52 protein-coding genes (2 of these 52 cut by a window edge) are annotated in these 57,671 nt (G+C 68.8%); 19 read left to right on the forward strand and 33 right to left on the reverse strand.

Going from position 1 to position 57,671, the window contains the following annotated elements; genetic code table 11:
- The 3 genes from GON09_RS11055 to GON09_RS11065 form a co-directional block, all read left to right on the forward strand.
- Positions 1–2,650 carry the 3' portion of an ABC transporter ATP-binding protein gene (locus GON09_RS11055; protein ID WP_213931837.1) on the forward strand. Its footprint begins 1,190 nt before the window's first position, so only the last 2,650 of its 3,840 coding nucleotides appear in the window; its start codon lies beyond the left edge, outside the window; the stop codon is at positions 2,648–2,650.
- A gap of 203 nt (positions 2,651–2,853) precedes the next feature.
- Positions 2,854–6,633 carry a multifunctional oxoglutarate decarboxylase/oxoglutarate dehydrogenase thiamine pyrophosphate-binding subunit/dihydrolipoyllysine-residue succinyltransferase subunit gene (locus GON09_RS11060; RefSeq protein ID WP_213931838.1) on the forward strand — a complete coding sequence of 1,260 codons (3,780 nt, stop codon included), beginning with the start codon at positions 2,854–2,856 and terminating at the stop codon, positions 6,631–6,633.
- 166 nt (positions 6,634–6,799) lie between these two features.
- Positions 6,800–8,593, forward strand: a complete 1,794-nt coding sequence (locus tag GON09_RS11065; protein WP_213931839.1) for a thiamine pyrophosphate-requiring protein — start codon at positions 6,800–6,802, stop codon at positions 8,591–8,593.
- Here the strand turns inward: GON09_RS11065 and GON09_RS11070 are convergent.
- Positions 8,550–9,227 (reverse strand): TetR/AcrR family transcriptional regulator, encoded by a 678-nt coding sequence (locus tag GON09_RS11070; protein WP_213931840.1) that lies wholly within the window; start codon positions 9,225–9,227, stop codon positions 8,550–8,552. The two genes, GON09_RS11065 and GON09_RS11070, sit on opposite strands and share 44 nt — an antisense overlap.
- 70 nt (positions 9,228–9,297) lie before the next feature.
- Between GON09_RS11070 and GON09_RS11075 the strand changes: the two genes are divergently transcribed.
- From GON09_RS11075 to GON09_RS11085, 3 genes are read left to right on the forward strand one after another with little or no spacing between them, the layout of a single operon-like run.
- The gene (locus GON09_RS11075) at positions 9,298–10,860 is read left to right on the forward strand and encodes a flavin-containing monooxygenase (protein WP_213931841.1); all 1,563 of its coding nucleotides are present in this window, start codon (positions 9,298–9,300) and stop codon (positions 10,858–10,860) included.
- Complete coding sequence (locus tag GON09_RS11080) at positions 10,857–11,684, forward strand: SDR family NAD(P)-dependent oxidoreductase (protein ID WP_213931842.1); 828 nt, start codon at positions 10,857–10,859, stop codon at positions 11,682–11,684. Before GON09_RS11075 ends, GON09_RS11080 begins: the two co-directional genes overlap by 4 nt.
- A gap of 8 nt (positions 11,685–11,692) precedes the next feature.
- Positions 11,693–12,604, forward strand: coding sequence for an alpha/beta hydrolase fold domain-containing protein (locus tag GON09_RS11085; RefSeq protein ID WP_213931843.1), 912 nt, complete (start codon positions 11,693–11,695; stop codon positions 12,602–12,604).
- 17 nt (positions 12,605–12,621) lie between these two features.
- Here GON09_RS11085 and GON09_RS11090 read toward each other — a convergent pair whose 3' ends face one another.
- The 4 genes from GON09_RS11090 to GON09_RS11105 form a co-directional block, all read right to left on the reverse strand.
- Positions 12,622–13,572, reverse strand: coding sequence for a glycine betaine ABC transporter substrate-binding protein (locus GON09_RS11090; protein ID WP_213931844.1), 951 nt, complete (start codon positions 13,570–13,572; stop codon positions 12,622–12,624).
- A gap of 98 nt (positions 13,573–13,670) precedes the next feature.
- Positions 13,671–14,864 (reverse strand): NAD(P)-dependent malic enzyme, encoded by a 1,194-nt coding sequence (locus tag GON09_RS11095; RefSeq protein WP_213931845.1) that lies wholly within the window; start codon positions 14,862–14,864, stop codon positions 13,671–13,673.
- A 469-nt stretch (positions 14,865–15,333) separates the two neighbouring features.
- Positions 15,334–15,759, reverse strand: a complete 426-nt coding sequence (locus GON09_RS11100) for a hypothetical protein (RefSeq protein WP_213931846.1) — start codon at positions 15,757–15,759, stop codon at positions 15,334–15,336.
- Positions 15,756–16,610, reverse strand: a complete 855-nt coding sequence (locus GON09_RS11105) for a PHP domain-containing protein (protein ID WP_213931847.1) — start codon at positions 16,608–16,610, stop codon at positions 15,756–15,758. Before GON09_RS11105 ends, GON09_RS11100 begins: the two co-directional genes overlap by 4 nt.
- 81 nt (positions 16,611–16,691) lie before the next feature.
- Here GON09_RS11105 and GON09_RS11110 point away from each other — a divergent pair, with 81 nt between their 5' ends.
- Together GON09_RS11110 and GON09_RS11115 are read left to right on the forward strand one after the other, a co-directional pair.
- Positions 16,692–17,756 (forward strand): magnesium and cobalt transport protein CorA, encoded by a 1,065-nt coding sequence (locus tag GON09_RS11110; RefSeq protein ID WP_213931848.1) that lies wholly within the window; start codon positions 16,692–16,694, stop codon positions 17,754–17,756.
- A complete protein-coding gene (locus tag GON09_RS11115; protein ID WP_213931849.1) occupies positions 17,753–19,561 on the forward strand; it encodes a hypothetical protein in 1,809 nt (602 codons plus the stop codon). The genes GON09_RS11110 and GON09_RS11115 overlap by 4 nt, the downstream gene beginning before the upstream one ends.
- Positions 19,562–19,573: 12 nt before the next feature.
- Here GON09_RS11115 and GON09_RS11120 read toward each other — a convergent pair whose 3' ends face one another.
- A complete protein-coding gene (locus GON09_RS11120) occupies positions 19,574–20,683 on the reverse strand; it encodes a winged helix DNA-binding domain-containing protein (RefSeq protein ID WP_213931850.1) in 1,110 nt (369 codons plus the stop codon).
- The gene (locus GON09_RS11125; protein ID WP_213931851.1) at positions 20,680–21,270 is read right to left on the reverse strand and encodes a suppressor of fused domain protein; all 591 of its coding nucleotides are present in this window, start codon (positions 21,268–21,270) and stop codon (positions 20,680–20,682) included. The genes GON09_RS11120 and GON09_RS11125 overlap by 4 nt, the downstream gene beginning before the upstream one ends.
- A gap of 73 nt (positions 21,271–21,343) precedes the next feature.
- On the opposite strand from GON09_RS11125, the gene GON09_RS11130 reads away from it, so the two are divergent.
- Complete coding sequence (locus tag GON09_RS11130; protein WP_213931852.1) at positions 21,344–22,189, forward strand: chromosome partitioning protein ParB; 846 nt, start codon at positions 21,344–21,346, stop codon at positions 22,187–22,189.
- 61 nt (positions 22,190–22,250) lie between these two features.
- Here GON09_RS11130 and GON09_RS11135 read toward each other — a convergent pair whose 3' ends face one another.
- From GON09_RS11135 to GON09_RS11155, 5 genes are all read right to left on the reverse strand, one after another.
- Positions 22,251–23,417 (reverse strand): ABC transporter ATP-binding protein, encoded by a 1,167-nt coding sequence (locus GON09_RS11135; protein ID WP_213931853.1) that lies wholly within the window; start codon positions 23,415–23,417, stop codon positions 22,251–22,253.
- A gap of 5 nt (positions 23,418–23,422) precedes the next feature.
- Complete coding sequence (locus GON09_RS11140) at positions 23,423–24,253, reverse strand: carbohydrate ABC transporter permease (RefSeq protein WP_213931854.1); 831 nt, start codon at positions 24,251–24,253, stop codon at positions 23,423–23,425.
- Positions 24,253–25,140: a carbohydrate ABC transporter permease gene (locus tag GON09_RS11145; RefSeq protein ID WP_213934408.1), complete on the reverse strand. Its 888-nt coding sequence runs from the start codon at positions 25,138–25,140 to the stop codon at positions 24,253–24,255. The genes GON09_RS11140 and GON09_RS11145 overlap by 1 nt, the downstream gene beginning before the upstream one ends.
- A gap of 59 nt (positions 25,141–25,199) precedes the next feature.
- Positions 25,200–26,558, reverse strand: a complete 1,359-nt coding sequence (locus GON09_RS11150) for an ABC transporter substrate-binding protein (RefSeq protein ID WP_213931855.1) — start codon at positions 26,556–26,558, stop codon at positions 25,200–25,202.
- A 114-nt stretch (positions 26,559–26,672) separates the two neighbouring features.
- Positions 26,673–27,902, reverse strand: coding sequence for a GNAT family N-acetyltransferase (locus GON09_RS11155; protein WP_213931856.1), 1,230 nt, complete (start codon positions 27,900–27,902; stop codon positions 26,673–26,675).
- Positions 27,903–27,989: 87 nt separating this feature from the next.
- Between GON09_RS11155 and GON09_RS11160 the strand changes: the two genes are divergently transcribed.
- Positions 27,990–28,421 (forward strand): protein-tyrosine phosphatase family protein, encoded by a 432-nt coding sequence (locus GON09_RS11160; protein ID WP_213931857.1) that lies wholly within the window; start codon positions 27,990–27,992, stop codon positions 28,419–28,421.
- A 4-nt stretch (positions 28,422–28,425) separates the two neighbouring features.
- Here the strand turns inward: GON09_RS11160 and GON09_RS11165 are convergent, their stop codons facing one another.
- From GON09_RS11165 to GON09_RS11175, 3 genes are all read right to left on the reverse strand, one after another.
- Positions 28,426–29,280 carry a hypothetical protein gene (locus GON09_RS11165; RefSeq protein ID WP_213931858.1) on the reverse strand — a complete coding sequence of 285 codons (855 nt, stop codon included), beginning with the start codon at positions 29,278–29,280 and terminating at the stop codon, positions 28,426–28,428.
- Between the two features lie 72 nt (positions 29,281–29,352).
- Positions 29,353–29,838: a general stress protein gene (locus GON09_RS11170; RefSeq protein WP_059382973.1), complete on the reverse strand. Its 486-nt coding sequence runs from the start codon at positions 29,836–29,838 to the stop codon at positions 29,353–29,355.
- Between the two features lie 120 nt (positions 29,839–29,958).
- Positions 29,959–30,918: an HpcH/HpaI aldolase/citrate lyase family protein gene (locus GON09_RS11175; RefSeq protein WP_213931859.1), complete on the reverse strand. Its 960-nt coding sequence runs from the start codon at positions 30,916–30,918 to the stop codon at positions 29,959–29,961.
- 58 nt (positions 30,919–30,976) lie between these two features.
- Between GON09_RS11175 and GON09_RS11180 the strand changes: the two genes are divergently transcribed.
- From GON09_RS11180 to GON09_RS11200, 5 genes are all read left to right on the forward strand, one after another.
- The gene (locus GON09_RS11180) at positions 30,977–32,251 is read left to right on the forward strand and encodes a magnesium transporter MgtE N-terminal domain-containing protein (RefSeq protein WP_213931860.1); all 1,275 of its coding nucleotides are present in this window, start codon (positions 30,977–30,979) and stop codon (positions 32,249–32,251) included.
- Entirely contained in the window at positions 32,244–32,765 is a 522-nt protein-coding gene (locus tag GON09_RS11185; protein ID WP_213931861.1) for a DUF1003 domain-containing protein, read from the forward strand. The genes GON09_RS11180 and GON09_RS11185 overlap by 8 nt, the downstream gene beginning before the upstream one ends.
- A 107-nt stretch (positions 32,766–32,872) precedes the next feature.
- Entirely contained in the window at positions 32,873–33,832 is a 960-nt protein-coding gene (locus GON09_RS11190) for a hypothetical protein (RefSeq protein WP_213931862.1), read from the forward strand.
- A 256-nt stretch (positions 33,833–34,088) separates the two neighbouring features.
- Complete coding sequence (locus GON09_RS11195) at positions 34,089–34,955, forward strand: lytic transglycosylase domain-containing protein (RefSeq protein ID WP_213931863.1); 867 nt, start codon at positions 34,089–34,091, stop codon at positions 34,953–34,955.
- A 51-nt stretch (positions 34,956–35,006) separates the two neighbouring features.
- Positions 35,007–36,140, forward strand: a complete 1,134-nt coding sequence (locus tag GON09_RS11200) for an Mrp/NBP35 family ATP-binding protein (RefSeq protein WP_213931864.1) — start codon at positions 35,007–35,009, stop codon at positions 36,138–36,140.
- An 88-nt stretch (positions 36,141–36,228) separates the two neighbouring features.
- On the opposite strand, the gene tatB is transcribed toward GON09_RS11200, so the two are convergent.
- The 4 genes from tatB to sigE all read right to left on the reverse strand — a co-directional run bounded on the left by tatB (position 36,229) and on the right by sigE (position 39,364).
- A complete protein-coding gene (gene tatB / locus GON09_RS11205; RefSeq protein WP_213931865.1) occupies positions 36,229–36,630 on the reverse strand; it encodes a Sec-independent protein translocase protein TatB in 402 nt (133 codons plus the stop codon).
- A gap of 71 nt (positions 36,631–36,701) precedes the next feature.
- A complete protein-coding gene (locus GON09_RS11210) occupies positions 36,702–38,171 on the reverse strand; it encodes a S1C family serine protease (RefSeq protein ID WP_244866197.1) in 1,470 nt (489 codons plus the stop codon).
- Between the two features lie 208 nt (positions 38,172–38,379).
- The gene (locus GON09_RS11215; RefSeq protein WP_213931866.1) at positions 38,380–38,712 is read right to left on the reverse strand and encodes an anti-sigma factor family protein; all 333 of its coding nucleotides are present in this window, start codon (positions 38,710–38,712) and stop codon (positions 38,380–38,382) included.
- Positions 38,713–38,728: 16 nt separating this feature from the next.
- Complete coding sequence (gene sigE / locus GON09_RS11220; protein WP_213931867.1) at positions 38,729–39,364, reverse strand: RNA polymerase sigma factor SigE; 636 nt, start codon at positions 39,362–39,364, stop codon at positions 38,729–38,731.
- A 316-nt stretch (positions 39,365–39,680) separates the two neighbouring features.
- Here sigE and GON09_RS11225 point away from each other — a divergent pair, with 316 nt between their 5' ends.
- Positions 39,681–40,316 (forward strand): O-methyltransferase, encoded by a 636-nt coding sequence (locus GON09_RS11225; protein WP_026002828.1) that lies wholly within the window; start codon positions 39,681–39,683, stop codon positions 40,314–40,316.
- 48 nt (positions 40,317–40,364) lie between these two features.
- Here the strand turns inward: GON09_RS11225 and glgC are convergent, their stop codons facing one another.
- Complete coding sequence (glgC, locus tag GON09_RS11230; protein ID WP_213931868.1) at positions 40,365–41,579, reverse strand: glucose-1-phosphate adenylyltransferase; 1,215 nt, start codon at positions 41,577–41,579, stop codon at positions 40,365–40,367.
- A 115-nt stretch (positions 41,580–41,694) separates the two neighbouring features.
- Here glgC and glgA point away from each other — a divergent pair, with 115 nt between their 5' ends.
- Entirely contained in the window at positions 41,695–42,867 is a 1,173-nt protein-coding gene (gene glgA, locus GON09_RS11235; RefSeq protein ID WP_213931869.1) for a glycogen synthase, read from the forward strand.
- Here the strand turns inward: glgA and GON09_RS11240 are convergent.
- The 10 genes from GON09_RS11240 to dapE all read right to left on the reverse strand — a co-directional run bounded on the left by GON09_RS11240 (position 42,854) and on the right by dapE (position 51,380).
- Positions 42,854–43,720, reverse strand: a complete 867-nt coding sequence (locus GON09_RS11240) for a putative RNA methyltransferase (RefSeq protein ID WP_213931870.1) — start codon at positions 43,718–43,720, stop codon at positions 42,854–42,856. The two genes, glgA and GON09_RS11240, sit on opposite strands and share 14 nt — an antisense overlap.
- Positions 43,721–43,804: 84 nt before the next feature.
- Positions 43,805–43,972, reverse strand: a complete 168-nt coding sequence (locus GON09_RS11245; protein WP_006554284.1) for a DUF3117 domain-containing protein — start codon at positions 43,970–43,972, stop codon at positions 43,805–43,807.
- A 151-nt stretch (positions 43,973–44,123) separates the two neighbouring features.
- Positions 44,124–44,693: a DNA-3-methyladenine glycosylase I gene (locus GON09_RS11250; RefSeq protein WP_213931871.1), complete on the reverse strand. Its 570-nt coding sequence runs from the start codon at positions 44,691–44,693 to the stop codon at positions 44,124–44,126.
- Positions 44,690–45,127, reverse strand: a complete 438-nt coding sequence (locus tag GON09_RS11255) for a DivIVA domain-containing protein (RefSeq protein WP_213931872.1) — start codon at positions 45,125–45,127, stop codon at positions 44,690–44,692. The genes GON09_RS11250 and GON09_RS11255 overlap by 4 nt, the downstream gene beginning before the upstream one ends.
- Positions 45,128–45,184: 57 nt before the next feature.
- Complete coding sequence (locus tag GON09_RS11260; protein ID WP_213931873.1) at positions 45,185–46,102, reverse strand: glucosyl-3-phosphoglycerate synthase; 918 nt, start codon at positions 46,100–46,102, stop codon at positions 45,185–45,187.
- Complete coding sequence (folP, locus tag GON09_RS11265) at positions 46,099–47,019, reverse strand: dihydropteroate synthase (protein ID WP_213931874.1); 921 nt, start codon at positions 47,017–47,019, stop codon at positions 46,099–46,101. Before folP ends, GON09_RS11260 begins: the two co-directional genes overlap by 4 nt.
- A gap of 18 nt (positions 47,020–47,037) precedes the next feature.
- Positions 47,038–48,789, reverse strand: coding sequence for a long-chain-acyl-CoA synthetase (locus GON09_RS11270; protein WP_213934410.1), 1,752 nt, complete (start codon positions 48,787–48,789; stop codon positions 47,038–47,040).
- Positions 48,790–48,938: 149 nt separating this feature from the next.
- A complete protein-coding gene (locus GON09_RS11275) occupies positions 48,939–49,499 on the reverse strand; it encodes a TIGR00730 family Rossman fold protein (RefSeq protein WP_213931875.1) in 561 nt (186 codons plus the stop codon).
- Positions 49,493–50,293, reverse strand: coding sequence for a TIGR00730 family Rossman fold protein (locus tag GON09_RS11280; RefSeq protein WP_213931876.1), 801 nt, complete (start codon positions 50,291–50,293; stop codon positions 49,493–49,495). Before GON09_RS11280 ends, GON09_RS11275 begins: the two co-directional genes overlap by 7 nt.
- A gap of 10 nt (positions 50,294–50,303) precedes the next feature.
- On the reverse strand, positions 50,304–51,380 hold the full coding sequence (dapE, locus tag GON09_RS11285; protein ID WP_213931877.1) for a succinyl-diaminopimelate desuccinylase: 1,077 nt from the start codon (positions 51,378–51,380) through the stop codon (positions 50,304–50,306).
- Between the two features lie 98 nt (positions 51,381–51,478).
- On the opposite strand from dapE, the gene dapD reads away from it, so the two are divergent.
- Both dapD and GON09_RS11295 read left to right on the forward strand, forming a co-directional pair.
- Positions 51,479–52,432, forward strand: a complete 954-nt coding sequence (gene dapD, locus GON09_RS11290; protein ID WP_213931878.1) for a 2,3,4,5-tetrahydropyridine-2,6-dicarboxylate N-succinyltransferase — start codon at positions 51,479–51,481, stop codon at positions 52,430–52,432.
- 128 nt (positions 52,433–52,560) lie between these two features.
- On the forward strand, positions 52,561–53,895 hold the full coding sequence (locus GON09_RS11295) for an amino acid permease (protein ID WP_374195392.1): 1,335 nt from the start codon (positions 52,561–52,563) through the stop codon (positions 53,893–53,895).
- Here the strand turns inward: GON09_RS11295 and GON09_RS11300 are convergent.
- The 3 genes from GON09_RS11300 to GON09_RS11310 form a co-directional block, all read right to left on the reverse strand.
- Positions 53,864–55,492 carry a substrate-binding and VWA domain-containing protein gene (locus tag GON09_RS11300; RefSeq protein WP_213931880.1) on the reverse strand — a complete coding sequence of 543 codons (1,629 nt, stop codon included), beginning with the start codon at positions 55,490–55,492 and terminating at the stop codon, positions 53,864–53,866. The genes GON09_RS11295 and GON09_RS11300 overlap by 32 nt on opposite strands.
- A 99-nt stretch (positions 55,493–55,591) precedes the next feature.
- Positions 55,592–56,845 carry a PucR family transcriptional regulator gene (locus GON09_RS11305; protein ID WP_213934411.1) on the reverse strand — a complete coding sequence of 418 codons (1,254 nt, stop codon included), beginning with the start codon at positions 56,843–56,845 and terminating at the stop codon, positions 55,592–55,594.
- Between the two features lie 172 nt (positions 56,846–57,017).
- Positions 57,018–57,671, reverse strand: the 3' portion of a protein-coding gene (locus GON09_RS11310; protein WP_213931881.1) for an acyl-CoA synthetase. It continues 777 nt past the right edge of the window; the window shows 654 of its 1,431 coding nt (coding positions 778–1,431); the start codon falls outside the window, past its right edge; the stop codon is at positions 57,018–57,020.

Genomic DNA, 57,671 nt, shown 5'->3' on the forward strand with positions numbered 1-57,671 from the left:
CTACGCGCCGCGCCACGGATCGGTGTGCCTGACCGCCGACGGGCACGACATCGACGTCGGCACCCTGCGCGCCGACGACCTGCGCGGTGCGGTCGGTCTCGTCTTCGACGAGCCGTTCCTGTTCTCGGATTCGGTCGCGTCCAACATCGCCCTCGGCCGACCCGACGCGTCGGACGACGAGATCCGGGCCGCTGCGGCAGCGGCGCGCGCCGACGACTTCGTCGATGCGCTGCCCGAGGGCTACGACACCGTCGTCGGCGAACGCGGCCTGACGCTGTCCGGCGGGCAGCGACAGCGGGTCGCGCTGGCGCGGGCACTGCTCGTCGATCCGCGGGTGCTGATCCTCGACGACGCCACCTCCGCGGTCGACGCCGAGACGGAGGCCGCGATCTACGGCGCGCTGCGGGCCGGCCGACGCCGCACGACGCTCGTGCTCGCTCATCGGCGATCGACGCTCGCGCTCGCCGACCGGGTCGCCGTGCTCGACGACGGACGCATCGTCGACATCGGAACGGTCGACGAACTCGATCACCGCAGTCCCGTCTTCCGGCGTCTGCTCTCGACCGACGAGGACGTCGTGCCGGCTCCGGAGCGTCCGGTGGCGGCCGGCGAGTTGTGGCCGGAGCGGCCCGGCGACGAGCCGTCCGGGGCCGTCGTCGACACGGCGGTCGCCGGTGGCGGTCGGGGCGGACCGGCGGGCGGTGGTGGTCGCGGCGGACCTATGACGGGTGCGCTCGGCGCGGTGGCGCCGACCCCGGAACTGCGCGCTGCGGTCGCGGCGCTTCCCCCCGCCACCGAGACCCCCGGGAGCGATCCGGCCCTGCAGTCCGACTCCCTGCGCCTGCCCGACCCGCAGTTCCGCCTGTGGACGACGCTGCGCCCGGTGCGTGCCCTGCTCGCACTCGTCGTGCTGTGCCTCGCGGTGGAGTCGCTGACGAGCATCGCGTTCCCGTCGCTCGTGCGGTTCGCCGTCGACCGCGGGGTGACCCCGGCCGAGCCGTCGCGGTTGTGGCAGGCGACCGCCGTGGGTGTGGTCCTCGCGCTGCTCGGCTGGATCGCGGTCGCGATCCTGACCGTGCTCACCGCGCGCGCGGGCGAGCGGGTGCTGTTCGGGCTGCGCGTGCGCTCGTACGCACACCTGCAGCGACTCGGACTCGACTATTACGAACGCGAACTGTCGGGCCGGATCATGACCCGGATGACGACCGACGTGGACGCGTTGTCGCAGTTCATCCAGACCGGCCTGTCCACCGCGGTGGTGGCGGTGTTGACTCTCACCGGCATCTCGATCGCGCTGATCGCGACCGACCTGTCCCTGGCCCTGGTGGTGCTGGCGGTGCTGCCCATCCTGACGGTCGCGACCCTGTGGTTCCGGAAGATCTCGGGCACGGCGTACGCGCAGTCCCGCGAACGCATATCCCTGGTGAATGCGGATTTCCAGGAGAACGTCACGGGTCTGCGCGCCGCGCAGGCCTACCGCCGCGAGGAGACCGCCGCCCGTCGTTTCGCCGAGCGCGCGGAGGCCTATCGGCGCAGCCGCCTGCGCTCGCAACGGGCGATCTCGCTGTATTTCCCGTTCATCACCTTCCTGTCCGACCTCGCGCTCGCCGCGGTCGTCTTCGTCGGGGCGCGGGAGGTGGCGTCGGGTGCGGTCGGGCCGGGTGTACTGATCGCGTTCGTGCTGTACCTGAACCTGCTGTTCGCACCCATCCAGCAGTTGTCGCAGGTCTTCGACGGCTACCAGCAGGCAAGGGTGGGTCTGCACCGGATCGGCGACCTCCTGCGGACCGAGAGTTCACTCGAGTCGGCGCAGGAGGGCACGGTCGCCGTCACCGGGCACCTCCGCGGCGACGTCGACCTGCGGGAGGTGGGCTTCCGGTACCGCGAGGCCGAACGCGAAGCCCTGAGCGGGGTGGACCTGACGATCCCGGCCGGGTCGACGGTCGCCCTGGTGGGCCGGACCGGCGCCGGGAAGTCGACGGTCGTCAAGCTGCTCGCGCGGTTCTACGACCCCACCTCGGGTTCGGTGCGGGTGGACGGGACCGATCTGCGCCGGTACCGCCTGCGCGACTATCGGGGCCGGCTCGGCGTCGTGCCGCAGGAGGCACACCTGTTCACGGGCACGGTGGCGACCAACATCGCCTACGGCCGGCCCGACGCGACGCGCGAGGAGATCGAGGCCGCCGCGCGGGCCGTCGGGGCGCTCGACATGGTCGCGGGGCTCCCCGGCGGGATGAACCATCCGGTGGGTGAGCGCGGGCAGGGTCTGTCGGCGGGCCAGCGGCAGCTCATCGCGCTCGCGCGCGCCGAACTGGTGGATCCCGATCTGCTGCTGCTCGACGAGGCCACCGCGACCCTCGATCCCGCCACCGAGAAGGCGGTGCTCGAGGCGGGTGCGCGGGTGGCGCGTTCGCGGACGGCCGTAGTGGTGGCGCACCGTCTCGCGACCGCCGCTCGTGCCGATCTCGTGGTCGTCATCGACGACGGCCGTATCGTCGAGTGTGGGCCCCACGACGAGCTGCGCCGAGCGGGAGGTCTGTACACCACTTTGTGGCAACTCGCTACCGGTGGTCTCGTTCCGGAGGAGCCCGAAGCCCTGCTCACATCTGCCACGGAAGGATCGAACATGAGATCGTCCTCACGTTTGTAACGGGGTGCGCGCTGCACCGATGCACCTTTGAGGGAATAATCGGCTCTCGAGAACCGTCATCGATGGAGACCCCATCGCACCAGATTGTGAGCTAGCCCACCGACATGCGCGGTCAGTTCGGATCGTCACATGCTACGGGCTAGCCTCATACGCACAGGCGCTCCGATCGGGTACCGAAGAAAGAAACGAGGCGAACAACTGCCGTGAGCAGCAGCTCTACATCACAGTTCGGACAGAACCAGTGGTTGGTTGACGAGATGTACCAGCGCTTCCAGGACGACCCTTCGTCCGTGGACGCGAGTTGGCACGAATTTCTGACCGACTATTCGCCGGAAGCCGCGGTGGCCGGAGGTACCAACGGCTCCGACACCGCCACGACCGAGAAGCCCGCGCCGAGCACCGCATCTGCGCCGAGTTCCTCCGCTTCGGCCCCCGCCGCGCCCGCAGCGAAGGCCCCCGCCGCGCCGGCAGCGAAGGCCCCCGCCGCTCCTGCAACGAAGGCCCCCGCCGCGCTGGCGAAGCCCGCACCGAAGGCCGAGACCAAGCCTGCAACCCAGCCGAAGGCACAGGCCGCGCCGGCGAAGCCGGCCGCCGCCCCGTCGGGCCAGGCCGCCGAGGAGAAGAAGGTTCTGCGCGGCGCCGCTGCTGCCGTTGCGAAGAACATGAACGCCTCGCTGTCGATCCCGACGGCCACCAGTGTTCGCGCGGTTCCCGCGAAGTTGATGTTCGACAACCGCATCGTCATCAACAACCATCTCGCCCGTACCCGGGGCGGCAAGGTCTCGTTCACCCACATCCTCGGCTACGCGATCGTCCAGGCGGTCAAGGCGTTCCCGAACATGAACAACCACTTCGCCGAGGTCGACGGGAAGCCGAACCTGGTCGTGCCGCAGCACACCAACCTCGGTCTCGCGATCGACCTGCCGGGCAAGAACGGCCAGCGTTCGCTCGTCGTGGCGGCCATCAAGAACTGCGAGACGATGAACTTCGCGCAGTTCTACTCGGCCTACGAGGACATCGTGCGCCGCGCCCGCGACGGCAAGCTCACCGGCGACGACTTCTCGGGTGTCACGATCTCGCTGACCAACCCGGGCGGCATCGGCACCGTGCACTCGGTCCCGCGTCTGATGCAGGGCCAGGGCGCCATCATCGGCGCCGGCGCGATGGAGTACCCCGCGGAGTTCCAGGGCGCGTCCGACGAGCGGATCGCCGAGATGGGCATCGGCAAGCTGCTGACGCTCACCTCCACCTACGACCACCGCGTGATCCAGGGCGCGGAGTCGGGTGAGTTCCTGAAGAAGATCCACGAGCTGCTCATCAGCGACGACTTCTACGACGGCATCTTCCACACTCTGCACATCCCCTACGAGCCGGTCCGCTGGCGCAAGGACGTGCCGGAAGGCCTCGTCGACAAGCACACCCGTGTGCTCGAGCTCATCGCCGCCTACCGCAGCCGCGGCCACCTCATGGCCGACACCGATCCGCTGCAGTTCGTGCGCGACAAGTTCCGGTCGCACCCCGACCTCGACGTCACGACCCACGACCTGACGCTGTGGGATCTCGATCGCGAGTTCAACGTCGGTGGCTTCCACGGCCGCCAGAAGATGAAGCTGCGCGACGTGCTGTCGGTGCTGCGCGACGCGTACTGCCGCCACGTCGGTGTCGAGTACACCCACATCCTCGAGCCCGAGCAGCAGCAGTGGCTGCAGGAGCGCGTCGAGGCGCACCACGTCAAGCCGACGGTCGCCCAGCAGAAGTACATCCTGAGCCGCCTCAACGCCGCAGAGGCGTTCGAGACGTTCCTGCAGACCAAGTACGTCGGCCAGAAGCGCTTCTCGCTCGAGGGCGCCGAGTCGGTCATCCCGATGATGGACGCGATCATCGACCAGGCCGCCGAGCACACGCTCGACGAGGTCGCCATCGCGATGCCGCACCGCGGCCGCCTGAACGTGCTCGCCAACATCGTCGGCAAGCCGTACTCGCAGATCTTCTCCGAGTTCGAAGGCAACCTGAACCCGGCCGCCGCTCATGGCTCCGGCGACGTGAAGTACCACCTCGGCGCCGAGGGCACCTACATCCAGATGTTCGGCGACAACGACATCAAGGTCTCGCTCACCGCGAACCCCTCGCACCTCGAGGCGGTCAACCCGGTGCTCGAGGGCCTCGTCCGCGCCAAGCAGGACATCCTCGACAAGGGCGAGGACGGCTTCACCGTCCTGCCGCTGCTGCTGCACGGCGACGCTGCGTTCGCCGGTCAAGGTGTCGTGGCGGAGACCCTCAACCTCGCACTGCTGCGCGGCTACCGCACCGGCGGCACCGTGCACATCGTCGTCAACAACCAGGTGGGCTTCACCACCGCGCCGGAGCACTCGCGTTCGTCCGAGTACTGCACCGACGTGGCGAAGATGATCGGTGCGCCGATCTTCCACGTCAACGGGGACGACCCCGAGGCCTGCGTGTGGGTCGCGAAGCTCGCCGTGGACTTCCGCGAGAAGTTCCACAAGGACGTCGTCATCGACATGATCTGCTACCGCCGTCGCGGTCACAACGAGGGCGACGACCCGTCGATGACCCAGCCGGCGATGTACGACGTGATCGACACCAAGCGCAGCGTCCGCAAGAGCTACACCGAGGCCCTGATCGGCCGCGGCGATATCTCGCTCAAGGAAGCGGAAGACGCCCTGCGCGACTACCAGGGACAACTCGAACGCGTCTTCAACGAGGTCCGCGAACTCGAGAAGTACCAGCCGGAGCCGTCGGAGTCGGTCGAGCTCGACCAGACCCCGCCGAAGCGTCTCGACACCTCCGTCGAGCGTTCGGTGCTCGAGCGGATCGGCGACGCCTTCGCCGAGGCACCCGAGGGCTTCACGGTGCACCCGCGCGTCAAGCCGGTGCTCGAGAAGCGTCGCGAGATGTCGCGCAACGGCAAGATCGACTGGGCGTTCGCCGAGCTGCTCGCGTTCGGTTCGCTGGCCGAGGAAGGCGCCCTGGTGCGTCTGGCCGGTCAGGACTCGCGTCGCGGCACGTTCACGCAGCGCCACTCGGTCATCATCGACCGCAAGACCGGCGACGAGTACAGCCCGCTGGCGTCGCTGGCCACCCAGGCCGGCAACGGTGGTCGCTTCATGGTCTACGACTCGGCACTGACCGAGTTCGCGGGTCTGGGCTTCGAGTACGGCTACTCGGTGGGCAACCCCGACGCGCTCGTGCTGTGGGAGGCGCAGTTCGGCGACTTCGTCAACGGCGCGCAGTCCATCATCGACGAGTTCATCTCGTCCGGTGAGGCCAAGTGGGGTCAGCTGTCCGACGTCGTGCTGCTGCTGCCGCACGGCCACGAGGGCCAGGGTCCCGACCACACCTCGGGCCGCATCGAGCGCTGGCTGCAGCTGTGCGCCGAGGGCTCGATGACGGTCGCGGTTCCGTCGACCCCGGCGAGCTACTTCCACCTGCTGCGTCGTCACCATCTCGACGGCATCCGCCGCCCGCTGGTGGTGTTCACGCCGAAGTCGATGCTGCGCAACAAGGCCGCGGTCAGCAATGTCGAGGACTTCACCCAGGGCAAGTTCCGTTCGCTGCTCGAGGAGGTCCCCTACGAGGAGGGCACGGCCGACCGGTCGAAGGTCACCCGCGTGCTGCTGACCTCCGGCAAGATCTACTGGGAACTGCTGGCGAAGAAGCAGAAGGAAGGTCGTGACGACGTCGCGATCGTGCGCATCGAGCAGCTGTACCCGGTGCCGCGTCGTCGTATCGCCGAGACCCTCGAGCAGTACCCGAACGCGTCCGAGTTCTTCTGGGTCCAGGAGGAGCCGGCGAACCAGGGTGCGTGGCCGTTCCTCGGCCTCGCGCTGCCGGAACTGCTGCCCGAGAAGCTCAGCGGGATCAAGCGCGTGTCGCGTCGTGCGATGTCGGCGCCGTCGTCCGGTTCGAGCAAGGTCCACGCTGTCGAGCAGCAGGAGATCCTCGAGAAGGCCTTCGGTCGCTAGAAGCTCCGTTTCGGACCCTTCGGGCCCTTGACGGTTCTCATGTGAGCCGGGTCGTTCGTCCCCCAAGGACGATCGACCCGGCTCACGCCTTTTCCGGGGTGTTTCGGGCCGGACGTGACGGGCACCCTTCCGGGGACCCCCTATCGCGTCCTGCGAGGAGCTACCGATGGCGAACCCGACCGTGGCCGACTACCTGCTGCACCGCCTGCGCGAGTGGGGGGTGGACCACGTCTTCGGCTATCCCGGGGACGGCATCAACGGGATTCTCGCCGCCTGGACCCGCACCGGCAACGATCCGGTCTTCGTGCAGTCCCGGCACGAGGAGATGAGCGCCTTCGAGGCGGTCGGCTACGCGAAGTTCACGGGCAGGCCCGGGGTGTGTATGGCGACCTCCGGCCCCGGCGCGATCCATCTGCTCAACGGCCTCTACGACGCGAAACTCGACCACGTGCCGGTGGTGGCGATCGTGGGTCAGACCGACCGCTCTGCGATGGGCGGGTCGTACCAGCAGGAAGTGGACCTGCACACGCTGTACAAGGATGTGGCGTCGGCCTTCGTGGAGACCGTGACGGTGCCCGAGCAGTTGCCCAACGTCCTCGACCGGGCGATGCGCACCGCCATCGCCTATCGCACGCCGACAGCGGTGATCATCCACGGTGACGTGCAGGAACTCGACTACTCCCCACCCGGCCACGAGTTCAAGATGGTGCCGTCGAGCGTCGGCTTCGACCGTCCCCGCATCGCGCCGGACGACGACGCGATCCGACGGGCCGTCGAGATCCTCGACGCCGGGAACAAGGTCGCGATGCTCGTCGGCAGCGGCGCCCGGGGTGCGCGGGCGCAGCTCGAGCAGGTCGCGGATCTTCTCGGTGCCGGGGCGGCGAAGGCCCTGCTGGGCAAGGACGTGCTCTCGGACGAACTGCCGTGGGTCACCGGATCGATCGGCCTGCTGGGCACGCGACCCACCCACGAGATGATGACCGGCTGCGACACGTTGCTCATCGTCGGCTCGTCCCTCCCCTACAGCCAGTTCCTGCCGGAATACGACCAGGCTCGCTGCGTGCAGATCGACGTCGACGCGAACAGGATCGGGATGCGTTACCCGAACGAGGTCAACCTCGTCGCCGATGCCGCCGCGGCGCTCGATGCGCTCATCCCGCTGCTCCGGCGCAAGGAGGATCGTTCGTGGCGCGAGGGTATCGAACAGAACGTGCGCCGCTGGTGGCAGATCATGGGGCAGCAGGCCGAGGTCGAGACGGAGTTCGTCAACCCGCTGCGGATGTTCGCGGAGGCCTCACCGCGACTGCCCGACAACGCGATCGTCACCGCCGACTCGGGTTCGGCCGCCAACTGGTATGCGCGGCAACTGCAGTTCCGCGGCGACATGCGCGGTTCGCTGTCGGGCACGCTCGCGACGATGGGACCGGCCGTGCCGTACGGGATCGGCGCGAAGTTCGGGCATCCGGACCGTCCGGTGATCGCGTTCGCCGGCGACGGCGCGATGCAGATGAACGGCATGGCCGAGCTGATCACCGTTCAGCGGTACTGGCAGCAGTGGACGGATCCGCGGCTCGTCGTCGCGATCCTCCACAACAACGACCTCAACCAGGTGACCTGGGAGATGCGCGCGATGGGAGGAGCACCGAAATTCGCGGAGTCCCAGACACTTCCGGATGTCGACTACGCCGCCTTCGCACGTGGTCTCGGGCTGGGCGCCGAAACCGTGAAGTCCACGGACGAAGTGGGCCCGGCCTGGGATCGCGCACTGACCGCGGATCGCCCGACGGTGCTCGACGTGTACACCGATCCGGACATGCCGCCGATCCCGCCGCACGCGACATGGGAACAGTTCACCGACGTCGCCAAGGCCGTCCTGTCCGGGGACGAGAACCGTTGGGGTTTCGTGAAACAGGGCGTCAAGACGAAGTTGCAGGAGTACCTTCCCGGACACGACCGCTGAGATCGTCCCCCGCGTTGCCCCGGAGCGAATGTGCCGCCAGGGCCACGCCGGACAGCGCGGCGATGGCCAGCTCGACGAACTCGTCGCGGGTGAGTTCGGGGTCGCGCAACCACGCGATGGTCGTGTCCTCCACGAACGCCACCCATCCGCGGACGGCGAGTCGCACGGCGGGGGTCGGTTCGATCCCGATGGCGGGCAGGTGCGCGACGGTCCGCTCGACCATCGCAGTGCGGGTGTCCTCGAACGCCGCGCGCATGTCGGGGTCGCCACTGGTGGCGCCACGCAGGATCGACACGTACATGTCGCGGCGCCGGGTGACGTAGTCGACGTACGCGACGAGCGTGCCCCGCAGCATCTCGATGGGCTCGAGGTCCTCGGCCGGCGCGGTGTACTCGACGAGGTCCCGGCCGACGCACCGCACGAGTTCGACGTGGTAGTCGTGCTTCGAGGCGAAGTAGTGGAACAGCAGGCCCTTCGACACCCCGGCCCGGTCGGCGACCTCCTCCACGGAGATCTGCTCGAGGGGCCGGTCGGCGAGCAGCTCGAGTCCGTGTTCGATCAGCTGGGCCCGGCGTTGGGCGGGACCGAGGCGGGTCCGGCGGGGTTCGGGACTGTCTTCTGCCACGACCACCATGCAAGCACCGTTATTGAATTATGGTCAACAAGTGTTGACCACGTCACTGGAACGCTCTAGCCTCAAGTACATGAGTCTTCCGGTAACAGATACCGTCGCCGACGCGGAGATCCGTCAGGTCGACATCCTGATCATCGGCAGCGGGTTCGCCGGGCTCGGAGCGGCCATCCGATTGTCGCAGGCGGGCAAGGACTTCCTCGTCCTCGAGCGCGCGTCCGAGGTCGGCGGCACCTGGCGCGACAACACCTACCCCGGCGCCGCGTGCGATGTGCCGTCGAACCTGTACTCCTACTCCTTCGCCCTCAACCCCGGCTGGACACGCTCGTTCTCGCCGCAACCGGAGATCCAGGAGTACATCCGCTCGGTCGCCGACCGGTACGACGTCCGGCGGCGCACCGTCTTCGGCTGCGACGTGCAGTCGGCCCGCTGGAACACTGCGACGCACCGCTGGGACGTGGCCACCACGCGCGGGCAGTACAGCGCCAAGGTGATGATCTCCGCGGTGGGCGCACTGTGCGAGCCGTCGCTGCCCGACATCGAGGGCATCTCCGGCTTCGAAGGCGAGATCTTCCATTCGGCGAGGTGGAACCACGACGCCGATCTCACCGGCAAGCGGGTCGCGGTCATCGGTACCGGAGCCTCGGCCATCCAGATCGTGCCGGCGATCGCGGGCACCGTCGGCCGGCTCGACGTCTACCAGCGCACGGCACCGTGGATCCTCCCCCGCTTCGACCGCGAGTACACCGCGCCCGAGCGGTTCGCCTTCCGCTACATCCCCGGCTTCCAGCGTCTCTCGCGTGCCCTGCAGTACACCGCCCGCGAGACCCAGGTCGTGGGCCTGGCCAAGGCACAGGCCTTCATGAAGCCGCTCGAACTCGCCGCACGCATCCAGGTCCGCCGGCAGATCCGCGACAAGGAACTGCGCCGGAAGGTCACACCGAACTACGGCATCGGCTGCAAGCGCATGCTCATCTCGAACAACTACTATCCCGCACTCGACCGGCCGAACGTCGACCTGGTCACGGACGGCATCGCCCGCGTCACCCCGCGCGGCATCGTCGCGAAGGACGGCACCGAACGCGAGGTCGACGCGATCGTCGTCGCGACCGGCTTCCACGTCACCGACTCGCCGACCTTCGCAGGCATCTTCGGCAAGGACGGCCGTTCGCTGGCCGAGGTCTTCGACGAGACCGGAATGCAGGGGTACAAGGGCAGTTCGGTCGCGGGCTTCCCCAACCTGTTCTTCCTCGTCGGCCCGAACACCGGTCTCGGCCACACCTCGATGGTGTACATGATCGAGTCGCAGCTCGGCTACGTCGTCGACGCGATCCGCACGATCGACCGCAACCGCATCGGCACGGTCGAGGTCCGGGAGGACGTGCAGGACGAGTACAACCGCGAGCTGCAGCGCGCGATGCGTTCGAGCGTGTGGAACAACGGCGGGTGTGCGAGCTGGTATCTCGACAAGCACGGCAACAACACCACACTGTGGCCGGGATTCACCTTCGAATTCCGGCGCATCACACGCCGGTTCGACCTCGATGCGTACCGCAGCGTCGCCGAGTCCGATCTCCCCGTAGCCACCGACCTTCCCGCACAGGAGCGCACGTCTCGAGAGGCAGCAGTTCGATGAGTGATTTCGCAGGACGAGTCGTCGTCGTCACGGGTGCCGGTTCCGGAATCGGCCGAGCCCTCGTGCTCGCCCTCGCCGCCGAGGGTGCCCGTCTGGCGATCTCGGACGTCGACACCGCCGGACTCGAGGAGACCGCGCGTCGCGCACGGGATCTCGGTGCCGAGGTGAAGGCCGACCATCTCGACGTCACCCAGCGGGAGAAGGTCCTCGAGTACGCCGAGCAGGTCGCCGCTCACTTCGGTGCGGTCCACCAGGTGTACAACAACGCGGGCATCGCTTATCACGGCGACTTCGAGCGCACCGAGTTCAAGGACATCGAGCGCGTGATGGACGTCGACTTCTGGGGAGTCGTCAACGGCACCAAGGCTTTCCTGCCGTACCTCATCGCATCCGGCGACGGTCACCTGATCAACGTCTCGAGCCTGTTCGGTCTGCTGAGCATCCCGGGCCAAGCGGCATACAACGCTGCGAAGTTCGCAGTACGCGGCTTCACGGAGGCGGTGCGGCAGGAGATGCTCGTCGCCCGGCATCCCGTGCAAGTCACGTGCGTGCATCCCGGTGGCATCAAGACCGCGATCGCCCGCAACGCCGCCGTCCCGGACGGCGACGACCAGGCGACCTTCGCGGAGTTCTTCGACCGCAAGCTCGCGCGCACGACGCCGGAGGACGCCGCGAAGACCATCCTCACCGGTGTCCGGAAGAACAAGGCTCGCGTACTCGTCGGTGCCGACGCGAAGTTGCTCGACGCCTTCGTCCGTGTCGCCGGGCCGGCCTATCAGCGTGTCGTCGCCACGGTGACCTCCCGGGTCGTGCCGAAGGGATAGGCTGCGGCATGCCTCCGACACCCCAGTTGTCACCGCGGGTGGCGCGGACCGCGCTGCGGCCTCTCTTCCGTGCCCTGCTGTCACCGCGCTGGTCGTTCGCCACGCAACGCCGGTTGCTCGAACTCGCCGCGCCGCTGCAGTTCCTTCCGAAGGACACCGTGGTGCGCCCGGTCCGCCTGGCCGGACGCCCCGCCGAGCGGATCACCGTAGGTGCCACCGAGCGAACCACGGCGATCCTGTACCTGCACGGCGGTGCGTACACCGGCGGATCGCTCGCCACGCACCGCTCGCTCGCGGCGCATCTCGCCGCCGCGGCGGAGTCGGCGGTGTACGTCCTCGACTACCGGCTCGCTCCCGAGCATCCCTATCCGGCGGCGTTGGACGACGCCGAAGCGGCCTATCTCGAACTCGTCGGCGAGCACGGCTTCGAGGTGTCCGGCACCGCGATCGCCGGCGACTCGGCCGGCGGTGGCCTCGCGGCGGCCACGGCGCGCCGGCTCATCGACCGGCACGCGATCACCCCGCCCGCGCTCGGGTTGCTGTCGCCGTGGAGCGACCCGGCCGACCGCGACCTGCCCGACGTGAACGACGTCGTCCTCAACAAGGGGTGGGTGTACTCCTCGGCCGAGGCGTATCTGGCCGGGGGCGATCCCACCGATCCCGGTTACGCGCCCATGCACGCCGATCCCACGGGTCTGCCGCCGACGCTCATCCAGGTGGGCACCGCGGAGATGTTCTACCCGCAGGTCCGGCGGTACGCCGAGAAACTCCGCACGGCGGGCGTCGACGTCACCTTCGTCGAGCAGCCCGAACTGTGGCACGTCGCGCCGTTGCAGGCATCGCTCGTTCCCGAGGCCGCCGCGGCGATCGCCGATTTCGGCGTGTTCCTCCGGGAACGGATGGGTACCCGCGCAGGCTGAGCACCGGGCGTTCGCGATCAGGTGTGTTCCGCGAGCCATTCGTCGGCGACGGACCTCGGATCCTCGCCGTCGTCGAGTCGCGCGCGCAGTTCGGTGAGATCGCTCGTCGTCAGCTCACCGGCAATGGTCCGCAACGCGTCGAGTTGTGCCTCGTCGAGCGTGCCCTTGCGGAAGACCGGGACGACGTTCTGGGCGGGCAGTACCGGTGCCGACGCGCCGCCTGCCTTCGTGTCGTCCCGCTGGGTGCGGTCGGGTGCGTCGGGCACGGTGCTCACAGGCGAATCCGCCTCGATCGCCGCGAGGGCGGGTGACGTCGTGGTGGTTCCGACGACGGTGCCGGGTTCCGACGCGACTACGACGGACTGTGGATCCTTGATCCGCCGTACCTCGCGCGGGCGGCAGTCGGCGCGTTCGAGCGCGTCGAGTCCGCCCGCGGATTCGAAGTCCTCGGTCACCGCGAACGTCAGTTCCGGGCACCGGTCTACGAGGTCGGCCACCCGGCTCACCGACCATTGCGCGAGCCGTTCGCGGTCGGCGAGCAGAACCGCACGGTCCTGAGCCGACGCGTAGTCGGAGATGGTCAGCTCGTCGGGCAGCGCCCGCGCGAGCGCCTCGAAGACGTCCTCGGCGTCGGTGGGGTCGGCGCCCTGGTCGTAGGACGCCAGCAGGCGTCCGGTGTAGCCGGGGATCAGCGTGAGCTCGGCGGCGTCGAGCGCTGTGGGAGGATCGGCGACGTCGGAGCGCACCCGAACGTCGGTCCCGCTGCCGCGCAGGGCTGCTGCGTACAGGTGCGCGAGCAGTTCCTCGTCGGGTCGCTCACCCGCGCCGACGATCACCGTCGCCGACGGCGTCGCCTCGTCGAGGACGGGTGACGCGCATCCCTGGAGCACGGCCGCCACTGCGCATGCGGTGAGCACTGTCGCCGCGACCGGCCGGGTCGGTCTCGCTTCGTTCGCCACGGCGGTCATTGTCGCCCACCGGTCATCGCAACGCCGAACGCCCCGGTCCGGAACCCTTGTGCGGTTCGGATCGGGGCGCTCGGTGCGATCTCGCCGGGAACGAATCCCTAGTCGGCGACACCTTCGGCCTTCGCCGCGGCCGCGACGGCCTCGGCGACGGCGGGTGCGACGCGCGGATCGAGCGGGCTCGGGACGATCTTGTCCGCGGCCAGTTCGTCACCGACGACCGAGAGGATGGCCTCGGCGGCGGCGAGCTTCATGCCCTCGGTGATACGGCGGGCACCGGCGTCGAGTGCCCCCTTGAACACACCGGGGAAAGCCAGCACGTTGTTGATCTGGTTCGGGAAGTCGCTGCGACCCGTCGCGACGATCGCGGCGTGCTTGTGAGCGATCTCGGGGTGGATCTCCGGATCCGGGTTCGACATCGCGAAGATGATGGAGTCGTCGGCCATCGTCGCGACGATCTCCTCGGGCACGGTGCCCGACGACACGCCGAGGTAGACGTCGGCGCCGTCGAGCGCCTCGGTGATGCCGCCCTTGCGGCCCTCGGGGTTGGTGCGGGAGGCCAGGTCGGCCTTGATCTCCCCGAGATCGGTGCGATCGGCGGAGATGATGCCCTTCGAATCGAGCACCACCACGTCGCGCGCACCGGCGGCGAGCAGGATGTTGGTGCACGCCACGCCGGCAGCGCCGGCGCCGGAGATCACGATGCGCAGGTCGGCGATGTCGCGTCCCTGCACCTTGAGCGCGCCCTTGAGTGCCGCCAGGGCGACGATCGCGGTGCCGTGCTGGTCGTCGTGCATGACGGGGCAGTCGAGTGCCTCGATGACGCGCTTCTCGATCTCGAAGCAGCGCGGGGCGGAGATGTCCTCGAGGTTGACGGCGCCGAAGGACGGACGCAGCCGGATGAGGGTCTCGACGATCTCGTCGGGATCGGTGGTATCGAGCACCAGCGGAATGGAGTTCAGCCCGGCGAACTTCTTGAACAGCGCGGACTTGCCCTCCATCACGGGCAGCGAGGCGCGGGCGCCGATGTTGCCGAGACCGAGGACCGCGGTGCCGTCGGACACGACGACGACCAGGCGGTTCGTCCAGGTGTACCGGTCGACCAGGGTCTCGTCGGCGGCGATCGCGCGGCAGACCTGGGCGACACCGGGGGTGTACGCGATGGACAGATCGCGCTGGTTCTCGAGCGGCGCGGTCAGCTCGACCGACAGCTTGCCGTCGACGTGACCCGAGAAGATCTCCTCGTCCGTCAACTCGAGCTTCTGAGGGGTAGGTGCATCAGACACAATTGACACGATGACACTCCTGCGTGTTCCGAGTCGACCTCTGGACTCGGTAGCTGCGAAAACACCACAGTTCAATGCATTTCATATCGATCCATGCATCGAGTTGCAGTGCTTCGCCAAGGACATTGGGTTGAAGCTTCCGGGCGCGATCACGACTGCCGCTGTACAACGCTGTACGGCTTCCGGAACGTGATGGAGCCGGGGCGGGTGGCCCTGGCATCGAGCCCTGGGTGATCTAGCCCTGGGTGGGTCTGCCATCCTTCGTCCGATTCCGGGGTATTCCGGCTTTCGGATTGCCGCAAGTTTGCCACCTTTGCAGACGAACAATCAAATCGGCATCGATTGCGAAGGTCTCACGGTTTTGTCGTCTCACCTGTGAGTTTACGTGCCGTGAACACCTCCGCGGGGGCGCCTCGCCCCGAATTCCCGCAGTTACACGACGGCTACCGACGGGTAGCAGTGGTGGCACTCGGGGCCGTCATCCCCACCACTGGGTGAGCATCAGAATCGATGCAGTGAAGATCACCACAGCGCTCGACAGGAGAGCCGTGCCACCGGACCTGCGGTCCGCCGTCACCTGCGCGATCACGGCCACAAGCGCGGCGACGACATGCGCGGCCACCGCAGTGGTCCCCGGACCGGGGAAACCGCGGTCGCCGGCGAGGTACTGGGCGCCGCACACCACGGCGGTCAGGACCAGCACCGCCCCGCACACCACACCCGAGATCGCGCGCGCGGCGCGGACCGGCAGACTCGACCGGCGCGGCGGTGCGGTGTCGTAGGGATCGGCGTGGTACCCGTCGTCCGCGTAGTACGGCTCGTCGTAGTACTCACTGTCGTAGTAGTTTTCGTCGTTCCGCGATTCGTACTCCTCGTGCGGGTAGCCCGCACCCCGTCGCCTCATCCCGCGATCACCTCCACGCCGGTCGCGCGGTCGAGCAGCGCCTCATAGGCCGCCGGTGCGGTGGTGAAGCTGCCGAGCCTCACGTCCTTGTTGTCGCCGTGATAATCGGACGATCCCGTGACGACCACACCGAGCGCCCGGGCGAGGTCGCGCATCGTCCGCACGTCCTGCTCGCTGTGATCGGGATGATCGACCTCGACACCTCCGAGACCGAGTTCGGCGAGTTCCTCGATATGGTCGAGGGCGAGGAGCCGCCCGCGCGAGCGCGCCCGGGCGTGCGCCATCACCGGCACACCTCCCGCTGCCGTCACCATCTTCACCGCGTCGGCGAGCGGGGTGTCGGCCTTCGGTACGTAATAACGGCCGCGCGGGGACAACAGCTCGGTGAACGCATCCGAGACCGTGGGCACCACACCGGCAGCGACGAGGGCTCGCGCCAGATGCGGCCGGCCCGCGGCCGGACCCGCCTCGGCGAGCACCGCATCGACGTCGATCGGCAGACCGTCGTCGGCCATCTGCATGCCCATCGCCCGGATCCGCGAGACCCGCTCGCCCCGGAGCCGCTCGAGTTCGGCGACGAACACCGGGTCGTGCGGGTCGAACAGATAGGCCAGTAGGTGCACGGCGACCGGGGCGCCGTCCTCCCCGCGGCCCGTACAGGACATCTCCATCCCCCGGACGAGACGCAACCCCGCCGGCAGGGCCGCCGCGGCTTCGTCCCACCCCGCGGTCGTGTCGTGATCGGTCAGAGCCACCACGTCCAGACCGGCCCGGGCTGCAGCACGGACCAGTTCGGCAGGAGCGTCGGTACCGTCCGATGCGGTCGAATGGGTATGGAGATCGATACGCACGCCTCCAGTCTGTCAGGTCGGCGGGCTAGCATGGCGACGCGACCGGCCGCGCCGCAGCGGCATGCCGTGAGGAAGGACAACATGCCGCACCAGCCTTCTCGTGCCACCCGTCGCGGCCCCACTCCCCCGGCCCCCACCGTCCCCACCGAGCAGGCGGTGGTCGACTGCGCGGTCTACGTCGACGGGCACCGCCTGCCCGGCCGCTACACCCACACCGAGGCGGTCACAGAGGTACGCCGGCGCGGCACCGGATTCGTGTGGCTCGGGCTGCACCATCCCGACGAACGGCAGATGGCGAGCGTCGCGCACACCTTCGGACTCCACGAACTGATGGTCGAGGACGCCGTCCACGCCCATCAACGTCCGAAGCTCGAACGCTACGACAACGTGCTGTTCCTGGTGCTGCGTACCGTCAGCTACATCGAGCACGAGTCGGTGACGACCACCAAGGACATCGTCGAGACCGGTGAGATCATGTTGTTCACCGGCCCCGACTTCATCGTGAGCGTGCGGCACGGCGACCACTCGGAGCTGTCGCAGGTACGCAAGCGCCTCGAGCGGGATCCCGAGCATCTGGCCCGCGGTCCGGCGGCTGTGCTCCATGCGATCGCCGACCACGTGGTCGACTCCTATCTCGCCGTCACCACGGCCGTGCAGCCCGACGTCGACGACATCGAAGAGCTCGTGTTCACCCCCGACACGCGGATCGCGGTCGACCAGATCTACATGCTCAAACGCGAGATCGTGCAGTTGCGCCGGGCCGTCGTTCCGCTCGCCGAACCGCTGCAGCAACTCATCCGGGCGCCGGGCAACCCGATCCCGAAAGACGTCAGGCGGTACTTCCGCGACGTCGCCGACCACCACACGACGGTGTCCGACCGCATCGCCGCCTTCGACGAGACGCTCGGCACGCTGCTCGACGCGGCGATCGCGAAGGTCACCGTGCAGCAGAACACCGACATGCGCAAGATCTCCGCGTGGGTCGCGATCGCCGCCGTTCCGACGATGATCGCCGGGATCTACGGCATGAACTTCGATCGCATGCCGGAACTGCACTGGGAGTACGGCTATTACGTCGTGCTCGCCGCGATCGTCGCGATCACCGTGGGACTGTTCGTCACCTTCAGGCGCAACAACTGGCTTTGACTACCGAACTCGACCAAGCCCCGACACACGCTGCGCAGGCGGCGCGATCGCCGCGGCGCCACGTGCTCGCCGTCGCCCTCGCCCTGATCCTGCTGCAGACGATCCTCCGGACCGGGGTGGCCGCGACCGGCGAGTTCTACTGGGACGACCTGATCCTCGTCGGACGCTCGGGGTCGTATCCGCTGCTGTCCGACGCGTTCCTGCGATACGACCACGACGGTCACCTGATGCCCGCCGCCTTCCTCGTGGCGGGCATCGCCACAGCGATCGCGCCGTTGGAATGGTGGCCGGCGGCGGCCTCGCTCGTGGTCGGGCAGTTGCTCGCATCGCTGGCGGTGCTGCGGGTGCTCTGGTTGCTGCTCGGTCCGCGACGCGCCCTGTGGGGACCGCTGCTGTTCTACCTCCTCACCCCGCTGACCCTGCCGGCCTTCGCGTGGTGGGCGGCCGCGCTCAACGCGTTGCCGCTGCAAACGGCGCTCGCCTGGGTCGCGGGAGATGCGCTGCAGTACAGCAGGACCGGGCGACGACGCCATCTCGCGAGTGCACTCGTCGTCACCGCTGTAGCCCTGCTGTTCTTCGAGAAGTCCGTCCTCGTTCCGTTCGCCGCGTTCGCGACGGTCGCGCTCGCGTCTCACGTCGACGGGCTCGCGCGACCGGTCCGCCGCACCTGGGCGCAGGCCCGCCCGCTGTGGCTCGCGTCGGCGGCCGTGCTGGTCGGGTGGGCGGTCGGTTACGCGACAGTGGTCGAATCGCGGTTCGGGATTCCTCCGTGGTCGATGGTGGCCGGGCTGACCCATCACGGCATCTCCTACGGGCTGCTGCCGTCGCTGCTCGGAGGCCCGTGGGAGTGGGAGCGGTGGAATCCGAGCCCCCCGTGGGCCGATCCCCCGCTCGTGCTCGTCGTCGTCGCGTGGCTCGGCGTCGCTGTTGCAGCGGTGTGGACGGTGCGCCGGAGGCGCCGGACCGGGCCGGTGTGGCTCGCGACGATCGCCTACGTCCTGGCCTCGCTCGCGGCGATGATCAGCACGCGTTTCGGCCCGGAGACCACCTACGAGCTCGCCCGCACCCTGCGCTATTTCGCCGACTCGGCCGTGGTCGTCGCGATCGCCGCGGCGCTGATCCTGCGCGCCCCGCAGCGCGGCGCGTCGTCCCACCCTCGCGTCGTTCGGGCGGTCGCCTGGGCCTGCGCGGCCGCGTTCACCGTCGGCTCGCTGTGGTCGACCGCCACGTTCGCGCGCAGCTGGTCGGACAACCCGACCGGCGACTATCTCGGAGCGGCGAAGGCTGCGTTGACCGCCCGGCCCGACGACACCGTGCTCGACCATCCGGTGTCGGTGTGGATCCTGCTGCCGGTCACCTATCCGCACAACCTGGTGGGATCCGTCTTCTCGGCGCTACCGGGCCGGTCCGACATCCGCGATTACGCGACCGACCTCTGGGTCCTCGACGATGGCGGACACCGCACACCCGCCGAGCTGCTGCCGCTGCGGTCCGTCCCGCCCGGTCCCGAGCCGGACTGCGGCCATCTCGTCACCGCCGATGCCGTCACGGCCCTTCCGCTCGACTCCCCCGCGGGCGACTGGGAATGGACCGTGCAGGTGAACTACCGTGCGTCCGCCGACGGCACGATCGATCTCGGCTTCCCCGGCCACGGCTCCGTCACGGTTCCCGTCACCGCAGGACTCGGCACGGTGTACGTCCGCGTCTCCGGAGACGGTTCGGCGTTGCAGGCCCGCTCGTCCACACCCGGCACCACCGTGTGCCTCGGAGGTGGGTCCCTCGGGGTCGTCGTCCCGCAGGGCTGACAGCCCACCGGATCAGGCTGTTTCGAGGAACCGCACATCGTGCGTGTCGGCTTCCGGAGCCGCGAAGCTCAGCAGGCGCATGCCCTCGGCCTCGAGCGCCGACCGGACGGACGCGGTGATCGTCCGCCACGGCGCCATCTCCACGGCGGCGGTGGCCCCGTCGGTGATCACGCGGGCACTGCCCGCGACCGTGCCCCCGACGAGAAGCAGCGGCGCGATGATCCCGTTCTGCGTCATGATCCGCGTGCGGTCCCCATCCGAGACGAATCGGGTGCGATCGGAATGCGAGAGCAGCACGTTGTCGAACGGCGCGAGGATCCGCACCGGGGCAGGGGCCGACGGGTCGGGTCGCGGCGCGTCGGGAAGATCGAACAGTTCCACTCCGCGCGCGTCCCGGAACACCACGAGCTGTGGGCGGAGCCGGTCGAAGATCTCGACGAGCCGCGTCAGGCCGCACCAGGTCTGCGCGTCCCGGACACTCGCGGGGCCGAAGGCCCCGAGATACCGCAGCAGCAACCGATCCGGGACGGGAAGGGCGGCCGGCGCGCCCACGTACTCGTCGAGGTGCGCCAGGCGTGGCTGTCCGGATCGTCCCCACAACCCGCGCGGAGGCACCTGCACGAGCGGGAGCAGGCACCGCACCGCATGCGACAACGCGGCCGGATCCTGGTCGGGGAACCGTTCGGCGAGCAACGGGCGCAGTTCGGCCTGGCTCCTCGGAGTGCCGGCCAACAGCTCCCGGGCAACCGACACGAGCGCCGGCCTGTCGAGACCGTGGAGCCCGACCCGGTGAGCCTTGTTCGCATCGACACCCCGGTCGAGGACCGGTTGCACCCACGGACGCAGCGCGTGCGCGTCGGCGCCGGAGACCGCGAACACCGTGCCCCGCATCAACGCGATCCGGACCACCGCACGCGACTCCAGCAGGTCCGACAACGCCTCGGGCCGGAAGGTCCGTATGCGGGTCCACAGGGCGAAATACGGTGCGAGCGGTGCCTGGGCCTGCAGTCCCAGCAGATGCTCGATCATCGTCAGGGCATCCGTGCTGCTCCGGCGCAGCAGGTGCTGGCGGGCCAGCGTGGCGCGTCCGAGCGCGCGGTCGGTGAGAACCGGGGCGATCACAGACGTGCTTGTGCCCGGCGCGGGTCGCTCAGGTCGATGCCCGCTTCCTCCCACGCCTCGCGCAGCGCCTCTGTACCCTTCAGCCGCTTCCAAGCCGCTTCGGTACCGGTGATCGGGCGAGCCTCGAAGAAGTGGACCGGATCGGAGGGCTCGGGCAACTCCAGCGACGGCACGTCGGCCGTCTCGAGCAACACCGCGGTGAACGGAGCACTCGGCCACAGCGGCTCACCGAGATCGAGCAGTGCGTCGTCGGTGAGGACGACCCCCTCCACGGCGGGCAGCGCAGCGAGCACCGCGAGAGTGCGATGGACCCCGGCGGTGATGCCCTCGCTGTCGCGCAGGCTCAGCAGCAGTTCGGCGCGCGGCCCCCGCGTCGGGTCGGCCACCATGTCGGTCGGATCGCCCATCGGATGCCGCGAGCATCCCAGAGTGGCGTACCGCAGGAGCTCTGCACCACGGAAGCGGAGGACCTCGATCGGTTCGAGACCGAGGAAGGTCACCGACGCCGATTCCGGCTCCGGATCCCCCGGCACGGTCAGATGCTCGGCGAGGTGGCTGCGAACTGCGGTGAGAACTGCATCGGTCACTCCTGCAATGTAGACCCCACCCCGCACATGCGGTTCCCACCCGGACCTCCGCACTGCCCGGTACCGTCGAAGCGTGGCTCGCGACACCGGTTTTCCGGTCTCCGACGCCGGCGACGATTTCGCCCGGCAACGTCGGCGCGCCGAGTACGCCCGACTGATCGCATGGCTGCGCCGCGAACCGGCCGACGTCAACACGGTGCTGCCCTTCGACGACGTCGTCGCCGCACTCGGACGCCTCGGCGAACGACGACTCGGGCTGCACATCATCGAGGTCGCCTCGATCGTGGGCAGCGTCGACCGCGCCGACGATTTCGACCGCCGTTTCCGTCCCACCTCGGCACGCCTGCGCACCCGGTGGGAACGCATCGCGGCGGCGCGGCGGCGCGGCGAGGCCATGCCCCCGATCTCCGTGTACCGGGTGGGGTCGATGCATTTCGTGCAGGACGGGCACCACCGCGTGTCGATCGCCTACGCGCAGGGCGACCGCACCATCGACGCCTACGTCACCGAGATCACCACGAAGGTGCCCGCAGAGGGCATCACCGCCCGTCCCGATCTCGTGCGCAAGGACCACTTCCGGATGTTCCTCGGCCGCGTCCCCCTGCACGGCACCGCCCAGGACACGATCCGCGTGTCCGACCCGTGGGGATACGCCGAGCTGGCCGAGGCCGTCGAGGCGTGGGGCTTCCGCCTGATGCAGGATCTCGGCGAGTACCTCACGCGCGAGGAGATCGCGCGGCGCTGGTACGAGGAGGAATTCGTCCCCGTCGTCGCGATGGCCCGGGAAGCGGGGATGCTGCGCTCACGCACCGACGCCGAGGTGTACCTGTGGATAGCGAGCGAGCGCTACCGCCTCGTGCGACGGCACGTGTGGAGCGAGGAGATCGTCGACGAACTCCGGACCCGCGCGCCCCGCTGATGGACGATCTCGGTGGATCCGACCCCGTATCGCGGGGGCGGACCCACCGAAGTCCGTCGGGTCAGAGGGTGACGTTCGCGCCGGTGTCCTGGTCGAACAGCGCGATCTTCGCGGGGTCGAACCACAACTGCACGGTCCTGCCCTTCGCGGCCTGCGACTCCACGGACAACCGCGCGACCAGCGATTCCGCCGACATGTCGGCGCCCGCGTCGGCGGCGAGTTCGTCGAGATCCTTCGACTGCACGCCCGGACCCTCGGCCGTGAAGTACGCGAACTTGTCGGATCCCATGGATTCGAGCACGTCGACCTCCGCGGAGAAGGTCACACCCGCTTCCCGCTGGGTCGGGTCGAGCAGGTCGGCGTCCTCGAAATGCTCCGGACGGATACCGACGACCACCTGACGCGACGGATTGTTGCGGCGCACGACCTCCCACCGCTCGTCGGGAAGCCGGAACTCCCCGAACGACGTACGCACCGAACCGTTCTCGATCTGTCCCGGAACGAAGTTCATCGACGGCGACCCGATGAAGCCGGCGACGAACAGGTTCTTCGGGTGGTCGTACAGGTCCTGCGGGGCGCCGACCTGCTGCACGAGCCCGCCACGCATCACGACGACGCGGTCGCCGAGCGTCATCGCCTCGGTCTGGTCGTGGGTGACGTACACCGTCGTGGTGCCGAGACGCTTCTGCAGGCGCGCGATCTCGGTGCGCATCTGCACGCGCAGTTTGGCGTCGAGGTTCGACAGCGGCTCGTCCATGAGGAAGGCCTTGGGGCTGCGCACGATCGCACGTCCCATGGCCACGCGTTGCCGTTGGCCGCCCGACAGGTTGGCGGGTTTTCGGTCGAGATGCTGTGTGAGGTCGAGGATCCGGGCCGCTTCGTCGACCTTCCGGGCGATCTCGTCCTTGGGCACCTTCGCGAGGGTGAGCGGGAACGCGATGTTGTCGCGCACCGACATGTGCGGATACAGCGCGTAGGACTGGAAGACCATCGCGATGTCGCGGTCCTTCGGTGCCCGCTCGTTGACCCGCTCCCCCGCGATGCGCAGTTCGCCGTCGGAGATGTCCTCGAGACCGGCGATCATGTTGAGTGTGGTGGATTTTCCGCAGCCCGACGGGCCGACGAGGATGATGAACTCGCCGTCGGCGATCTCGAGATCCACGTCGCTGACAGCCTTCGCGCCGTCCGGATATTCCTTCGTCACCTTGTCGAGCACGATCTCGGCCACGGTAGTCACCCCTTCACTGCGCCGGAGGTCAGTCCGGCCACGATTCGACGTTGGAAGATCAGGACGAACACGATGATCGGGATCGTGATGACGACGGCCGCCGCCGCGATCGACCCGGTCGGTTCCTCGAACTGCGATGCGCCCGTGAAGTTCGCGATCGCGGCCGGCGCGGTGATGGACCGCTCGGTGGAGGTCAGCGAGATCGCGAACAGCAGGTCGTTCCAGCAGAAGATGAACACCAGGATCGCCGCCGTGATGATGCCCGGGGCGGCGAGCGGGGCCACCACCTTGCGGAACGCCTGGCCCGGTGTCGCGCCGTCCATCTTCGCGGCCTTCTCGAGCTCCCACGGGATCTCCTTGAAGAAGGCCGACAGGGTGTAGATCGCGAGGGGCAGCGAGAAGGTGATGTACGGCAGGATCAGCGCCGCCCATGTGTCGAACAGTCCGAGCCCGCGCATGATCTCGAACAGCGGACTGACGAGGGAGATCTGGGGGAACATCGCGATGAGCAGTGCCACACCCACCAGGAGCTTCTTACCGGGGAAGTCGAGCCGGGCGATCGCGTAGGCCGCCATCGTCCCGAGGAGCACGGCGATGACGGTGGCGATCAGGCCGATGCCGATGGAGTTGATCAGGGCGCTCGTGAATGCGTCGGTGCGGAAGATCCCGCGGTAGTTGTCCAGAGTCCACTGCTGCGGGATGAAGCGACCGTCCTGGATGGTGCCGGGCGGTTTGAACGAGAGGCTGGCGATCCACAGCACCGGAACGAGTGCGTAGAGCAGGACGATCAGGTTCACCGCCGACCACGACAGCGTCCGTTTCCTGGTCTCGGCCATCATCGGCCCCCTTCGTCCGAGCCGGGTGCGGACGCACCGAACAACTTGATGAACACGAACGCGATGATCGCGACGCACAGGAAGATCAGCACGCTGATCGCCGATCCGATTCCGAGGTTGAAGGCTCGGAACAGGTTGTCGTAGCCGAGGATCGACACCGACCCGGTGCCGTTGGCCCCGCGGGTGAGGACGTAGATGTTGTCGAAGATGCGGAAGGCGTCGAGTGTGCGGAAGAGCAGGGCCACCAGGATCGCCGGTTTCATCAGCGGCACGATGATCCGCACCAGGCGCGTCCACGCGCCGGCACCGTCGACCTGCGCCGCCTTGAGCAGATCGTCGGGGACGAGTGCGAGACCGGCGAGGAGCAGCAGCGCCATGAACGGCGTGGTCTTCCACACCTCGGCGAGCACGATGATCGCCAGGGACGGAATCTGGTCGGTGAGCGGGGCGCTGCCGTCGGGCAGCAGATTCGCGAGATAGCCCGTGCCCGGGGTCCACGCGTAGTACCAGCTGTACGCGGCGGCGACGGTGACGATGCCGTACGGAATCAGCACCACCGTGCGCACGACGCCCTTCCCGACGATGGTGCGGTGCATGACGAGTGCGATCGCCAGGCCGAGCACGAACTCGATCGCGACGGAGACGAGGGTGACGAACGAGGTGACGATGAAGGCCTGCCACCAGAATCCGTCGCTCAGCACCGCGACGTAGTTGGACAGTCCGACGAAGCGGCGTTCGTCGGGGAACCGCAGATCGTAGCGTTGCAGGCTGAGCCAGACGGCGTAGCCCACCGGGTAGGCCGTCACCGCGAGCATCACGATCGCCGCGGGTGCGACGAGCATCAGGCCGAGACGCCGTTCGGCCTTCTTCCCCTCGGACAGCGCCACTTTCGTCTTGGGCGACGATTCCTCGGGGGTCTCGTCGGTCGGCTTCGATTCGACGGCGGTCACGGGATCAGTCCTTCCGAGTTGACCGCCTTGCGCACCTGTTCGGCGAGTTCCTCGACGGTGCGGGGCGGATCGATCTGGTCGACCGGGTTGAGGGTGGCGGTCACCAGTGTCGAAATACTCTGGTAGGCGGGGGAAGCGGGACGCACCGCGGCGTTCTCGAGACCGGCACGGACCTCGCGCCAGGCCGGATAGGCCTCCTGGAAGGCCGGGTCGTCGTACAGGGCCGCGAGCGTCGGCGGGACGCCGCCGCCGATGGCATTGTTGCGCTGGTTCTCCTCGTTGCGCAGGCACTGCATGGCTTCGAACGCGAGATCGGGGTGGGTGCTCGTGCGGGCGACGGCGATGTTGAAACCGCCGATGGTGACCTGGGCGGGCTCACCGGGAATCACCGAAGGATACGGTGCGGGAAGGAAATTCTGTTCCCCGTCGACGGTCAGGACCGTGTTCCCGGTGTCCTGCGAGGTGACGTTGCCGTTGTCGTCGATGAAGGGAAGAGCCGCCTCGTTCTCGATGATTCCGGGGAGCACGAACGGCCAGTTGACCTGGAACGCCGTGCGACCGCTCTCCATACCGAGGCGGACGGCTGCTTCGTCGGCCTGGTTCAGGGAGGGATCGGCGCCCGGCGCCGTCGCGACGCGCTTCATGATGTCGAGCGCGGTCACCGCCGCGTCGTTGTCGGTGAGCGTGACGGTGACCCCGTCCTCCCCGACCACCGAGCCTCCGGCACTCGAGAGCAGGGTGTTGAACCACACCATCAACCCCTCGTACTGCCGGCCCTGCACGCCGATCCACGACGGGCGGTCCTCCTCGGCGAGCCCGCTCGCGATCTCGATCATCTCGTCCCATGTCTCCGGAGGTTGCCCGTCCGGCATGAGATCCTTTCGGTACCAGAGCAACTGGGTGTTGGTGTTGAGCGGGGCGGCGTACAGCCGGTCCTTCCAGGTCGCCGATTCGAGGGGGCCTTCGAGCGTGCCCTCGGAGACCGCGGCGGCCACGTCGTCGGGCAGCGGCAGTGCCCATCCGGCCTCCGCGAACTCGGCCGTCCACACGACGTCGAGGGTCATCAGGTCGAGACCCGGATCGTTGCCGGTCAGCCGCCTCGCCAACTGCAGTCGCTGGTCGTCGGCGTTCTTCGGAAGTGTCCTCTGCTCCACCCGATATCGACCCCCGGCCTCGGCGGTACACGCCTCGGCAGCCTGCGCGTACTGCTCGGCACCGTCGGCGGCCGTGTAGAAGGACAGGACCACGCCCTCCTCGTCGCTGCCGCACGCGGCCAGTCCCGATGCCAGGAGCACCGCGGCCGCAGAGGCCGTGACCGCCCGGCTCACCCGCCGTCTCGTGCGCGTTCGTCTCATGCGCGACTCCGCTCCATCGGGGACCCTCGTGATCCGACGATAACGCCCGTACCGGCCAGCCGTAGCAAAACGAGCAGGGCGTACTTCCGGAGGGATTTCGGCGCGCCGGAGGGGTCAGAAGGACGTCCCCGCGAAGGGTGCGTTCGGCCAGGAGAACAGCAGGTCCGCGGTGTCGACGGCCTCCGGCCGCTGCACCCGGACACGCCCTGCGGCGGCCATCCGGTTCCATCCGGGCCGGCCGAGCAGGAGCGCACCGAGGTCGGCGATGTCCACCGTCAGGTCGGCCGGTCCGGCGGTGCGCGCCACGCCGTCGGCGGAGATCTCGAAGACGCCGGCGTTGTCGGTGAGCACAGGATCGGACACCTCGACGGTCACCGACCCCGACCCCCGATAGCTCCGCGCCGACAGCGCCCGATCGAGGTCGAGGATGCGCAACCACGTCTCGTCCGAGACCGAACGGAACTGCACCGCACGCGCGTCGACGAGGACGAGCGGCATCGGATCGTCCTGCGGAAGGGCCGCGAACCGCAGCGTGTCGACCAGATCGAGGCCGAGCAGGAATCGGATCAGGCCGGCATACGCCTCGGGCGACGGGGCGAAGAAGTCGTCGACCACGACGGTGCGGTTACGACTGGTGAACCACGCATGCGTGTCGACGGGGTGGTACCGGACGAAGCCGTCCTCCTGTCCCGGCTCACCGTGTACCGCCACGTACATCGGATCGGTGAGCGAGTCTGCGCGCCACCGACGCGAGTTCCACCAGTACTCCGATCGGTCGATCGTGCCCGGACGCGAGGGCAGGTGACGGGAGTGTATCTGCGCCAGGACATCCCATGCATCCGGATAGGTCAGCAGGCGGACCGGCCCGGCGTCGGGCACCTCGGGACGCAGCGCGGCGCGATGCACGGCGACGTCGACGGACACCGAGGTCGAGGCGACGCCGTACCCGAACCGGCCGTAGATGGTCGCTTCGGAGGCACGCAGCGTCGCGAGGATCTCACCGCGATCCCGCGCGTCGCGCAGCTGCCGGTGCACGAGTCCGGAGATCACGCCGCGACGCGTGTGGGTGGGCAGCACACCGATGTGGGTGACCGCGGCGTGAGAAACCCGGGCGCCACCGGGCAGGGTCAGCTTCCCGCTCGTGGCGTCGACGGTGCCGACGAGCATGCCGTCGAGGAAGGCACCCCAGGTGCGACCGGCCTCGAGATAGTCGGCGACCGTCCCGTCGGGAACCTCGGGCCACGACGGCAGTCCCACCATCGCCGTACGGAACAGCGCCGACGCGGCCCGCAGTTCGGCTTCCGACTCCAGAACTCTGATCTCCGGTTCCGTTCGTTCACCCATGGAACGACATTATCGACCGCGAACCCGGGACGCGGGCGAACGGCCGTGACGTTCGGTACACCGGCGCCGGGCGGGTAGGTTGCCACCGTGCGACGCGAGTGGGATCCAGCAGACACCGGGGTGCTGAAGCTGCCCTCCGGCCGACTCGTGCGCGGACGCGGGATACGTCGCCCCGAGTTCGACGAGCCGTTTCCCGACTTCGGGGTGTATCTCCTCGCGCGTCCACCGGTGCCGTTCGACTGGGAGTCGCGGTGGATCCACTGGCCCGACTTCCGCACCCCCCGCGACCCGGAGGACGCCCACGCCGTCCTGTACGAGGCATGGATCCGGGCGGGACGGCAACGGGTGGAGATCGCGTGCGGGCGCGGGCGCGGCCGGACCGGCACCGCACTGGCGTGCCTCGCCGTCCTCGACGGCCTCTCCCCCGACGAAGCCGTCGACTTCGTGCGCTGCCACTACCATCCGCGCGCGGTCGAGACGCCCTGGCAGCGCAGGTTCGTCGCGGGGACGAAGGTCTGACCGCTCAGTTCTTCGTCCGCGCCAGATGCGCTTCGGCGGCCGAGACGGCGCGCTCGGCGGCCACCACCCGCTTCTTCGCCTCGGCCGCGGCACGACGCGCGAAGGTGCGCTGCTGCTCGGCGTGTTCGAGTTTCGCCCGCAGATCGGCGACCTCCTCTTCGTGGCGGGCCAGTTCCTGCTCCGCTGTCGCCGCCCCTGCACGCGCCTCTTCGGCTGCGCTGTGCGCCGACTCGAGAGCGGCGGCGGCCTCGTCGATCTCCGCCTCACGAGCAGCACGCTCGGCATCCTCGCGCTTCCCCGCTTTCTCGCGCGACGACCTCGTCCGGTCTTCCTCGTCCTTCCGGTCGGACCCGCCGCGGACGACGGTGAGCGGCATCGCGGACAGGTCGCCGAAGCCGTCCGACTCGACGATCGCGTCGAGTCGGCCCTGCCTGACCTGCTCGCCGATATCGGGATCCGAGAGGGCCGCGTTGAGGGTGCGTCCCACCTCCCGCAGGGCGCTCTCCGAGGCGCTGCGGCCACGGTCGGCGGCGAGACGTCCGGCATCGCGTTCGAGCGCGGCGACCACCCGGCGCCGCTGCTCGGAGAGTTTCCGCATCTCGCTGCCGGACAGTCGGCGCTGCGCGGTGCGCAGAGCCGCTCCGATGTCGAGCAGCGCGGCGAGTTCGTCGGCCCGTTCGCGCGCGAGCAGGTTGACCATCCAGGCCGCAACCGTCGGTTTGCGCAGCCGGCCGATGGCCGCCGTCAGTTCGCGGTCGCCCGCTTCACGTGCCTGCGCCGCGAATTCGGAGCGGGCCGCCACGAAGTCGCCTGGGTCGAGGCCGTAGAGGGCGTCGGCCACCGAATCGAGATCGGGCATGGAATCGACAGTAGTGGCGCGGGGCGGGTCACGACGAGTGCCGTCCTCGGCGGACGCGTGACCGCCGGACGATCAGATCGCGAGCTTGGCGAGGATGTCGCGCGCCTTCTCTGCGGTGGGCGGCTGGCACAGCACGTCGTAACGGCCGGCGACGAGCTGCATGGTGGACGAGAAGTCGCGCTGGCCGCGGGTCGCGGCGTACGGGATGGTCGCCGAGATGAGCCCGAAGATGATGCCGCCGACGAGGCCGACGAGCAGCGGGCCGAGGAAGTCGGTGGAGAAGATGCCGAGCAGCAGACCGAAGAACACGCCGAGCCATGCGCCCGAGACGATGCCGCCGCCGATCACCTTCGGCCACGTGAGCCGCCCGGTGACCCGCTCGACCTGCATGAGATCGACACCGACGATCGTGACGTCCTCGACGGAGAAGTTCTGGTCGGCGAGATGGTCGACCGCGCGCTGCGCCTCGGCGTAGGTCGGGTACGAACCGACGGGCCAGCCCGTGGGGGGAGTCGGCAGACCGGGTACCTGGCGACCGGGTCCGAGGGGATTCGTCATGTCGTTCGGCTCCTTCGCGATGCACGCCGACCGTCGCGGCGCCGGTCCCCATTCTGCCTCGACGAGGACCGGCCCGCTGCGATGGTTCGCCCGATATGTTCTTTTTGCTGGTCGTTCCGGTCAGGAGGCCGGCGGCTCGAACTTCTGGGTGCGCTGCAGTCCGGCGGCGCGGCCCTTCGCGGAGATCACGAGAGCCATCTTCCGGCTCGCCTCGTCGATCATCTCGTCGCCCAGCATCGCGGCACCGCGGGCGCCACCCTCGGCGGAGGTGTGCCATTCGTAGGCGTCGAGGATCATCTCGGCCTTGTCGTAGTCCTCCTGCCGGGGGCTGAAGACCTCGTTGGCCGCATCGATCTGGCTCGGATGCAGCACCCACTTGCCGTCGAAGCCCAGCGCGGCGGTGCGCTGCGCCGACCGGCGGAAGGCGTCGACGTCGCGGATCTGGAGGTAAGGACCGTCGATGGCCTGCAGTCCGTGGGCGCGCGCCGCCATGAGGATCGTCATGAGGATGTGGTGGTAGGCATCGCCCACGTCGTACCCCTCGGGCTGCTCACCGACGACGAGGGTGCGCATGTTGATGCTCGCCATGAAGTCGGCCGGGCCGAACACGAGTGTCTGCACGCGAGGGCTCGCCGTCGCGATCTCGTCGATGTTCGTCAGCCCGATGGCGTTCTCGATCTGCGGCTCGATGCCGATCCGTCCCACCTCGAGACCGTGGGCCTTCTCGACCTGCGTGAGCAGCAGGTCGAGCGCCTCGACGTGGCTCGCATCGGGCACCTTCGGCAGCAGGAGCGCGTCGAGGTTCGCGCCGGCGCCGCCGACGACCGTCGCGACGTCAAGATAGGTCGCGTCCGTGGTCCAGTCGTTGACGCGCACGACCTTGATCTGATCGCCCCAGCCGTCCTCGTTCAGGGCTTCGACGATGGTGCTGCGGGCCTGTTCCTTGGCCAGGGGCGACACGGCGTCCTCGAGATCGAGGAATATCTCGTCGGCGGGAAGGCCCTTGGCCTTGTCGATCATCTTCCGGCTGCTGCCGGGAACCGCGAGTACCGACCTCCGGGGCCTGAACGAAAACGACATGACCTGACCAGACCTCCGAGTTCCGGGAACAGCGTGGGCACGCTCTAGCCTGGCAATCATGGCAGCAGTGAGCAAGGTCTTCGTCGCGCGGCTGGCCGGACTGGTCGTACTCGGCCCCGACGGCGAGTCCATCGGCCGCGTTCGCGATGTCGTGCTGACCATCCGGATCGGGCGTCAGCCCCCTCGTGCGCTGGGGCTGGTCGTCGAACTGCCCACCCGTAAACGGATCTTCGTACCGATGCTGCGTGTGACCGCGATCGAGCCGGGGGCGGTCACCCTCGTCACCGGCAACGTCAGTCTGCGCCGGTTCACCCAGCGACCCTCGGAAGTGCTCGCCCTCGGACAGGTCCTCGATTCCCGTGTGCGGGTCGACGACCCGGAGCTGCCCGACCTGATGGGTGTCGACGCCGTCGTGGTGGATCTGGGACTCGAGCTCATGCGCACCCGCGACTGGGTCGTCGCCCGAGTCGCGGTGCGTCGACATCGCGGCCGGCTCGCGCGGCGCTCCCCCGTCCACATCGTGGAATGGCCGCACGTGCACGGACTCACGCAACAGACGCTGTCGATGCCCGGACAGGGTGTCGCGCAATTGCTCCTGCAGTTCGAGGACATGCGCCCGGCGGACGTCGCGAACGCCTTGCGCGACCTGCCGATCAAGAGACGAACCGAGGTCGCCGCAGCACTCGACGACGAGCGCCTCGCCGACATCGTGCAGGAGCTGCCCGCCGACGACCAGACCGATCTGCTCACCCAGCTCGGTCTCGACCGGGCGGTCGCGGTGCTCGAGGCGATGGATCCCGACGACGTCGCCGACCTCCTCGGCGAGCTACCCGCCACGGACGCCGAGTCGTTCCTGCAGCGCATGGACCCCGAGGATTCCGAGCCGGTGCGCCGCCTGCTCGAGCACTCCCCCGACACCGCCGGTGGTCTGATGACGCCCGAGCCGGTGGTCCTCACGCCGGCGACCACGGTGGCGGAAGCCCTGGCGCGCGCTCGCAATCCGGACCTGAGTCCGGCCCTGGCGTCGATGGTCTTCGTCGTGCGCCCACCCACGGCGACTCCCACCGGCAAATACCTCGGCTGCGTCCATCTGCAACGATTGCTGCGGGAACCGCCTGCGAGCCTCGTGGGAGGGGTCGTCGACGACGACCTGCCGCGCCTGGCACCCGACGACGCTCTGACCACCGTCACCCGGTACTTCGCGACGTACAACCTGGTGTGCGGTCCGGTGGTGGACGACGAGGGGCACCTGCTCGGCGCGGTGAGCGTCGACGACGTGCTCGACCATCTGCTGCCCGAGGACTGGCGCGAGGAGGACATCGAGGATGAGTGACCGCAGCACGCAGGGCCGCTCGCGCCTCGAGACCCCCCAGTCGTCGAGGTTCCGGTTCAACTTCGACGCCGAGGCGGTCGGCCGGGTCAGCGAGTCGATCGCGCGGTTCCTCGGAACCGGCCGCTATCTCGCCATGCAGACGATCGTCGTCATCGTCTGGATCGCCCTGAACATCACCGCGGTAGGACTCCAGTGGGATCCCTATCCCTTCATTCTTCTCAACCTCGCATTCTCGACGCAGGCCGCCTACGCGGCACCGTTGATCCTGCTCGCGCAGAACCGGCAGGAGAACCGCGACCGCGTGTCGCTCGAGGAGGACCGCGCCCGCGCCGAGCAGACCAAGGCCGACACGGAGTTCCTGGCACGGGAACTCGCGGCCCTGCGACTCGCGGTGGGCGAGGTCGCGACCCGCGACTACCTACGTCGCGAGCTCGACGATCTGCGCGCTCTGCTGGTCGACGACGAGAACGAGGACGACACCGGCAGCGCGCGCATGCGCGCACCCCGGCGCTGAACGGGGCGCCGCGCCGGTTGTCCGGCACGCCCGGTTGCACACAACCCCACATCCTTCTGTAACCTTCGTCACAGCATTCGGAGGGACGACCGGAGGAGGGTGATCGCGTGCGGTGGAAGGTCGCGCTGGCGATGCCGGTGATCGTCGCTGCCGGACTCGCGGCGACGGCGTCGTCGGCGACGGTGGTCGCGGAGACGACGTCCGCGGAGGCCGAGCCGAGCGCTGCTCCGGCGGTCGGTCTGCTCCCCGGCGAGGTGCGCGAGGCGCAGCCGCTGCGCAGCCCGAGCGACCCGCTCTCCCAGCTCCCCCCCGAGGCGGTGACAGCGGCCGGAGGAGCGGCGGTTCTCGGCGAAGGACCGCTCGCGATCCCCGAACTCGTCTTCTACGCCTATCGTGCGGCCGAGATGCAGCTGGCCATCGACTCCCCCGAGTGCGGCCTGCCGTGGAACCTGCTCGCCGCCGTCGGACGCCTGAATTCCGGGCACGCGGACGGGGGTCGCACCGACATCCTGGGCACGGTGACCACGCCGGTCGTCACCCCCGACGGTCTGCTCGGACCGATGCGTCTCACTCCGTCGGCCTGGGAGCAGTATTCCGCCGACGGCAACGCGGACGGCACCGCCGATCCACAGAACGTCTTCGACGCGACCCTCGCCGCCGGTGCCCGGATGTGCGCGGCGGGCGGAAACCTGCGCGTGCCCGACGGTGAGGCGCGTGCGGTGGCATCGTTCGATCCGTCTCCCGACTTCCTTGCGAACGTCCGGACCTGGTCGGGTGCGTACGCGAAGGCCGCCGAGGTGGCTCCTGCCGACCTCGCGCCGATTCCGGCCCGCCCGATTCCGGGCGCGGCGGATGTCGCGGCGCCCGCGCCGACTCCGGCGGCGACCGCGCCTGCTCCGGCCGCACCGCCCCGGCCGGCCGACCCTCCGGCCGAGGAGGCGCCTGCCGACTCGCCCTCCGAGCAGACTGCCCCGGCCCCGGCCCCGGCCCCGGCCCCGGCCCCGGCTCCGCCTCCGATGCCCGGGTTACCCGAACTCCCCTGCCTGGTCCCCGCCTTCTGCGAATAACTGCCTTCTGCGAGTAACCGCCTTCGGCGAGTGACTCCCGGACGCAGCCCGTCATGACGACACGCGCGACGCGCGTGTCGTCATCTTTTTCTCTCACCCCGCCCGATGCGTTCGACCAGCACGGATCGGCTACATCCACACGAGTGCACTCCCGTTACATCACGGTTGAGTAACAGAAGAGCATCGAATGCTGTAGCCTCGGCCCGGCACGTAACGGAGGTGTCTCGTTCCGAGACACCCGAGGGAGGGTTATCCATTGGGCCGCCACGCCAAACCGTCGGATTCGAAGCTTCGGCGAAATTCCGTGATCGCGATGACCGGACTCGTTCCGGTCGGCCTGGTCGCCGCGGCGGCGACCACGGCCGGTGCGTCGCCGCGAGCGTTGATGGGAGTGGCGCAGCACGAGACCGAGCCCACGGCCTCGTCCGCCGGCACCGCCGACCTCGCGAGCGCGGTTCCGGAAGCGGTGGCAGCGGTACAGACCATCATGCTCGAGCCCGAACCGGCACCCGTGCGGACCTTCAAGGCCGCCCCCGAACCGGAACCCGAGCCCGAGGTCCTTCACGAGGGCCCGCTCGGCATCCCCGGCATCAACTACGCCGCCTACCGCAACGCCGAGCGCATCCTCTCCGAGGAGAATCCCACGTGCGGCATGCACTGGACCCTCCTCGCCGGCATCGGCCGCGTCGAGTCCGGCCACGCGAACGGCGGCAAGGCCGACGACAAGGGCAACCTGCTCGAGCCCGTGATCGGACTGCCGCTCAACGGCAGCCTGCCCGGCCAGGCCACCATCCACGACACCGACGGTGGGGCACTCGACGGCGACACGGTCTACGACCGTGCGGTCGGGCCGATGCAGTTCATCCCCACCACGTGGAAGCAGTACGCGGGCGACGGCAACGGGGACGGTGTCGCCGATCCCCAGAACCTCTACGACTCGACGCTCACCACCGCGAAGTACCTGTGCGATGGCGGCCTCGACATGCGCAACCTCGCGCACTCGACGAAGGCGATCCACCGCTACAACAACTCGATGGCGTACGTGGCGAACGTGCTCGCCTGGTCGACCGCCTACTCAACCGGCATCGACCCGAGCCCGGCGGACCTCCCCCGCATCCACTGACGACCGCACCCGTGTCCGGGCGCGACCGCTCTGCCGCCTACCATGGGCGTCATGGCAGTCAGTGAGTCCGACGTCCGCAGTGCGCTCGCACGGGTCCAGGACCCGGAGATCCGCAAGCCCATCACCGATCTCGGAATGGTCAAGAGCATCGAGATCGGCGCCGACAGCAGCGTCGATGTCGCCATCTACCTGACCACCTCCGGGTGCCCGATGCGCACCGAGATCTCCGAGCGCGTCACCAAGGCCGTCGCCGACGTCGCCGGAGTCGGCGAGGTGCGGGTGACCCTCGACGTGATGAGCGACGAGCAGCGCACCGAACTTCGCAAGTCGCTGCGTGGCGACTCCACCGAGCCCGTCATCCCGTTCGCCCAGCCCGGGTCGCTGACCCGCGTCTACGCGGTCGCCTCCGGCAAGGGCGGAGTCGGGAAGTCGTCGGTCACGGTCAACCTCGCTGCGGCGATGGCCTCGCGTGGCCTGTCCGTCGGTGTCCTCGACGCCGACATCTACGGTCATTCGATCCCCCGGATGCTCGGCACGTCGGCCAAGCCGACGCAGGTCGAGCGGATGATCATCCCGCCCGTCGCGCACGACGTGAAGATGATCTCCATCGCCCAGTTCACCGAGGGCAACACCCCGGTGGTGTGGCGCGGCCCGATGCTGCACCGCGCGTTGCAGCAGTTCCTCGCCGACGTCTTCTGGGGCGACCTCGACGTCCTGCTGCTCGACCTGCCGCCCGGCACGGGCGACGTCGCCATCTCCGTCGCGCAGCTGATCCCCAACGCCGAGATCCTCGTCGTGACCACGCCGCAGCAGGCCGCCGCCGAGGTCGCCGAGCGTGCGGGGTCGATCGCGTTGCAGACCCGCCAGCGCATCGCCGGCGTGGTGGAGAACATGTCGTGGCTCGAACTGCCCGACGGCACCCGCATGGACGTCTTCGGCAGCGGTGGCGGTCAGGCCGTCGCCGAGCGCCTCACCCGGGCCGTGGGTGCGACGGTGCCGCTGCTCGGTCAGGTTCCGCTCGACCCGGCCGTACGCGAAGCGGGCGACTCCGGCACTCCGATCGTCCTCGCGGCGCCGGACTCCGCACCCGCGGTGGCGCTGAAGGAAGTTTCCGACAAGCTCGCGGTGCGTAAGCGCGGCCTGGCCGGCATGTCGCTGGGAATCGACACGACGCGCCACCTCTAGGACGAGAACCGATCGAGCCCCTGCCGTTCTCCACGGCAGGGGCTCGATCGTAGGTAGAGCGCCGAGTCGGTCTCAGGTGGCAACGATCTCAGGTTGCATCGGGGTCGATGGGCGGCTTCTCGTCGCGTGCGAGCGGCTTCGACAGATTGGGCCGGGCACCGTTGGTGGGGGTTCCCGGGGGCGTCGCGGACTGCGTGTCGAAATTGCCGGTGAGGATCGAATCGTCGCCGTCGAGCAGATGCTTCGTGATCACGGCCTTGGGAGTCATGCCGCGCAGCTGGTTCAGTTCCGACAGCGGTTGCCGCAGGTCGTCGAACTCCGGCCCGAGCTCCTGCTTCAGCTGGTCGCGCGCACCCGAAGCGTAGTCGCGCACCTGACGCAGCGACTTGGCCACCCACGAGACGGCATCGGGCAGCCGCTCCGGGCCGAGTACCACGAGGGCCGCCACGATGAGTACCAGGAACTCGCCCCAACCGATGTTGCCGAACACGCATCCAGGGTACGTGGTCGCGTCCGAATCGCAGCACCTACGGGAAAGGTCACATCACGCGACAGGAATGCTCAGTCCGAAACGGGGGTGACCCCGACGTCCACGAGACGGCCGTTGCGTACGAGCTGGACGGTGACCGGTTCGTCGATCTCCTGCTGCTGAACCGCGACGACGAGCTCGTCGGCGCTGGTGACCTCGCGGTCTCCGACCTTGACGATCACATCGCCCTCGACGATTCCGGCGCGCTGGGCCGGGCTGTCCTGCCGGACGTTGGCGACCTCCGCACCGCTCGCGACGTCGTTGACGACGGAGCGCGCGTTCACGCCGATGTCCGGATGCCGCATCTCACCGCTGCGGATCAACTCCTGCGCCACCTCGGTGACGTCGTCGATGGGAATCGCGAAGCCCAGGCCTACCGAGCCACCCGTCTCCGACTTGATCGCGGAGTTGATGCCGATCACGCGACCCTCCATGTCGATGAGGGGGCCACCGGAGTTGCCGGGGTTGATCGAGGCGTCGGTCTGGACGGCGTCGATCACCGCGTCGGTGTCGGTGCCCTGCCCACTGAGCCGCATGGGCCGGTGCAGCGCACTGACGATGCCGCGGGTGACGGTCTTGCTCAGGCCGAGCGGTGACCCGACCGCGACGACGTCCTCACCTACCTGGACGTCCTCGGAGCGGCCCAGTTCGGCGACGACCAGGTTGTCGACGTTCTCGACGGCGAGCACCGCGAGGTCGGTCTTGATGTCGCGTCCGACGATCGAGGCGGGAACCTTGGTGCCGTCGCCGAAGGTGACCTGCACCTTCGCGTCGGGGTTGCCGGCGGCCATCGAGATCACGTGGTTGTTGGTGACGATGTAGCCGGCGCCGTCGATCACCACGCCGGATCCGGTTCCGGCGTCGCCGCCGACGGTGGTCTGGATGGAGACGACAGCGGGCAGCACGGTGTCGGCGACCCGCGCTACCGCGCCGGTCGGGAGTTCCTCGTCGGAGCCCGACTGGCTCAGAGTCACTCCGCGACTGGTCAGCGAACCGTTGTCGGCGGTCGCCAGCGCGACGACGAGCCCGCCGACCATGCCGATGACGACGGCCACCGCAGCCAGTGTCGCGAGAGCGCGGGGTTGGACACGGCGGTCGAACAACACCTCGCGCAGGGTGAGTCCGGGCGCCGGAGGAAGCTCCTGCTCCTCGGTCTCCCCGGCCATGGGCGGACCGAGCCGCACCGCGGAGTCGGGGTCGCGCCAGGGATCGACCTCTGCCTCGTCCTCGGCCGCGCCCGCCGGTTCCGACGGGGGACGCTGGAGTGTCTCGTCGGCGTCGGACGGCCGTCCGTAGGCCTCGGCGAGGATCGCGTCCGTCGGAGGCGCCTGATGGACGCGCGGGTCGACGACGCGAGGATGAGCCGAGGAGTCGAACGATCCGTCGGCGCCGTCCGGGCGTCCGAAGACACGTGCCGATGCGGGGTCGACGGCCGGCCGGTAGACGGGCCGGGGGTCGAGACGAGGGGCGTCGGCAGGACGGATGATCGCGCCGTCCGGCAGGTCGGACCGGCCCGACGAGGCGTTGTCGGACGAGCCTCTCCCCGACGAGGCATGGGGCAGCTCGTCGTCGCGACGAGGATCGTCGCCGGCCCGGCGTTCGGTGTGCTGCGCAGATTCGGCCGTCACGCGTGCCCGTCTCCCCCGTATAGGTCCGTCACGCAGCCCAGTATCACCGATGGCATCGGATCACCTGTTACCGCCCGTCCGGTCACCGGCGACGGAGAATCGACCACCGGCGCGCGGCGAACCGGTCGTCCGCCTGCGGATGCGGGGACGGGTCGCACAGATGCGTAGGGATGCTGCTCAACGTTCCCAGCAGCGAACTCGGCATACGGGGTACGTGATCGGCCGCGGACCGGAGCGCGTGGCGGGCCTGCTGCTGGGCTTCGACTTCCGCGGCGCACTCGGGACACATCGACAGGTGCTGGGCGGCCCGCATGTAGGCCGCCATGCGCAGTTCGCCGTCGACGAATGCGGCAACTGCCTCGCTGGCGAGATGTTCCGTGGAGCCGAACCTGCGAGGTGGTTGCACCATCGTCATCACTACCTCCCGGCGGCTACCCCGCATCGACGCGACCGTTTTCGACCTTTCCATGCTCGCGCAGGTACTCGCGGAGTGCCTGGCGGCCTCGGTGGATACGACTTCGTACCGTACCGAGTTTCACCCCCAGTGTGGCACCGATCTCCTCGTAGGACAGACCTTCGATGTCACAGAGCACCACCGCGGCACGGTACTCGGGTCCGAGCGAGTCCAGTGCGGACTGCAGATCGGCGCCGAGACGCGCGTCGTGGTAGATCTCCTCGGGGTTCGGCCCTGCGGCCGGTACCCGATCGTAGTCCTCGGGGAGTGCTTCCATCCGGATGCGGTTCCGGCGGCGCACCATGTCCAGGAAGAGATTCGTGGTGATGCGGTGCAACCAGCCCTCGAACGTGCCGGGCTGGTAGTTCTGCAACGATCGGAAGACGCGGATGAAGGTCTCCTGCGTGAGATCCTCGGCGTCCTGGGCATTACCGGAAAGACGGTAGGCGAGGCGATAGACACGGTCGCCGTGCTCACGAACGAGTTCGTCCCACGACGGCATGGCCGTGCGATCCCCGGTGGCATCGAACGCCGCGGTGCCGCTCAGGTCCGCCTCGAAGGCAGCGTCGAGCGCCGAGGCGTCGTACTCGGGAACGGTGTGGGATCGGGTCATGTGGATCGCTGGATCCTCCTCGTCGGGACCGCGCACGGACACGGGCTTCGAGGCCTACAACACTCGACCTGCGCGGGGTATTCCCTCGTGGGAACGCCCCCGAGGCGGTGTGTCCTCGAAGTCGTGAACCGGAGCGATCGTCTGGTTCGTCGATTGTCAGTTTTCCTCGCGGCGATGTGGCCGCCGTATGAGTAACCTGAAACGTCCCTGAGAAAACCCGCCCGGGCGTGATCATCCTTCGAAATCACACAACTCACGGCATCACTCCGTGCGCGCCTGCCTGCGCGAGCGAATCGCCGAGGATAGCCTCGGTGAGGTGCAGACCAACGCCGATCGCATTCTGACCCACGCCGAGAACATCGTCGTCGAGGACGAGGAACTCGCCGCGGCGCGTGACCGTGCCGAAGATCTGGGCGCCGACCCGGTCTCCCCCTCCGTCGGAGCCGCCCTCGCGATGTTCGCCCGCATGCTCGACGCCAGGACGGTAGTGGAGATCGGCACCGGTGCGGGTGTGAGCGGACTGTGGTTGCTGCACGGTCTCCGTGAGGACGGCGTACTCACCACGATCGACAGTGAACCCGAACATCAACGCGCCGCGAAGATCGCCTTCCGGGAAGCCGGCATCGTGGCGTCGCGCACCCGGCTCATCAACGGCCGAGCGCTCGACGTGCTACCGCGACTCGCCGACTCCGGCTACGACATGGTCTTCGTCGACGCGACCCCCGCCGACCATCCGCACTTCGTGCGCGAAGGGGTGCGCCTGCTCCGGCCGGGTGGGGTGATCGTGCTGCACAACGCCCTTCTCGACGGGCGGGTCGCCGACCCGGCCGCGCGCGACGCGACGGTGCTCGCGGTGCGCGAGGCCACCCGCGCGGTGTCCGACGACGAGCGTCTCGCACCGGTCGTGCTGCCGCTCGGCGACGGGCTCCTCTGCGCGGTGCGCCTCAGCTGATCTGCGCGGTGCGCCTCAGCCGAGAGCTTCCCCGCCGAACAGGCGCTCTCAGATCCAGATGCCCTTGCCGATGGCGACGACACCGCCGTTGCTGACCGCGAATCGCTGACGGTCGCGCTCGAGGTCCACCCCGATGATCTCGCCGTCGCCGACGACGACGTTCTTGTCGAGGATGGCGCGGCGCACCACCGCACCCTTGCCGATACGGACACCGGGCATGAGGACGCTGCCCTCGACGGTTGCTCCGTCCTCGACCATGACGTTCGAGCTCAGCACGGAGTTCCGGACGGTCGCGGCGGACAGGATACTGCCGGCACCGACGATCGATTCCTGCGCCAGTCCGCCCTGCACGAACTTCGCGGGCGGGAGGTTCTCGGCCGCCCCACGGATCGGCCACCGCCGGTTGTAGAGGTTGAAGATCGGGTGGACCGACACGAGGTCCATGTGGGCGTCGTAGAAGGCGTCGAGCGTGCCGACGTCGCGCCAGTAGGCACGGTCGCGTTCGGTCGCACCGGGGACCACGTTGTCGTTGAAATCGTAGACGTGGGCCTCGCCCTGCTCGACGAGCGCGGGAATGATGTCGCCGCCCATGTCGTGGTCGGAGTCGGGATTCTCCGAGTCGGCCCGCAGCGCCTCGACGAGGACCTTCGTGGTGAAGACGTAGTTGCCCATCGACGCGAACGTGACATTGGGGTCGTCGGGCGTCCCGGGCGGGTGCGCGGGCTTCTCGAGGAACTGGGTGATCCTGCCGCTCTCGTCGCTGTCGATGCATCCGAACGCGAACGCCTCGCTGCGTGGCACGCGGATACCGGCGACGGTGACGCCGGCTCCCGACTCGATGTGCTGACGCACCATCTGCTCGGGATCCATCCGATAGACGTGGTCGGCACCGAAGACCACGATGTACTCGGGATCCTCGTCGTAGACCAGGTTGAGCGACTGCAGGATCGCGTCGGCACTGCCGGTATACCAGCGCGGACCGAGACGCTGCTGGGCCGGCACCGGGGTGATGTACTCACCCGTGAAACCGGACAAACGCCAGGTCTGCGAGATGTGCCGGTCCAGGGAGTGCGACTTGTACTGCGTGAGAACGCAGATGCGCAGATAGCCGGCATTCACGAGATTGCTGAGCACGAAGTCGATGAGGCGGTATGCGCCCCCGAACGGCACTGCCGGCTTGGCTCTGTCCGCGGTCAGCGGATACAGACGCTTGCCCTCGCCGCCGGCGAGAACGATTCCAAGCACATGGGGCTGACTCCTCACACGCTTCAACCTATCCCCCGACCCAGGCCGCCGCCAGCGAAGCGGAATCTCGACGCTCCGATCGCACCTCCGGGGCCAGGTGGCCGGAACCTGCGCGGCCCGCTAGTTTGAGGCGGTGAGGGTGGCAATGATGACGCGGGAATATCCGCCTGAGGTGTACGGCGGGGCCGGGGTCCACGTCACCGAACTCGTCGAACAACTGCGCCGGCTGGTCGAGGTCGACGTGCACTGCACGGGCGCACCGCGCGACACCGCGTTCGTGCATTCCCCCGACCCGGCACTGCGCGACGCCAATCCCGCTCTGACGACCCTGTCCGCCGGATTGCGCATGGCGCATGCTGCCTCCGGCGTCGACGTGGTGCACTCCCACACCTGGTACACGGGTCTGGCCGGGCATCTCGCCGCCGAACTCCACGACGTTCCGCACATCCTCACCGCGCACTCCCTCGAGCCGCGACGGCCGTGGAAGGCCGAGCAGCTCGGAGGCGGCTACCGCATCTCCTCCTGGTCCGAGCGCAATGCGGTCCGGTACGCCGACGCGATCATCGCCGTCAGCGACGGGATGCGCCTCGACGTGCTCGACGCGTACCCCTTCGTCGATCCCGCGCGGGTCCATGTGGTGCGCAACGGGATCGACACCACCGCCTGGCACCCGGGTCCGGCCGCGCCCGGTCACGAATCCGTCGTCACCCGGATCGGTCTCGACGAGGACCGCCCGATCGTCGTGTTCGTCGGCCGCATCACCCGGCAGAAGGGTGTCGGGCACCTGATCGCCGCGGCACACCATCTCGACCCCGACATCCAGCTCGTCCTGTGCGCCGGTGCCCCCGACACCCCCGAGATCGCCGCGGAGACCGAACGCGCTGTGGCGGCCCTGCAGGATGCCCGCGACGGGGTGCACTGGGTACGCGAGATGCTGCCCACCGAGTCGGTCCGCGAACTGCTCTCCGCGGCGACGGTTTTCGTGTGCCCCTCGGTGTACGAGCCGCTGGGGATCGTCAACCTCGAGGCGATGGCCTGCGAGACCGCCGTGGTCGCCTCCGACGTGGGCGGCATCCCGGAGGTCGTGCAGGACGGGGTCACCGGACGCCTGGTGCACTACGACGCCTTCGACACCGAGACCTACGAGCGCGCACTCGCCGCGGCTGTCGACGAGGTGGCGAGCGATCGCGCCCGCGCCACGGAGTGGGGCCGGGCCGGTCGCGACCGTGCCGTCAACGAATTCTCGTGGGCGCAGATCGCCCGCCAGACCGTCGCCGTCTACCAGCAGGTGCTCACGGCGCGCTGAGTTCGCCGACCGTGTCGATCCGTCGCCACGTGGTGACGGTGACCGACACCGTCACCTCGAACGGGTCGGGCAGCGAGGCCAGCAACTGCTCGCGTTGCTCGGACGTGACGTGGTGCGCCGACGGACCCATCCCCGCGACGAGACCGAGCACGTCGCGCGGGAGGGCGGCCGTGAAGCGCACGTCCGTTCGCCTCGTCCGCTCGAAGCGTCCCGACAGCGCCGAGGACAGCCGTTCGGTCTTCTTGTCGTCCACGCTCACCATGCCGGGCAGCACGACCAGCTCGCGCAGGTGCTCCGAGGTGGGTGTGGCGACGACGAGCGTCCCTCCGGGCGTGAGCACGCGGTGGCTCTCGGCCGCGTTGCGAGGCGCGAAGACCGACAGCACGTGTGTGAACGAGGCGGACCGTACGGGCAGCCGCTGCCACGCGTCGGCCAGGATCGCACCCGTCCGCGGGTGACTGCGGGCGATGCGTCGCACCGCAGGCTTGGAGACGTCGAGTCCGATGCCGCGCGCCGCCGGTATCGCGTCGAGCACGCTCGCGAGGTACTGCCCCGTACCGGCACCTACCTCGAGGATCGTCGCAGCCGTGCCCTCGGCCGATTCGACGCACACGTCGGCCACCGCATCGCGGATCGGGTCGTAGTGCCCGGCCCCGAGGAAATCGGCACGGGCGGCGATCATCTCGGCGGTGTCGCCGGTGAAGGGCGTCGACCCCCCGGCGAGCAGCGACACGTAACCCTGGCGTGCGACGTCGAAGCTGTGCCCACGCTCGCACAGCACGACGTTGTCGTCGAGGTCGAGCGCGGACTCGCAGTGCGGGCACGCGAGAAGGTCGATCACGTCGGCGAGCATCGCGCCTCCGATCGTCGTCTCAGGACGACACCGGGCCCCGCGCGCCGAGGAGCGCGGGGCCCGGAGTGCCCTGAGAGGGGCCGATCAGCTGGTGACACTCTTGAGTTCGTCGCCGAGTGCCGCAGCCTCTTCCGGCGTGAGCTCGACGACCAGACGTCCGCCGCCCTCGAGTGGAACCCTCATGACGATTCCTCGTCCCTCTTTGGTTGCTTCGAGGGGACCGTCCCCGGTCCGGGGCTTCATGGCCGCCATCCTCTGCTCCCTCCAAATCTGCACCCGACCGCCGGGCGCGTGGGTTACCGTGTGGTTGCATCGCCGGTCGCGGCGACGCGCACCTTCTCATTCTTCCCTATCCGGAATACGTGCGCGTAGCTGACTCCTGGGTAAGAGACCCCTCAGGGTTCTACGGGCCGAGTGACACCCAGCACGATTCCAGGTGATCGTCGACCATCCCGGTGGCCTGCATCAGCGCATATGCAGTGGTAGGGCCCACAAATCGGAAGCCGCGATGCTTCAGCTCACGGGCCATCGCCGTGGACTCCGGTGTCACCGCCGGAATCGACTCGACCGTGCGTAACCGTCGCGCGCGTCGCGGCGGTGCGAACGACCACAACAGGTCGTCGAGGGCGGTGGGCAACTCGAGCACGGCCCGCGCGTTGGCGATCACCGCCTCGATCTTGCGGCGGTTGCGCACGATGCCGGCGTCGGCGAGCAACCGCTCGACGTCGGTCTCGGTGAAACAGGCGACCGCATCGACGTCGAACCTCCTGAACGCCGCGCGGAAGGCCTCGCGCTTGCGCAGGATCGTCAGCCAGGACAGCCCCGACTGGAACGCCTCGAGCGAGAGCCGCTCGAACATCTCGTCGCGCCCGTGCAGCGGCCGGCCCCACTCGTAGTCGTGGTACTCGCGGTAGAGCGACGATCCGGGACCGTCCACAGCCCACGGGCACCGAACCCTCTCGTCGGTGGTCATCGCGTCTCCCGGCTGGTGGCCGACGATTCCGACGAGGCATCTTCCGGGGCATCGTCTTCCGGGACGTCGCCTTCGGTGAGGTCGTCCGGCTCGATGCCGCCGGTCGGTGGCGCTGCGGCGTCTCCGCCGGCAGACGACCCACCGGCCGCACGCGCCTCCGCATCGGCGAGCCGGACCCGCAGATCGTCGACCTCGCGGGCGAGACGATCGAGTGCCCAGTCGACCTCGCTCATCTTGTAACCCCGCACGGTCTGCTGGAACCGCAGGTCGCGGATGTCGGTGCCGGTGACGTCGGTGGCCGGCAGCACCGTGACGGTGGTGCCCGGAGGCAGCGGCGCCAACGTCTCGCCCCGGCCGAAGACGGCACTCGCGACGAAGAACAGCACCGCGGCGACGCCCGCCATCACGAGCACGTACAGCAGAACCGTGAGCATGCACCGATCTTGGCACGAGCGTCCGACACCGGCCGGGTCCGGTGCCGGGCGGTCGGTTCAGCCGGTGACCGTCACCATCGGCGGCCGGTCGGTGAGATCGACGGTGGTGTCGAACGGCACGAACGCGTCGCCCTCCACGAGGAACTGGGTGAGCGGCGCACCGGAATCGGAGATTCCGCACCGCGCGAGCATCGTGCCCACGATCTGCCTGCTCATCGCTCCGAGCTCGGACAGCGGCCGGTTGCGGTGCTTGCGGACTCCGAGATTGACCTGCGCGATCGCGTGGAGACCGAACCGGTCGTAGGTGTCGAGCAGCAACCCGATCTCCACCCCGTAACCGGGTGCGAACGGGACCGACTCGAGCAGTTCCCGCGTGCCGGCGTACTCGCCGCCGAGCGGTTGCAGCACGCAGGTCAGCTCCGGCCGCAGCGCCGCGAGCAGGGGTCGTGCGACGAGCTCGGTGACCCGACCCCCGCCGTGTGCGTCCTCGCCGCCTCCGGTACGCAACGGCCGCCGGTAATAACCCTTGACGAGGTGGATGCCGTCGCCGAGCAGCAGCGGCCCGAGCAGTTTCGGCACGAAGGCCGGGTCGGGATCGATCAGATCGGAGTCGACGAAGGCGATGATGTCGCCGGAGGTCGCGGCGAGCGACCGCCACAGCACCTCCCCCTTGCCGGGGACGGGTTCGATGCCCGGTACCGCCTCCTCCCGGGACAGGACGCGGGCACCCGCCGCCCGTGCCCGTGATGCGGTCTCGTCGGTGGAACCCGAATCGAGGACCACCAGTTCGTCCACGAGACCACCGAGGAGCGGGTGGATCGTGTCGATCACTCCCGCGACGGTCTCCTCCTCGTTGAGGGCGGGCAGCACCACGGTCACCGTGCGGCCCGCCTTGGCCTCGATCAGCTCGTCGATCGCCCACGTGGGCCGATCCCAGCTGTTGACCTCGTTCCACGTGCGTGCAGGTGCACTCATGCCAACCCCCTCACCGTGCGCGCCGGCGGGCGTGTACCCGCGATCGCCGCGACCATGTCGACCACCCGACGTGTGGCTGCCACCTCGTGTACCCGGAACATTCGTGCGCCGGCCGCTGCGGCCAAAGCTGTCGCTGCCAATGTGCCCTCCAACCGGTCGGCGAGTTCGACTCCCAGAGTCTCCCCCACGAAGTCCTTGTTGCTCAGCGCCATAAGCACAGGCCACCCGGTTTTTACAAGAACGTCCACGTGCCGCAACAGAGCGAGTCCGTGATAGGTGTTCTTTCCGAAATCGTGGGTCGGATCGATGAGGATCGAGTCGCTCGCCACGCCGGCGCGGGCCGCGGCATCCGCGGCCGCGACGACCTCCGCCGCCACCTCCTCGACGACGTCGGCGTACCGCACGCGGTGCGGCCGGGTTCGCGGTACGGCACCACCGGTGTGGGAGCAGACGATGCCGGCCCCGAGTTCGGCGGCGACCGCGACGAGCTCCGGATCGGCGCCCGCCCACGTGTCGTTGATCAGATCGGCGCCCTCAGCCAGGGCGCGACGCGCGACCTCGCTGCGCCAGGTGTCGACGCTGATGAGCACATCCGGATACCGCTCACGGATCGCGGCGACGAACGGCACGACGCGGCGGATCTCCTCGTCGCTGTCGACGACCTCACCCGGCCCGGCCTTCACCCCGCCGATGTCCACGAGGTCGGCACCCTCGCCTACGGCGCGGTCGACGGCCGCAAGCGCCGCGTCGTCCTCGAAGGTCGCTCCCCTGTCGTAGAACGAGTCGGGCGTGCGGTTGACGATCGCCATGACGAGCGCACGGTCGGTCGCGACCGGGCGCCCGCACAGGGTGGACGGTGCCGGACCGGGACGGGTCACGGGGGTCTGCTCGTCGACATCGGTCGCGGGGCCGCTCATGATCCCATCCTGACATGCTCAGCGACCGGGCAATTCTCCCCTCGCGACGCCGTCGACGAAGCCGTCGAAGATCGGCCGGTAACCCTCACTGCGACTCGCGAGCACGTACACGGCATCCTCGCCGGTCTCGGTGTGGCCCTGCTTGCGCAGGTCGACCTTCCGGCTCTTGAAGGTCGTCGTGTACTCGAGCTCGTCCACGACGCGGACGAAGAGCGGAACCGCGTAGTCCGGCAACGCGTCGTGCAGAGACTTCGCGAGCGCCGCCCCATCGAGCTCGACACCCTCCTTCAGGGTGATCGCGGCCATTCCGGCACGACCGTCGGCTCCCTCGACCTCGACCCCGTAGACGACGGCTTCGGCGACCGTCTCGTGCGACGACACTGCGGCCTCGACCTGCGTGGTCGCGACGTTCTCGCCCTTCCACCGGAAGGTGTCGCCGAGCCGGTCCACGAAGGCGACGTGCATCCAGCCCTGGTCGCGGACGAGGTCGCCGGTGTCGAACCACACGTCACCGTCGGAGAACGCGTCGCGCAGCAGCTTCTTCTCGGTGGCCTCCGGGTCGGTGTATCCGTCGAAGGGCGCGCGGGAGGTGACCTTCGCGAGCAGCAGCCCGACCTCGCCCTTGCCGACCTTCGTCAACCGGCCGTCGTTGCTTCGACGTGCCTGCCCGGAGTCCGGATCGAATTCGACGACTGCGTAGGGCAGCGGGCAGATCCCGGCGGTGCGCTTCTGGTCGAGCGCATTGATGAAGGCGATGTTGCACTCGCTGGCCCCGTAGAACTCCGCGACGCGGTCGATACCGAAGCGTTCGGTGAATTCGTCCCACAGTTCGGCGCGCAGACCGTTGCCGACGGCCAGACGGATCCCGTGGTCTGCGTCGTCCTCCCGCTGCGGCTGGTTGAGCAGGTATCGGCAGATCTCGCCGATGTAGATGAAGGCGGTGGCGCCGTTGCGCTCCGCGTCGTCCCAGAAATTGGAGGCCGAGAACTTCCGGCCGAGCGCGAAGGTGGCGCCGGCGGCGAGCACCGAGGACAACGCGACCGTGAGAGCGTTGTTGTGGTAGAGCGGCAGGCACGAGTACAGGACGTCGGTGCGGCGCAGCCGTACTCCGAGGCTGCCGAGGCCCGACATCGACTTCAACCACCGGAAGTGCGTCATGCGGCTGGCCTTCGGCAGACCTGTCGTACCGGAGGTGAAGATGTAGTAGGCGGTCTCGGACGCCCGGAGGTCCTCGGTGACGGCGGGATTCGACGCGTCGGCGTCGCGGGCGGCGGTGCCGAGTTCGGTGAAGCGCAGCACGGTGCGGGCCTGCGGTTCGCCCCCGAGGGAGTCGACGGCTTCCTCGCACTCCTCCCCGATCACCAGAACGGCGCTGTCGAGCAGCGACAGGCTGTGCTCGAGCACCTCGCCGCGCTGGTTGATGTTGAGCATCCCCGCGGCCGCCCCCAGTTTGACCGCGGCCAGCACGACCAGCAGTGTCTCGGGCCGGTTGCCCATGAGGAGGCCGACGACCTCGCCCTTCCCGACACCACGATCGGCGAGCACCGAGGCGTATCGATTGACCTGCGCGTTGGCCTCGCCGTAGCCGATCGAACCGCCCTCGAACCGCAGGAAGGGCCGCTCAGGGTGACGCTCGGCGAGTTTCTGGAAGACCGAGCCGATCGTCTCGCGGGCGTTCGGCTTCCGGATCATCCCGGCCGCCCCGCGCAACACGAGGGGGAGATCGGGAGCCATTCTGGGCAGTTTCGAGACGAGTCCGGGCAGGGACACGACGGGGGCATTGTCTCGAGCGGATCGAGTGGTCACGACAGGTTTCCTCACGGCGGCGTCGGGGACGGGTGGGGTTCGCTCGGGCGACACCCACGGCGTTCCCCCGAACTTACCGAAGAGTAGATAAGCGCGCGGCGAAGTGGAACATCTCAGACCGCCGCGTACGGCGCTGCACACCGGTCGAGCGCGTCGGCGAGGTCGGTGGTGACCTCGAGACCGTCGAGTGCGCGTCGCGCGACGAAGCCGGTGTCGACCATCGATCCGAGCCAGGTGAGCAGACCGTCGAAGTGCCCCACAGGATCGAGCAGCACGACCGGCTTGTCATGCATACCGAGATACCCCGCCGTCCACGTCTCGAACAGTTCCTCGAGGGTTCCGATGCCGCCGGGCAGCGTCAGGAAGGCGTCGGCGCGGTCCTCCATGATGCGTTTGCGCTCGCGCATCGTTTCGGTGACGATCAGCTCGTCGGCCTCGACGTCCGCGACCTCGCGGTGCACGAGCGCCTTGGGGATGACGCCGATCGTGTAGGCCCCGGCCGCGCGGGCCGCAGCGGCGACCGCGCCCATCATCGACACGTTGCCGCCGCCGGAGACCAGCTGCCAGCCCCGTCGGCCGATCTCCGTCCCCACCGCGGCGGCGAGTTCGAGGAACTTCTGGTCGACAGGTCCCGACGCGCAGTACACACAGACCGACAACGGCTCGGTCACCATCCACTCTCCTGTCCGTGCAGTTCGTTCTCGTCCTCACCGCGATGCGCCTCGCGGATGATGTCCACGGTGTCCTCGACGCCGTCGGTGACGAACAGCAGATCCAGATCGCCCGGTGCGATCTTGCCGTCGCGAACCAGGGTCTCGCGCAGCCAGTCCACCAGGCCGCTCCAGTACTCCGAGCCGAACAGCACGATCGGGAACTGGGTGATCTTGTGGGTCTGTACGAGGGTCAGCGCCTCGAACAGTTCGTCGAGAGTGCCGAAACCTCCGGGCAGGCACACGAACGCCTGCGAGTACTTCACGAACATCGTCTTGCGTGCGAAGAAGTACCGGAAGTTGAGTCCGAGGTCGACCCATTCGTTGAGGCTCTGCTCGAACGGCAGCTCGATACCGAGACCGATCGAGAAGCCCCCGGCCTCGCTCGCCCCCCGGTTGGCCGCTTCCATCGCACCAGGTCCGCCGCCGGTGATCACGGCGTACCCGGCGTCGACGAGCGCGGCTCCCAGCTTGCGGCCGACCTCGTATTCCGGATGGTCGGCAGGGGTACGCGCGGAACCGAAGACCGCCACGGCGCGGGGCACCTCGGCGAGTGCGCCGAAACCCTCGACGAACTCGCTCTGGATCCGCAGGACACGCCACGGATCGGTGTGCACCCAGTCGGACGGCCCTCGGCGATCGAGCAACCGCTGATCCATCGTGGTCGCCTCGCGGGCCCGCTCGCCGCGCAACTGCACCGGCCCCCGCTGCACGATCTCGCGACGGGAACCGCCTTCGGAGGAGTTGTCGCCGGACATGGCGGTCACGCTATCGGGTGAGATAGGAGCGCAGAACGGAGGTCACCTCGGTGATCCGTCCTACCTCGACGTGCTCGTCGCGCTTGTGCGCAAGGTTGGGGTCGCCCGGGCCGTAGTTGACGGCCGGAATGCCCAGCGCCGCGAACCGCGAGACGTCGGTCCAGCCGTACTTGGCCCGGAACTTCCCGCCTGCGGCCTCGACCAGCGCGGCCGCCGCCGGATTCGACAGTCCGGGCAGCGCGCCCGGCGACATGTCGGTGAGTTCCATCGAGATCGCGAGACCGTCGAAGACCTCGCGAACGTGTGCGAGAGCGTCGTCGGGGCTGCGATCCGGGGCGAACCGGAAGTTCACGTCGAGCGCGGCCGCGTCGGGCACCACGTTCCCGGCGACACCGCCCTCGATGCGCACCGCCGACAGGCCCTCGCGGTAGACGCAGCCGTCGATGTCGACCGACCGGGCCTCGTACCGGGACAGACGGTCGAGCACGGGAGCCAGCTTGTGGATCGCGTTGTCGCCGAGCCAGGAGCGCGCCGAATGCGCCCGCACGCCGTCGGTGGTGATACGCACCCTCAGCGTGCCCTGGCAACCGGCCTCGATCTCACCGGAGGTGGGTTCGCCCAGGATCGCGACGTCCGCGTCGAGCCAGTCGCGCAGTTCGGTCTCGATCCGCCCGAGCCCGTTGAAGGACGCCGCGATCTCCTCGCAGTCGTACATCACGATCGTCAGGTCGTGGGCGGGATCGGTGACGGTCGCTGCGAGGTGCAGGAAGACGGCGTCGCCGGCCTTCATGTCGGAGGTGCCGCATCCCCACAGCAGGTCGCCGTCGCGCCGCGACGGCACGTTGTCGGCGATCGGGACGGTGTCGAGATGCCCGGCGAGCATCACTCGGCTGCCGAGCCCCCGGTCGGTCCGCGCCAGGACACAGTTGCCGTTGCGCACGATCTCGAAGCCGTCGGTCTGCTCCCGCAAGGCCACCTCGACGGCGTCGGCGATGAGCGTCTCGTCCTGGGACACACTCGGGATGTCGACGAGCGCGGCGGTCAGTTCGACAGGGTCGGCGTGCAGGTCCAGCTGCGGTACGGGCATACCTGCACGATACGAAACGCGTATCCCCCTCAGACCCCGCACACGATTTTCTCAGGGGGGACACAGGCCCAGGACCGCCTCGCGTACGCTTCTCACCCGTGAGTGCACACGGAGCATCAGCAGTAGGCATCGCGAACATCACGGAGGACGGGACCGTCCTCGACACGTGGTACCCGGCACCCGCCCTCGGCGAGCCGAGCGAAACCGGAACGACACGCCTCGAGGGCACGGACATCCCGTCCGACCTGGCCCTCCTCGCCGGTCACGACGAGGCGCGCGAGGTCCAGCAGGTCGTGGTGCGCACCGACATCGCCGACCTGTCGAAGCCTCCCGTCGACACCCACGACGCCTACCTGCGCCTGCATCTGCTGTCGCACCGCCTCGTCCGCCCGCACGGCCTCAACCTCGACGGCATCTTCGGTCTGCTCGCCAACGTCGTGTGGACCAACTACGGCCCGTGCGCGCTCGACAACTTCGAAACCGTGCGGTCGCGCCTCCGCATCCGCGGACCGGTCACCGTCTTCGGTGTGGACAAGTTCCCCCGACTGGTCGACTACGTCGTTCCCTCCGGCGTCCGCATCGCCGACGCCGACCGGGTCCGCCTCGGCGCGCACCTCGCCTCCGGCACCACCGTCATGCACGAGGGCTTCGTCAACTTCAACGCCGGCACGCTCGGCAACTCCATGGTCGAGGGCCGCATCTCCGCGGGTGTCGTCGTCGACGACGGCTCCGACATCGGTGGTGGCGCCTCGATCATGGGCACCCTCTCCGGAGGTGGCAAGGAGGTCATCTCCGTCGGCAAGCGCTGCCTGCTCGGCGCGAACGCGGGTGTGGGCATCTCGCTCGGCGACGACTGCATCGTCGAGGCCGGCCTGTACGTCACCGCCGGCACCAAGGTCACCGGCCCGGACGGCACTGTGGTCAAGGCCGCGACCCTCAGCGGCGCGTCCAACCTCCTGCTGCGCCGCAACTCGGTGAGCGGCGCGGTCGAGGTCGTGCCGAACAAGGGCAGCGGCGTCGAACTGAACGCGGCTCTGCACGCCAACGACTAGCTCGGCGCGCCGACGACCAGCTCTGCACGCGACAACAGATTCGGAACCGAGAAACCGTGAGTGACACCCAGCGGCCCGCTTCCGAGGTCGAACATCTCGGGAGCGGCCTGAAGGTCCGCCACCTGACCATGATGGGACTCGGATCCGCCATCGGTGCGGGTCTGTTCCTCGGTTCCGGTGTGGGTATCGCCGCCGCCGGTCCGGCCATCATCGTGTCGTACCTGCTCGCCGGCGTCATGATCATCTTCGTGATGCGCATGCTCGGCGAGATGGGTGCCGCGCTGCCGGTGAGCGGATCGTTCTCGCACTATGCGCGCATCGGGATCGGCCGCTGGGCCGGCTTCTCGATGGGGTGGCTCTACTGGTTCATGCTGATCATGGTGCTGGGTGTCGAGATCACCGGCGCCTCGGCGATCGTCCAATCCTGGCTACCGGGCGTACCCCAATGGGTGGTCGCGCTGGTGTTCGTCACCTTCTTCGCGGTCGTCAACCTGGCGCGGGTCGCCAACTTCGGCGAGTTCGAGTTCTGGTTCGCGGCACTGAAGGTCGCGGTCATCGTCGGCTTCCTGGTCATCGGCATCCTGCTCGTCTTCGGCCTACTCCCGGGAACCGAACCGGTGGGCACCACCCACCTGCTCGGTGACGGCGACGGGTTCGCACCCAACGGCATCGCCGGTGTCGCCGCCGGTCTGCTCGCGGTGGCCTTCGCCTTCGGTGGAATCGAGATCGTCACGATCGCTGCGGCCGAATCGAAGGACCCGGAACGGTCCATCGCCACCGCCGTGCGCAGCGTGGTCTGGCGGATCTCGGTCTTCTACCTCGGCTCGATCTCGATCATGGTGCTCGTGCTGCCCTGGACCGCGGCGAGCGGCGAGACGTCCCCCTTCGTCTCGGTGCTCGACATCGCCGGTATCCCCTACGTGTCCGGGTTCATGGAACTCGTCGTGGTGATCGCGCTGCTGTCGGCCTTCAATGCCAACGTCTACGGCACCTCGCGGATGGCGTACTCGCTGGCGCGTGGAGGCGACGGTCCGGCATGGCTGAGCAAGCTCGCACACCACGGGGTGCCCCGCAACGCGGTCCTGGTCTCGGTCTTCTTCGGATTCGTCAGCGTGTGGCTCAACTGGCTACTGCCCGACACGATCCTCGGGATCCTCCTCAACGCGGTCGGATCTGCGCTGATCGCGATCTGGCTGTTCATCGTCGTCTCGCATCTGCGTCTGCGTCGCAGGTTCGAACGGGAGGGCACCCTGCGCCTGCGCATGTGGCTGTTCCCCTATCTCAGCTGGTTCACCCTCGCGATGCTCATCGGTTTCATCGTGCTGATGCTGTCCGACAGCGCCGCGAGGGTTCAGCTCGCGTCGACCTTCGTGCTGTTCATGATCATCACCGTGCTCGGACTGGTCTGGCACCGCGCCCACGACCGGGCCGTCAGCCACCCGTCCGATCGGCCAGCGCCGTGACCACGAGCTCGGTGATGTCGAGCGGGTCGCTCGTCCGGTAACTCGTTCCTCCGGTCGCCTCCGCGATCTGCTCGAGTGTCGCGGAATCGACATCCTCGCCGAGTCCGATCGTCACGATCCGGACCGGCGGCTCGTTCTCCCCGGCGAGGGTGGCGAGCAGTTCGTCCTTCGAGATATCCGAGCCGTCGTCGGCACCGTCCGTCACCACGACGACACTGTTGGCCGCCCGCGGGTCGTAACCGTCCCCCACGTACCGGAAGGCCGCGAGGATCGTGTCGTAGAGCGCTGTGCTCTCGTCGGCCGTCCCGGCCATCTGCGCCACGAGTGCGGTGAGCCGATCGCGGTGGGTTCGGCCCGCGACGACCGAATCGAAGCGTCGTATCGGTGCCGCCTCGACGTAGTCGGCGCCGCCTACTCCACCGCCGAAGAACCACAGACCGGCCGAGACACTCCCCGGCAGAACCTCGTTGGCGGCCGTCGCGGCGCGGCGGACCAGTTCGATCCGGCTCTCGTCGCCGAGATTCCGGTTCATCGACGCGGAGACGTCCACTGCGAAGACGGTGCGTACGGGGAGCGCGCGCAGGGCCCACACGTTCATCGCCTCTTCCGCGACGCTCTCGTCCTGGAGCTCCAGCACGGGAACGGGCCCCACACCCCGGTCGTCGGGGAGCACCCGCCCGTTCCCGTCCCGGAATCCGTGCCGGGCCAGTCTGTCCAACCCTTCGGGTGTGTGCAGTGCGTCGATCAGCACGGTCGCGGCGGCGGCCACCCTGTCGTATCGCTCTCCGCGCGCGGTCACGACCAATGGATAGTCGACGAGCGGGGTGCCCGTTCCGGGTACCGCGGTACCGAGATCTCGCTTGTGGACACGGCGATAAGTGTCCACCTGCTGTTCGGTGCCCACCACCTTCCCACCGTCCGAGACGACCTCTTCGAGCAGATCCGAGCCGGCAGGTGCCTCCTCGTCGCGGGCCAGCTCACGTTCGGCCAGTGGTGCCATGACCGGACGGACCGTTCCCATCGCGACGGGATCGTCGGCGGCTTCGGCCAGCACGGCGCGGATTGCCCCCGCGGCGGGGCCGGACCGCAGCGGATTGCCGAAGACGAGATCGGGTAGGGACAGAGCGGCCTGCCAGTCGGGCACCGGTTCGACGCTGCCCGGTTCACCCGCGAGCACGAGCGGCGTCGTGGCGAGAGGCGTCGACACCGTGCGCACCGGGCCCGAGGCATTCCTTCCCGCCCACGAGGCCCACCAGCCGCCCGCCGGAATCCACAGGTCCGGGACGTCGTCCGTCGCGATCCGCGCCGATACCTCGCCCGGTTCCTGTTCCACGACGTCGAATTCGGCACACTCCGGAGGGGCTGTCTCCCCGATCACCGGGGCGAGATCGGAGGACACCGCCACCGTGTACCGCTCGACCACGTCGCAGGCGCGTCCGTCCTCCACGATGAGGAAGGCGACCGATCCTGCTGCGAGGACGAGGATCGCGGGGACGACGAGCCAGCGCATCCGGCGCCTGCCCGGCCGTGCACCCTCGCGCTCCCCGCCACGACGGACCGGCGGATCCGAATCGGACGGTTCGGACTCCCCCGCCATGCGCCGGCCCCCTCGCGTTCACTCCGGGTGACGCCCCTCGGTCGCCCGAGACCGATGATATCGACCGAGAGACCTCGGGAAGCCGAATCCGACCCGATATCAGCCTTGTTCGGAGGTCTCCTGTTCGAGCCGCCGAGCGATCAGTGCCGCCTGCAGTTGCCGCAGCCCGGAAGGCCGGGTCGGGTCGAAGCCGGTGAGCTGCGCGACGCGCTTGAGCCGGTAGTCGACCGTGTTCGCGTGGACGTGCAGGGTCTTGGCCGTGAGCTGCCGGCTGAGGTCGTGTGCGATGTGGGTTTCCAGCGTCTCGACGAGTTCGGGTGATTCGTCGAGCGGATCGAGCACGCGCGCGAGATGGCGGCGCGCCGGCCCGGGCCGGGTGAGCTGGTATTCGAGGGCGAGATCCTGCATGCCGTAGGCGCCGACCGGGCGGCCGAGCCGTCGCACGAGATCGAGCAGTTCGTGGGCCTGCTTCGCCGCGGTGGGCACCTCCCGGACGGGAGCGTGGACGAGAGCGACCGTGACGGACACGCCCGCGACGGTCTCGATGCGCTGCCGGAACCCCTCGATCGCCTCGGTCGAGGGCGACTCGGGCAACAGGACGGTGCCGCCCTCGGGCCCGAGCATCGCGAGGTGGCGGCCCTCGCAGATCGCTTCGAGTTCGGTCTCGACCCGGCGCAGGGTGCGTCGCGCGACGACCTCGGGCCGCACATGCGGATTGCGCTCGTCGGGATGACGGGTGAGCGCGACCGCCAGCACGGTGTAGGTGTCTGCGAGCACCAGACCCGAGCGTTGCGCGACCGTCGCGGCGTCCTGCCCGCTGAGCAGTGCGGTGACCAGCTCCTGCGCGGCGACGTCGCGTTCGCGCCGGATGGCGTCGAGTTCGGCGACGAAACCGGTGGTCGCGGCGACGGTGACCTTCTCGAGCAGGGCCATCCACAGCCGGGACGCGTCGGCGACGGAGGAGACATCGCCCTCCCGGGCTCGATCGGTGACCAGTTCCCAGCCGAGCCTGATGCCTTCGTGGTAGATCCGGAGCATGTATTCGAGCCGGAATCCGGCGCGGGCCCATTGGGCGGCGCTGCTGCGCAGGTCGGCGAGCTCGGCGTCGGACGGCAGTTCTCCCGAGTCGAGGAGATGGATCGCGATGCGCAGGCAGCGCACGGTGACCTCGGTGACGTCGCCGCGCAGCGATTCCCCCGGCCGGAGCGAACACGGAGCCACGTTGTCGGCGAAATGCGCCACGAGTTTGCGGGCCACGGCCGGCAGATCGCGCAGCGGAACGGACGCGGGCTTACCATCCACCAGGAAGAGCGCGGCGTGATCACCGTCCCCCCGACGCTCGTGCCCGGGCACCCGGACCTGATCCGTTACAGACATCCCTCGAACCCCCATCGAAGTAAGTAGATCTACATACGGTGCAGTAGAGAATCCGCCTCGGAGTGTGACACATGCAACCCCTGTGACCGATTTTCCACGAAATCCCGGTAACAGGAACCTACCTGCCGGCTCTCCCCCGCCGACCGTGTCAGGCCAGTTTCTTCTTCTGCACCTTGCCCATCGCGTTGCGCGGAAGGTCGCTCACCACGCGCACTTCCCGGGGTCGCTTGTGGACGGACAGTTGTTGTGCGACAAGGCTTATCAGTTCCTCCTCATCGACCTCCGGACCCCCGGCGGCGGGCACCACGAACGCGACGATCCGCTGACCGAGGTCCTCGTCGGGCAACCCTGCCACGGCGACCTCCCGCACAGCGGGATGCCCGAGCAGGACCGTCTCGATTTCTCCCGCACCCACCCGGAACCCGCCGGTCTTGATGAGATCGGTCGACTCCCGGCCCACGATGCGATGGAATCCGGCCTCGTCGACGACCGCCACATCACCGGTGACGAACCATCCGTCCTCGGTCCACGCCGCCGCGGTGGCCTCGGGCCGGTTCAGATAACCGTCGAACAGCATCGGCCCGCGTACCTGCAGCACACCGATGCTCTCCCCGTCGTGGGGCACGTCGCGGCCCTGCTCGTCGCGCAGCCGTGTCTCCACACCGGCCACGGGCGTGCCGACCCAGCCGGGGCGGCGCTCACCGTCGACTCGCGTGCTGAGGGTCAGCATCGTCTCACTCATGCCGTACCGCTCGATCGGGACCAGGCCCGTGAGCTCACGCAGTCGTTCGAAGACCGGTAC

Origin of the sequence: Rhodococcus sp. B50, assembly GCF_013602415.1 — a bacterium.
Classification (GTDB): domain Bacteria; phylum Actinomycetota; class Actinomycetes; order Mycobacteriales; family Mycobacteriaceae; genus Rhodococcus.

Excerpts from the sequence above, each read along its gene's own strand:
- GON09_RS11065 (WP_213931839.1), top strand. The coding sequence starts at position 6,800 with ATGGCGAACCCGACCGTGGCCGACTACCTGCTGCACCGCCTGCGCGAG.
- GON09_RS11070 (WP_213931840.1), bottom strand. The coding sequence starts at position 9,227 with ATGGTGGTCGTGGCAGAAGACAGTCCCGAACCCCGCCGGACCCGCCTC.
- GON09_RS11075 (WP_213931841.1), top strand. The coding sequence starts at position 9,298 with ATGAGTCTTCCGGTAACAGATACCGTCGCCGACGCGGAGATCCGTCAG.
- GON09_RS11080 (WP_213931842.1), top strand. The coding sequence starts at position 10,857 with ATGAGTGATTTCGCAGGACGAGTCGTCGTCGTCACGGGTGCCGGTTCC.
- GON09_RS11085 (WP_213931843.1), top strand. The coding sequence starts at position 11,693 with ATGCCTCCGACACCCCAGTTGTCACCGCGGGTGGCGCGGACCGCGCTG.
- GON09_RS11090 (WP_213931844.1), bottom strand. The coding sequence starts at position 13,572 with ATGACCGCCGTGGCGAACGAAGCGAGACCGACCCGGCCGGTCGCGGCG.
- GON09_RS11100 (WP_213931846.1), bottom strand. The coding sequence starts at position 15,759 with ATGAGGCGACGGGGTGCGGGCTACCCGCACGAGGAGTACGAATCGCGG.
- GON09_RS11110 (WP_213931848.1), top strand. The coding sequence starts at position 16,692 with ATGCCGCACCAGCCTTCTCGTGCCACCCGTCGCGGCCCCACTCCCCCG.
- GON09_RS11140 (WP_213931854.1), bottom strand. The coding sequence starts at position 24,253 with ATGGCCGAGACCAGGAAACGGACGCTGTCGTGGTCGGCGGTGAACCTG.
- GON09_RS11150 (WP_213931855.1), bottom strand. The coding sequence starts at position 26,558 with ATGAGACGAACGCGCACGAGACGGCGGGTGAGCCGGGCGGTCACGGCC.
- GON09_RS11155 (WP_213931856.1), bottom strand. The coding sequence starts at position 27,902 with ATGGGTGAACGAACGGAACCGGAGATCAGAGTTCTGGAGTCGGAAGCC.
- GON09_RS11165 (WP_213931858.1), bottom strand. The coding sequence starts at position 29,280 with ATGCCCGATCTCGATTCGGTGGCCGACGCCCTCTACGGCCTCGACCCA.
- GON09_RS11170 (WP_059382973.1), bottom strand. The coding sequence starts at position 29,838 with ATGACGAATCCCCTCGGACCCGGTCGCCAGGTACCCGGTCTGCCGACT.
- GON09_RS11175 (WP_213931859.1), bottom strand. The coding sequence starts at position 30,918 with ATGTCGTTTTCGTTCAGGCCCCGGAGGTCGGTACTCGCGGTTCCCGGC.
- GON09_RS11180 (WP_213931860.1), top strand. The coding sequence starts at position 30,977 with ATGGCAGCAGTGAGCAAGGTCTTCGTCGCGCGGCTGGCCGGACTGGTC.
- GON09_RS11185 (WP_213931861.1), top strand. The coding sequence starts at position 32,244 with ATGAGTGACCGCAGCACGCAGGGCCGCTCGCGCCTCGAGACCCCCCAG.
- GON09_RS11200 (WP_213931864.1), top strand. The coding sequence starts at position 35,007 with ATGGCAGTCAGTGAGTCCGACGTCCGCAGTGCGCTCGCACGGGTCCAG.
- GON09_RS11215 (WP_213931866.1), bottom strand. The coding sequence starts at position 38,712 with ATGACGATGGTGCAACCACCTCGCAGGTTCGGCTCCACGGAACATCTC.
- sigE (WP_213931867.1), bottom strand. The coding sequence starts at position 39,364 with ATGACCCGATCCCACACCGTTCCCGAGTACGACGCCTCGGCGCTCGAC.
- GON09_RS11240 (WP_213931870.1), bottom strand. The coding sequence starts at position 43,720 with ATGCTCGCCGACGTGATCGACCTTCTCGCGTGCCCGCACTGCGAGTCC.
- GON09_RS11245 (WP_006554284.1), bottom strand. The coding sequence starts at position 43,972 with ATGGCGGCCATGAAGCCCCGGACCGGGGACGGTCCCCTCGAAGCAACC.
- GON09_RS11250 (WP_213931871.1), bottom strand. The coding sequence starts at position 44,693 with ATGACCACCGACGAGAGGGTTCGGTGCCCGTGGGCTGTGGACGGTCCC.
- GON09_RS11255 (WP_213931872.1), bottom strand. The coding sequence starts at position 45,127 with ATGCTCACGGTTCTGCTGTACGTGCTCGTGATGGCGGGCGTCGCCGCG.
- GON09_RS11260 (WP_213931873.1), bottom strand. The coding sequence starts at position 46,102 with ATGAGTGCACCTGCACGCACGTGGAACGAGGTCAACAGCTGGGATCGG.
- folP (WP_213931874.1), bottom strand. The coding sequence starts at position 47,019 with ATGAGCGGCCCCGCGACCGATGTCGACGAGCAGACCCCCGTGACCCGT.
- GON09_RS11275 (WP_213931875.1), bottom strand. The coding sequence starts at position 49,499 with ATGGTGACCGAGCCGTTGTCGGTCTGTGTGTACTGCGCGTCGGGACCT.
- GON09_RS11280 (WP_213931876.1), bottom strand. The coding sequence starts at position 50,293 with ATGTCCGGCGACAACTCCTCCGAAGGCGGTTCCCGTCGCGAGATCGTG.
- dapE (WP_213931877.1), bottom strand. The coding sequence starts at position 51,380 with ATGCCCGTACCGCAGCTGGACCTGCACGCCGACCCTGTCGAACTGACC.
- GON09_RS11295 (WP_374195392.1), top strand. The coding sequence starts at position 52,561 with ATGATGGGACTCGGATCCGCCATCGGTGCGGGTCTGTTCCTCGGTTCC.
- GON09_RS11300 (WP_213931880.1), bottom strand. The coding sequence starts at position 55,492 with ATGGCGGGGGAGTCCGAACCGTCCGATTCGGATCCGCCGGTCCGTCGT.